This window comes from Paraburkholderia sp. Ac-20340 (assembly GCF_017104965.1).
In the GTDB taxonomy this organism is placed as follows: Bacteria; Pseudomonadota; Gammaproteobacteria; order Burkholderiales; family Burkholderiaceae; genus Paraburkholderia.
Window position 1 is genome coordinate 1 of sequence record NZ_JAAGPR010000014.1, and the last position, 57,671, is coordinate 57,671.

The 57,671-nt window shown below is 64.4% G+C and carries 43 protein-coding genes (1 of these 43 running past the window's edge); 8 read left to right on the plus strand and 35 right to left on the minus strand.

Annotated features, from left to right (window positions below; translation table 11 throughout):
• From G3N59_RS18035 to G3N59_RS18090, 12 genes are all read right to left on the minus strand, one after another.
• The coding region (locus G3N59_RS18035) for an ESPR-type extended signal peptide-containing protein (protein ID WP_205984001.1) at positions 1–10,720 on the minus strand (10,720 nt) is incomplete at its 3' end.
• An 888-nt stretch (positions 10,721–11,608) separates the two neighbouring features.
• Complete coding sequence (gene pyrF / locus G3N59_RS18040) at positions 11,609–12,424, minus strand: orotidine-5'-phosphate decarboxylase (RefSeq protein ID WP_205984002.1); 816 nt, start codon at positions 12,422–12,424, stop codon at positions 11,609–11,611.
• Between the two features lie 163 nt (positions 12,425–12,587).
• Positions 12,588–13,766, minus strand: coding sequence for an aldose 1-epimerase (locus tag G3N59_RS18045; RefSeq protein ID WP_205984003.1), 1,179 nt, complete (start codon positions 13,764–13,766; stop codon positions 12,588–12,590).
• Between the two features lie 331 nt (positions 13,767–14,097).
• Positions 14,098–15,006, minus strand: a complete 909-nt coding sequence (locus G3N59_RS18050) for an SMP-30/gluconolactonase/LRE family protein (RefSeq protein WP_205984004.1) — start codon at positions 15,004–15,006, stop codon at positions 14,098–14,100.
• A complete protein-coding gene (locus G3N59_RS18055) occupies positions 15,003–15,803 on the minus strand; it encodes an SDR family oxidoreductase (RefSeq protein ID WP_205984005.1) in 801 nt (266 codons plus the stop codon). The genes G3N59_RS18050 and G3N59_RS18055 overlap by 4 nt, the downstream gene beginning before the upstream one ends.
• A 31-nt stretch (positions 15,804–15,834) precedes the next feature.
• Positions 15,835–16,869: an L-arabinose ABC transporter permease AraH gene (araH, locus tag G3N59_RS18060; RefSeq protein ID WP_205984006.1), complete on the minus strand. Its 1,035-nt coding sequence runs from the start codon at positions 16,867–16,869 to the stop codon at positions 15,835–15,837.
• Positions 16,870–16,888: 19 nt separating this feature from the next.
• Entirely contained in the window at positions 16,889–18,400 is a 1,512-nt protein-coding gene (gene araG, locus G3N59_RS18065) for an L-arabinose ABC transporter ATP-binding protein AraG (protein WP_205984007.1), read from the minus strand.
• A 102-nt stretch (positions 18,401–18,502) separates the two neighbouring features.
• Entirely contained in the window at positions 18,503–19,504 is a 1,002-nt protein-coding gene (locus G3N59_RS18070; RefSeq protein WP_205984008.1) for an arabinose ABC transporter substrate-binding protein, read from the minus strand.
• Between the two features lie 167 nt (positions 19,505–19,671).
• Positions 19,672–20,448, minus strand: a complete 777-nt coding sequence (locus tag G3N59_RS18075) for an SDR family oxidoreductase (protein ID WP_205984009.1) — start codon at positions 20,446–20,448, stop codon at positions 19,672–19,674.
• Positions 20,445–21,155 (minus strand): 2-dehydro-3-deoxy-6-phosphogalactonate aldolase, encoded by a 711-nt coding sequence (locus G3N59_RS18080; protein WP_205984010.1) that lies wholly within the window; start codon positions 21,153–21,155, stop codon positions 20,445–20,447. Before G3N59_RS18080 ends, G3N59_RS18075 begins: the two co-directional genes overlap by 4 nt.
• A 45-nt stretch (positions 21,156–21,200) precedes the next feature.
• Complete coding sequence (locus tag G3N59_RS18085) at positions 21,201–22,217, minus strand: 2-dehydro-3-deoxygalactonokinase (protein WP_241023557.1); 1,017 nt, start codon at positions 22,215–22,217, stop codon at positions 21,201–21,203.
• 23 nt (positions 22,218–22,240) lie between these two features.
• Positions 22,241–23,242: an IclR family transcriptional regulator gene (locus G3N59_RS18090; protein ID WP_205984012.1), complete on the minus strand. Its 1,002-nt coding sequence runs from the start codon at positions 23,240–23,242 to the stop codon at positions 22,241–22,243.
• A 404-nt stretch (positions 23,243–23,646) separates the two neighbouring features.
• On the opposite strand from G3N59_RS18090, the gene G3N59_RS18095 reads away from it, so the two are divergent.
• Complete coding sequence (locus tag G3N59_RS18095; protein ID WP_346777900.1) at positions 23,647–24,060, plus strand: type II toxin-antitoxin system RelE/ParE family toxin; 414 nt, start codon at positions 23,647–23,649, stop codon at positions 24,058–24,060.
• Entirely contained in the window at positions 24,057–24,377 is a 321-nt protein-coding gene (locus tag G3N59_RS18100) for an XRE family transcriptional regulator (RefSeq protein ID WP_205984014.1), read from the plus strand. The genes G3N59_RS18095 and G3N59_RS18100 overlap by 4 nt, the downstream gene beginning before the upstream one ends.
• A 66-nt stretch (positions 24,378–24,443) precedes the next feature.
• On the opposite strand, the gene G3N59_RS18105 is transcribed toward G3N59_RS18100, so the two are convergent.
• The 3 genes from G3N59_RS18105 to G3N59_RS18115 all read right to left on the minus strand — a co-directional run bounded on the left by G3N59_RS18105 (position 24,444) and on the right by G3N59_RS18115 (position 27,481).
• Positions 24,444–24,833, minus strand: a complete 390-nt coding sequence (locus G3N59_RS18105; protein WP_027815644.1) for a RidA family protein — start codon at positions 24,831–24,833, stop codon at positions 24,444–24,446.
• 72 nt (positions 24,834–24,905) lie between these two features.
• A complete protein-coding gene (locus G3N59_RS18110) occupies positions 24,906–26,387 on the minus strand; it encodes a D-aminoacylase (protein ID WP_205984015.1) in 1,482 nt (493 codons plus the stop codon).
• A gap of 95 nt (positions 26,388–26,482) precedes the next feature.
• On the minus strand, positions 26,483–27,481 hold the full coding sequence (locus G3N59_RS18115; protein ID WP_205984016.1) for a MurR/RpiR family transcriptional regulator: 999 nt from the start codon (positions 27,479–27,481) through the stop codon (positions 26,483–26,485).
• 157 nt (positions 27,482–27,638) lie between these two features.
• Here G3N59_RS18115 and G3N59_RS18120 point away from each other — a divergent pair, with 157 nt between their 5' ends.
• On the plus strand, positions 27,639–28,931 hold the full coding sequence (locus G3N59_RS18120; protein WP_205984017.1) for an amino acid deaminase: 1,293 nt from the start codon (positions 27,639–27,641) through the stop codon (positions 28,929–28,931).
• 12 nt (positions 28,932–28,943) lie between these two features.
• On the opposite strand, the gene G3N59_RS18125 is transcribed toward G3N59_RS18120, so the two are convergent.
• On the minus strand, positions 28,944–29,402 hold the full coding sequence (locus G3N59_RS18125; RefSeq protein ID WP_205984018.1) for a MarR family winged helix-turn-helix transcriptional regulator: 459 nt from the start codon (positions 29,400–29,402) through the stop codon (positions 28,944–28,946).
• Between the two features lie 71 nt (positions 29,403–29,473).
• Complete coding sequence (locus G3N59_RS18130; RefSeq protein ID WP_205984019.1) at positions 29,474–31,069, minus strand: MDR family MFS transporter; 1,596 nt, start codon at positions 31,067–31,069, stop codon at positions 29,474–29,476.
• Between the two features lie 107 nt (positions 31,070–31,176).
• Between G3N59_RS18130 and G3N59_RS18135 the strand changes: the two genes are divergently transcribed.
• Positions 31,177–32,007 (plus strand): EcsC family protein, encoded by an 831-nt coding sequence (locus G3N59_RS18135; protein WP_205984020.1) that lies wholly within the window; start codon positions 31,177–31,179, stop codon positions 32,005–32,007.
• On the opposite strand, the gene G3N59_RS18140 is transcribed toward G3N59_RS18135, so the two are convergent.
• From G3N59_RS18140 to G3N59_RS18150, 3 genes are all read right to left on the minus strand, one after another.
• The gene (locus G3N59_RS18140) at positions 31,977–32,990 is read right to left on the minus strand and encodes an alpha/beta hydrolase (RefSeq protein ID WP_205984021.1); all 1,014 of its coding nucleotides are present in this window, start codon (positions 32,988–32,990) and stop codon (positions 31,977–31,979) included. The genes G3N59_RS18135 and G3N59_RS18140 overlap by 31 nt on opposite strands.
• 58 nt (positions 32,991–33,048) lie before the next feature.
• The gene (locus tag G3N59_RS18145; RefSeq protein ID WP_205984022.1) at positions 33,049–33,483 is read right to left on the minus strand and encodes a CHRD domain-containing protein; all 435 of its coding nucleotides are present in this window, start codon (positions 33,481–33,483) and stop codon (positions 33,049–33,051) included.
• 304 nt (positions 33,484–33,787) lie between these two features.
• The gene (locus tag G3N59_RS18150; RefSeq protein ID WP_205984023.1) at positions 33,788–34,894 is read right to left on the minus strand and encodes a porin; all 1,107 of its coding nucleotides are present in this window, start codon (positions 34,892–34,894) and stop codon (positions 33,788–33,790) included.
• A gap of 505 nt (positions 34,895–35,399) precedes the next feature.
• Between G3N59_RS18150 and G3N59_RS18155 the strand changes: the two genes are divergently transcribed.
• A complete protein-coding gene (locus tag G3N59_RS18155) occupies positions 35,400–36,341 on the plus strand; it encodes a LysR family transcriptional regulator (RefSeq protein ID WP_205984024.1) in 942 nt (313 codons plus the stop codon).
• Between the two features lie 190 nt (positions 36,342–36,531).
• On the opposite strand, the gene G3N59_RS18160 is transcribed toward G3N59_RS18155, so the two are convergent.
• The 5 genes from G3N59_RS18160 to G3N59_RS18180 form a co-directional block, all read right to left on the minus strand.
• The gene (locus G3N59_RS18160) at positions 36,532–41,076 is read right to left on the minus strand and encodes a transporter substrate-binding domain-containing protein (protein WP_205984025.1); all 4,545 of its coding nucleotides are present in this window, start codon (positions 41,074–41,076) and stop codon (positions 36,532–36,534) included.
• A 17-nt stretch (positions 41,077–41,093) separates the two neighbouring features.
• The gene (locus G3N59_RS18165) at positions 41,094–41,939 is read right to left on the minus strand and encodes an aquaporin (RefSeq protein WP_346777901.1); all 846 of its coding nucleotides are present in this window, start codon (positions 41,937–41,939) and stop codon (positions 41,094–41,096) included.
• Positions 41,940–42,062: 123 nt separating this feature from the next.
• Complete coding sequence (locus tag G3N59_RS18170) at positions 42,063–42,845, minus strand: response regulator transcription factor (RefSeq protein ID WP_205984026.1); 783 nt, start codon at positions 42,843–42,845, stop codon at positions 42,063–42,065.
• Positions 42,842–43,489: a response regulator transcription factor gene (locus G3N59_RS18175; protein WP_205984027.1), complete on the minus strand. Its 648-nt coding sequence runs from the start codon at positions 43,487–43,489 to the stop codon at positions 42,842–42,844. The genes G3N59_RS18170 and G3N59_RS18175 overlap by 4 nt, the downstream gene beginning before the upstream one ends.
• Positions 43,490–43,764: 275 nt before the next feature.
• Positions 43,765–45,114: an MFS transporter gene (locus tag G3N59_RS18180; RefSeq protein ID WP_205984028.1), complete on the minus strand. Its 1,350-nt coding sequence runs from the start codon at positions 45,112–45,114 to the stop codon at positions 43,765–43,767.
• Positions 45,115–45,243: 129 nt separating this feature from the next.
• Here G3N59_RS18180 and G3N59_RS18185 point away from each other — a divergent pair, with 129 nt between their 5' ends.
• Positions 45,244–46,149, plus strand: coding sequence for a LysR family transcriptional regulator (locus tag G3N59_RS18185; RefSeq protein ID WP_205984029.1), 906 nt, complete (start codon positions 45,244–45,246; stop codon positions 46,147–46,149).
• Between the two features lie 45 nt (positions 46,150–46,194).
• Here the strand turns inward: G3N59_RS18185 and G3N59_RS18190 are convergent, their stop codons facing one another.
• The 5 genes from G3N59_RS18190 to G3N59_RS18205 form a co-directional block, all read right to left on the minus strand.
• Positions 46,195–47,166, minus strand: a complete 972-nt coding sequence (locus G3N59_RS18190; protein WP_205984030.1) for a threo-3-hydroxy-L-aspartate ammonia-lyase — start codon at positions 47,164–47,166, stop codon at positions 46,195–46,197.
• Positions 47,163–47,837 carry a PAS domain-containing protein gene (locus G3N59_RS18195; protein ID WP_205984031.1) on the minus strand — a complete coding sequence of 225 codons (675 nt, stop codon included), beginning with the start codon at positions 47,835–47,837 and terminating at the stop codon, positions 47,163–47,165. The genes G3N59_RS18190 and G3N59_RS18195 overlap by 4 nt, the downstream gene beginning before the upstream one ends.
• 57 nt (positions 47,838–47,894) lie before the next feature.
• Positions 47,895–48,020, minus strand: a complete 126-nt coding sequence (locus G3N59_RS37330) for a hypothetical protein (protein WP_277397923.1) — start codon at positions 48,018–48,020, stop codon at positions 47,895–47,897.
• A 175-nt stretch (positions 48,021–48,195) separates the two neighbouring features.
• The gene (locus G3N59_RS18200) at positions 48,196–48,738 is read right to left on the minus strand and encodes a single-stranded DNA-binding protein (RefSeq protein ID WP_205984032.1); all 543 of its coding nucleotides are present in this window, start codon (positions 48,736–48,738) and stop codon (positions 48,196–48,198) included.
• A gap of 183 nt (positions 48,739–48,921) precedes the next feature.
• A complete protein-coding gene (locus G3N59_RS18205) occupies positions 48,922–50,127 on the minus strand; it encodes an MFS transporter (RefSeq protein WP_346777902.1) in 1,206 nt (401 codons plus the stop codon).
• Positions 50,128–50,357: 230 nt separating this feature from the next.
• Between G3N59_RS18205 and uvrA the strand changes: the two genes are divergently transcribed.
• Together uvrA and G3N59_RS18215 are read left to right on the plus strand one after the other, a co-directional pair.
• Entirely contained in the window at positions 50,358–53,258 is a 2,901-nt protein-coding gene (gene uvrA / locus G3N59_RS18210; protein ID WP_205984033.1) for an excinuclease ABC subunit UvrA, read from the plus strand.
• Positions 53,259–53,382: 124 nt separating this feature from the next.
• Positions 53,383–54,480, plus strand: a complete 1,098-nt coding sequence (locus tag G3N59_RS18215) for an AI-2E family transporter (RefSeq protein WP_205984034.1) — start codon at positions 53,383–53,385, stop codon at positions 54,478–54,480.
• 30 nt (positions 54,481–54,510) lie between these two features.
• Here the strand turns inward: G3N59_RS18215 and G3N59_RS18220 are convergent, their stop codons facing one another.
• The 5 genes from G3N59_RS18220 to G3N59_RS18240 form a co-directional block, all read right to left on the minus strand.
• The gene (locus G3N59_RS18220) at positions 54,511–54,921 is read right to left on the minus strand and encodes a type II toxin-antitoxin system VapC family toxin (protein ID WP_241023559.1); all 411 of its coding nucleotides are present in this window, start codon (positions 54,919–54,921) and stop codon (positions 54,511–54,513) included.
• Positions 54,903–55,136: a type II toxin-antitoxin system Phd/YefM family antitoxin gene (locus G3N59_RS18225; RefSeq protein WP_205984149.1), complete on the minus strand. Its 234-nt coding sequence runs from the start codon at positions 55,134–55,136 to the stop codon at positions 54,903–54,905. The genes G3N59_RS18220 and G3N59_RS18225 overlap by 19 nt, the downstream gene beginning before the upstream one ends.
• Before the next feature lie 153 nt (positions 55,137–55,289).
• Positions 55,290–56,159 carry a formyltetrahydrofolate deformylase gene (purU, locus tag G3N59_RS18230; RefSeq protein ID WP_205984035.1) on the minus strand — a complete coding sequence of 290 codons (870 nt, stop codon included), beginning with the start codon at positions 56,157–56,159 and terminating at the stop codon, positions 55,290–55,292.
• 64 nt (positions 56,160–56,223) lie between these two features.
• A complete protein-coding gene (locus G3N59_RS18235; protein WP_205984036.1) occupies positions 56,224–57,093 on the minus strand; it encodes an NUDIX hydrolase family protein in 870 nt (289 codons plus the stop codon).
• An 18-nt stretch (positions 57,094–57,111) separates the two neighbouring features.
• A protein-coding gene (locus G3N59_RS18240; RefSeq protein WP_205984037.1) for a LysE family translocator crosses the window boundary here: on the minus strand, positions 57,112–57,671 show its 3' portion. The gene runs 67 nt beyond the window's last position; 560 of the gene's 627 nt are visible here — the last part of the coding sequence; the start codon falls outside the window, past its right edge; it ends in the stop codon at positions 57,112–57,114.

Consider the following 57,671-nt stretch of genomic DNA (forward strand, 5'->3'; position numbering starts at 1 on the left):
CCGACGTGTCGTACACAACTGCATCAGCGATCTTGCCGTTGATGTTGGTGATCTGACCGTTGATCGACGTGATGTTGCCGGCGATGTTGGTCACCGTGCCCGACAGCGTCGAGACGTTCGTGTTGGTCGCGTTCAGCTGCGAACCATTCACTGCATCCAGGCTCGTGGCGCTAACCACGCCATTTGCCACGCTATGCAGAGCGACTGCGATCGACTTGCCTGCACCACCCAGCGTCACCGAGTTGTGCGCCGACGAGTCATACATCACTGCATCGACAGAACCACCGCTGATTTGCGTCAGCGAGCTGTAGATGTTCGAGATGTCGCCGGTGTTCTTCGAGACTTGCGAGTTCGTTTCGTACAGCTGCGAACCGTTCACTGCGTCGAGGCTTGCTGCGCTCAGCACGCCGTTTGCCACGTTATGCAGTGCAACAGGAATCGACGAACCCACGCCACCCAGCGTCACCGAGTTATGTGCCGACGTGTCGTACAGAACTGCATCAGCGATCTTGCCGTTGATGTTGGTCAGCTGGCTGTTGATCGACGTGATGTTGCCCGCGATGTTGGTCACCGTGCCCGACAGCGTCGAGACGTTCGTGTTGGTTGCGTTGAGCTGCGAACCGTTGACCGCGTCGAGGCTCGTTGCGCTCAGCACGCCGTTTGCCACGTTATGCAGAGCAACCGGAATCGACGAACCCACGCCACCCAGCGTCACCGAGTCATGTGCCGACGTGTCGTACACAACTGCATCAGCGATCTTGCCGTTGATGTTGGTGATCTGACCGTTGATCGACGTGATGTTGCCGGCGATGTTGGTCACCGTGCCCGACAGCGTCGAGACGTTCGTGTTGGTTGCGTTCAGCTGCGAACCGTTCACTGCGTCCAGGCTCGTGGCGCTCACCACGCCGTTTGCCACGCTATGCAGAGCGACTGCGATCGACTTGCCCGCACCACCCAGCGTCACCGAGTTGTGCGCCGACGAGTCATACATCACTGCATCGACAGAACCACCGCTGATTTGCGTCAGCGAGCTGTAGATGTTCGAGATGTCGCCGGTGTTCTTCGAGACCTGCGAGTTCGTTTCGTACAGCTGCGAACCGTTCACTGCGTCGAGGCTTGCTGCGCTCAGCACGCCGTTTGCGACGTTATGCAGCGCAACCGGAATCGACGAACCCACACCACCCAGCGTCACCGAGTTATGCGCCGACGTGTCGTACAGAACCGCATCAGCGATCTTGCCGTTGATGTTGGTCAGCTGGCTGTTGATCGACGTGATGTTGCCGGCGATGTTCGTCACCGTGCCCGAGAGCGTCGAGACGTTGGTGTTGGTCGCGTTCAGCTGCGAACCGTTCACTGCGTCGAGGCTCGTTGCGCTCAGCACGCCATTTGCCACGTTATGCAGTGCGACCGGAATCGACGAACCCACGCCACCCAGCGTCACCGAGTCGTGTGCCGACGTGTCGTACAGAACCGCATCAGCGATCTTGCCGTTGATGTTGGTCAGCTGGCTGTTGATCGACGTGATGTTGCCGGCGATGTTGGTCACCGTGCCCGACAGCGTCGAGACGTTCGTGTTGGTTGCGTTCAGCTGCGAACCATTGACCGCATCCATGCTCGTGGCGCTCAGCACGCCGTTTGCCACGTTATGCAGCGCAACTGCCTTGGTCGTGCCCTTACCGCCGAGCGTCACGCCCGACATCGACGAGTCGTCGTAGTGAACCGCGAGACCGTCCGTACCGCTGCCGCCGCCACCGCCGCTCTGGTTGAGAGCGTTGATTGCATCGCCCACGTTGTTATAGGTCGAACCATTAACAACATATGCCGGCTTCACGAGCGAACCGTCCGCGCCCACCGCTGCGCCGTCACCGAATGCGCTCACGGCATCCTTCAACTGGCTGACGTTGACTGCATCGGTATCCGCCGTACCCTTCGCGACATAGATGATCTGACGTTGCTGGGTGGTCGAACCGACCGAGATCGAGTTCAGACGATCGGCGATCGAGCTTGAGCCCAAAGCAACCGAGTTCAGCGCAACAGCGTTCACGTTAGCCGCGCGGCCAATTGCGATGGAGCCAGTAGCTGCCGATGCAACCTGTGCGGTCGTACCGAATGCCATCGAGTCCGTAGCGTTAGCCACCGAGGTGTTGCCGAATGCCAGCGAGTTCAGACCCAGTGCCTTCGAGTTGTAGCCCGCTGCCACTGCGTTGTTACCCGATGCCACTTCGCCGTTACCCAGCGCGACCGAGTTGGTACCCGTCGACTGTGCACTGCCGAACGCGAGTGCGCCCGAGCCCGTTGCGACTGCACCGTTACCGACCGCGGTCGAGCCCGAGTTGGTCGCCAGTGCCTGCGCACCGATCGCCACCGAACCTGCTGCCGTCGCGCTGGCCATCGCACCTGCTGCCACGCCATACGTACCCGGGGTAACGTAGGCGTTGTCGCTGCCGTCGTTGCCGCCATCGGCCTGGAAGTAGGCGCTGCCGCTCGTCGAGCTAACCGACTGGAGCTGGTTCTGGACGCTCTGGACGGCTGCCAGCATCTGCGTGTTCGACTGCTCCAGAGCCTGGGTCGTGGTCGACACCACGCCGATCATGTCGTTGACCTGACCGACCGTTGCCGCGTCGGAGTCAGCCTGACCGGTTGCAACGTTCGTAATACGACGCTGCAGGTTGGTCGAGCTGTTACCCACGGAGATCGTGCGGCTTTGATCCGCCACCGAGCCGAGACCCAGCGCCACCGAGTTGAGTGCCGTCGCCTTTGCTGCCGTACCCGAACCGAGGCCACCGATGTACGGGTTGCCCGTCGCCACGTATTGCTGCATCTGCTGCACGTTGACCGCATCGGTCGCAGCCGTGCCGTTTGCCACGTTATGCAGGGCAACCGGAACCGACGAACCCACGCCACCCAGCGTCACCGAGTTATGTGCCGTCGTGTCGTACACAACCGCGTCGGCCATCTTGCCGCTGATGTTCGTCAGCTGGCTGTTGATCGACGTGATGTTGCCGGCGATGTTCGTCACCGTACCCGACAGCGTCGAGACGTTGGTGTTGGTCGCGTTGAGTTGCGAACCGTTCACTGCGTCGAGGCTCGTTGCGCTCACCACGCCGTTTGCCACGCTATGCAGCGCCACTGCAATCGACTTGCCTGCACCGCCCAGCGTCACCGAATCATGCGCCGACGTGTCATACATCACTGCATCGACAGAACCGCCGCTGATTTGCGTCAGCGAGCTGTAGATGCTCGAGATGTCGCCGGTGTTCTTCGAGACCTGCGAGTTCGTTGCGTACAGCTGCGAACCGTTGATCGCATCCGTGCTTGCAGCCGAAACCTGGCCTGCCGCGACGTTCTGGATCTGACGCGTTGCGCCTGCCGTGCCCACGCTGACCACGCCCGTCGGGGTCGTGCCTGCGTAGTTGTACGTCGTGCCGCCGATCACACCGCTTGCCGTAGCAACCGCTGCAGTCGTGGTCGAGCCGTTACCCAGCGCCACCGAGTTCGCTACCGAAGCGTTCGCGCCAGTACCGATTGCCGTCGAGTTCACGCCCGATGCGTTCGCCAGCGTACCCAGTGCGGTCGAGAAGCTGCCGCCTGCGTTCGCGCTTGCGCCCATCGCCACGCTGCGGTCGCCCACTGCCGATGCCGCATTGCCGATTGCCGTCGTGTAGTCCGTGCCAGCGTAGGCGCTGTTGCCAATCGAGACCGACGAAACACCCACAGCCTTCGAGTTCACGCCCATTGCCACTGCTGCCACACCGACCGAAGTCGCTGCCGAGCCCAGCGCAATGCCGCTACCGCCAAATGCCGTCGCTGCGCCACCGATCGCCACGCTGTTCTGGCCTGCGGCCATCGAATCAGCCTGCGTCGAGTTCACGTGGAAGTACTTGATCCCGGCACCGTTGTTCGTGATGTTGTTCACGGTGTTCGAGATGTTCGTCACGTTGCCAGCGATGTTCGTCACCGAACCCGACAGCGTCGAGACGTTGGTGTTGGTCGCGTTGAGTTGCGAACCGTTGACTGCATCGAGGCTCGTTGCGCTCAGCACGCCGTTTGCCACGTTATGCAGTGCGACCGGAATCGACGAACCCACGCCACCCAGCGTCACCGAGTTGTGTGCCGACGTGTCGTACACAACTGCATCAGCGATCTTGCCGCTGATGTTGGTCAGCTGGCTGTTGATCGACGTGATGTTGCCGGCGATGTTGGTCACCGTGCCCGACAGCGTCGAGACGTTGGTGTTGGTTGCGTTGAGTTGCGAACCGTTGACCGCGTCGAGGCTCGTTGCGCTCAGCACGCCGTTTGCCACGTTATGCAGTGCAACAGGAATCGACGAACCCACGCCACCCAGCGTCACCGAGTTGTGTGCCGACGCGTCGTACACAACTGCATCGGCCATCTTGCCGCTGATGTTCGTCAGCTGGCTGTTGATCGACGTGATGTTGCCCTGGATCGTCGTCACCGAACCCTGGAGGTTCGAAATGCTCGTCGTGTTGGACGTGACTTGCGAGTTCGTTGCGAACAGCTGCGAACCGTTGATCGCATCCGTGCTTGCAGCCGAAACCTGGCCTGCCGCGACGTTCTGGATCTGACGCGTTGCGCCTGCCGCACCTACGCTGACCACGCCGGTCGGGGTCGTGCCTGCGTACTGGTACGTCGTGCCGCCGATCACACCGCTTGCTGTAGCAACCGCTGCCGTCGTGGTCGAGTTGTTGCCCAGCGCAACCGAGTTCGCTACCGACGCGTTCGCGCCCGCACCCAGTGCCACAGCGTTCGTGGCACCTGCGTTCGAGGCGTTACCGATGGCCATCGAGTAGTCACCGATAGCCTTCGCACCATTGCCTTGAGCGATCGACGCCGAACCCGCAGCCGTCGAGTTGAAGCCCAGCGCCGTCGAGTAGTCGCCAACCGAGCTGGCCGAGTTACCCAGTGCGAGCGACGAACCACCAATCGACTTCGCGTTCACGCCCATGACAACCGAGGCAGCGCCTACGGCAGTCGCGGCGGAACCCACGGCAATACTGCTGCCGCCAAACGAAGTCGCTGCGCCACCGATCGCCACGCTGCTCTGGCCTGCGGCCATCGAATCAGCCTGCGTCGAGTTCACGTGGAAGTACTTGATCCCGGCACCGTTGTTCGTGATGTTGTTCACGGTGTTCGAGAGGTTCGTCACGTTGCCAGCGATGTTCGTCACCGAACCCGACAGCGTCGAGACGTTGGCGTTGGTCGCGTTCAGCTGCGAACCGTTGACCGCGTCGAGGCTCGTTGCGCTCACCACGCCGTTTGCCACGCTATGCAGCGCCACTGCGATCGACTTGCCCGCACCGCCCAGCGTCACCGAGTTATGCGCCGACGAGTCATACATCACCGCATCCACCGAGCCGCCGCTGATCTGCGTCATCTGCGTGTAGATGTTCGAGATGTCCGACGAGTTCTGCGTCACCTTCGTGTTGGTCGCGTACAGCTGCGAACCGTTGATCGCGTCCGTGCTTGCAGCCGAAACCTGGCCTGCTGCAACGTTCTGGATCTGACGCGTCACGCCTGCCGAACCCACGCTCACGACGCCCGTCGGGTTCGTGCCTGCGTAGTTGTACGTCGTGCCGCCGATCACACCGCTTGCCGTAGCAACCGCTGCCGTCGTGGTCGTGTTGTTACCGAGCGCAACCGAGTTCGCCACCGACGCATTCGCCGATGTACCGATTGCCGTCGAGTTCACGCCCGATGCGTTCGCCAGCGTACCCACAGCCGTCGCGTAGCTGCCGCTCGAGTTCGAGCTTGCGCCGAGCGCAACGCTGCGGTCGCCCACTGCCGATGCCGCATTGCCGATCGCCGTCGTGATGTCCGTGCCAGCGTAGGAGCTATTGCCGATCGAGACCGACGAAGCACCCGCAGCCTTCGAGTTTACGCCCATTGCCACGGCGCCCACACCGACCGCAGTTGCCAACGAACCCAGCGCAATGCTGCTGCCGCCAAATGCGGTCGCTGCACCACCGATCGCCACGCTGCTCGGGCCTGCGGCCATCGAATCGGCCTGCGTCGAGTTCACGTGGAAGTACTTGACGCCCGCCGAACCGTTCGTGATGTTGTTCACGGTGTTCGAGAGGTTCGTCACGTTGCCGGCGATGTTCGTCACCGAACCGGACAGCGTCGAGACGCTACCCTGGAGGGTCGTAATATCCGACGTGTTCTGCGTGACCTGCGAGTTCGTTGCGAACAGTTGCGAACCGTTGATCGCATCCGTGCTTGCAGCCGAAACCTGGCCTGCCGCGACGTTCTGGATCTGGCGCGTTACGCCTGCCGAACCCACGCTCACCACGCCCGTCGGGTTCGTGCCTGCGTAGTTGTACGTCGTGCCGCCGATCACACCGCTTGCCGTAGCAACCGCTGCCGTCGTGGTCGTGTTGTTGCCCAGCGCAACCGAGTTCGCTACCGACGCGTTCGCGCCCGCACCCAGCGCCACGGCATTCGTGGCACCGGCGTTCGAGGCGTTACCGATGGCCACCGAGTAGTCACCGATAGCCTTCACCGCGTTACCTTGCGCGATCGACGCCGAACCCGCAGCCGTCGAGTTGAAGCCCAGCGCCATCGAATTGTCGGTCACCGCGCTCGCCGAGTTACCCAGGGCGAGCGAATTACCACCAATCGACTTCGCGTTCACACCCATGACAACCGAGGCAGCGCCTACGGCAGTCGCGGCTGCACCCACGGCAACACTGCTGCCGCCAAACGAAGTCGCTGCACCACCGATCGCCACGCTGCTCGCGCCTGCGGCCATCGAATCAGCCGCCGTCGAGCTTACGTGGAAGTACTTGACGCCCGCCGAACCGTTCGTGATGTTGTTCACGGTGTTCGAGATGTTCGTCATGTTGCCGGCGATATTCGTCACCGAACCGGAGAGCGTCGAGACGCTACCCTGGAGGGTCGAAATATCCGACGAGTTCTGCGTCACCTTCGAGTTCGTCGCGAACAGCTGCGAACCGTTGATCGCGTCCGTGCTTGCAGCCGAGACCTGGCCTGCCGCAACGTTCTGGATCTGACGCGTCACGCCTGCCGAACCCACGCTGACCACGCCCGTCGGGGTCGTGCCTGCGTAGTTGTACGTCGTGCCGCCGATCACACCGCTTGCCGTAGCAACCGCTGCCGTCGTGGTCGTGTTGTTGCCCAGCGCAACCGAGTTCGCCACCGACGCGTTCGCCGAGGTGCCGATTGCCGTCGAGTTCAAGCCCGACGCCTTCGCCAGCGTACCCAGAGCCGTCGCGTAGCTGCCGGTCGCGTTCGAGCTTGCGCCAAGCACAACGCTGCGGTCGCCCGCCGCCGATGCGGCATTGCCGATCGCCACCGTGAAGTCGGAGCCCGCGAAGGAGTTCTGACCCATTGCAACCGAACTGGCGCCGGCCGCCTGCGCGCTGTTACCAATTGCGACGCCGTTCGCCCCCGTTACCGTGGTATAGGCGCCAAGCGTAGTCGCGCCCGTGACCTTGGCGTAGCTGTTGTTACCGACCGCGACAATGTTGTTCGGATAGCCGTTGGCAATGCCCGCATTGGCGTTATTACCAATCGCAATTGCATTGCCCCCTTCGGCGGTCGCGCTCTGGCCAATCGCCATCGCATTCGTGCCGCTGGTGAACATCGCGCCGTTATTGGTCGATGCATTCGTACCAATTGCGATGGAATTGAGACCTTGGGCCGCCGTGCTCGTCCCGAGCGCGATGTTATTGCCCTGGCTGCCCATAAGCGGACGACTTGCCGTAGCGCCACCGCCAATTGCGATATCACCGCTGGCAAGGGCTACCGAATCAGGCAGCGTCGAGGCCACGTGGAAATACTTGATCCCGGCACCGTTGTTCGTGATGTCGTTCACGGTGTTCGAGAGGTTCGTCACGTTGTTCGCAACGTTCGTCACGGCCGTGTTCGTCGCGAAAAGCTGCGAACCGTTCACCGCGTCCGTGCTTGCAGCCGAAACCTGGCCTGCCGCAACGTTCTGGATCTGACGCGTCACGCCTGCCGAACCTACGCTCACCACACCCGTCGGGTTCGTGCCTGCGTAGTTGTACGTCGTGCCGCCGATCACACCGCTTGCCGTAGCAACCGCTGCCGTCGTGGTCGTGTTGTTGCCCAGCGCAACCGAGTTCGCTACCGACGCGTTCGCGCCCGCACCCAGTGCCACAGCGTTCGTGGCACCGGCGTTCGAGGCGTTACCGATGGCCACCGAGTAGTCGCCGATAGCCTTCACCGCGTTACCTTGCGCGATCGACGCCGCACCCGCAGCCGTCGAGTTGAAGCCCAGCGCCATCGAATTGTCGGTCACCGCGCTCGCCGAGTTACCCAGGGCGAGCGAATTACCACCAATCGACTTCGCGTTCACGCCCATGACAACCGAGGCAGCGCCTACGGCAGTCGCGGCGGAACCCACGGCAACGCTGCTACCGCCAAATGCGGTCGTTGCACCACCGATCGCCACGCTGCTCGCGCCTGCGGCCATCGAATCAGCCTGCGTCGAGCTTACGTGGAAGTACTTGACGCCCGCCGAACCGTTCGTGATGTTGTTCACGGTGTTCGAGAGGTTCGTCACGTTATTCGAAACGTTCGTCACGTTGTTCGCAACGGTCGTCACGGCCGTGTTCGTCGCGTACAGCTGCGAACCGTTGATCGCGTCCGTGCTTGCAGCCGAGACCTGGCCTGCCGCAACGTTCTGGATCTGGCGCGTCACGCCTGCCGAACCCACGCTGACCACGCCCGTCGGGGTCGTGCCTGCGTAGTTGTACGTCGTGCCGCCGATCACACCGCTTGCCGTAGCAACCGCTGCCGTCGTGGTCGTGTTGTTGCCCAGCGCAACCGAGTTCGCCACCGACGCGTTCGCCGAGGTGCCGATTGCCGTCGAGTTCAAGCCCGACGCCTTCGCCAGCGTACCCAGAGCCGTCGCGTAGCTGCCGGTCGCGTTCGAGCTTGCGCCAAGCACAACGCTGCGGTCGCCCGCCGCCGATGCGGCATTGCCGATCGCCACCGTGAAGTCGGAGCCCGCGAAGGAGTTCTGACCCATTGCAACCGAACTGGCGCCGGCCGCCTGCGCGCTGTTACCAATTGCGACGCCGTTCGCCCCCGTTACCGTGGTATAGGCGCCAAGCGTAGTCGCGCCCGTGACCTTGGCGTAGCTGTTGTTACCGACCGCGACAATGCTATTCGCGTTGCCGTTGGCAATGCCCGCATTGGCGTTATTACCGATCGCAATTGCGTTGCCCCCTTCGGCGGTCGCGCTCTGGCCGATCGCCATCGAGTTCGTGCCGGTGGTGTAAAGCGAGCCGTTATTGGTCGATGCATTCGTACCAATTGCGATGGAATTGAGACCTTGGGCTGCCGTGCTCGTCCCGAGCGCAATGTTATTGCCCTGATTGCCGAAACCCGCACGACTTGCCGCAGCGCCACCGCCAATTGCGATATCACCGCTGGCGAGGGCTGCCGAATCAGGCAGCGTCGAGCTCACGTGGAAATACTTGATCCCGGCACCGTTGTTCGTGATGTTGTTCACGGTGTTCGTAACGTTCGTCACCGCCGAGTTCGTCGCGAAAAGCTGCGAACCGTTGACCGCGTCCGTGCTGGTGGCCGCAACCTGGCCTGCCGCGACGTTCTGGATCTGGCGCGTTGTCGTTGCCGAACCCACGCTCACCACGCCCGTCGGGGCCGTGCCTGCGTAGTTGTACGTCGTGCCGCCAACCACACCGCTTGCAGTGCCAACCGCTGCCGTCGTGGTCGTGTTGTAACCCAGTGCCACCGAGTTCGCTACAGACGCGTTCGAGCTTGCGCCCAGCGCCAGCGCATTGACACCAGAAACGTTCGAGCTAAAGCCCAGCGCAGTGCTGAAGTTCGAGGTTGCAGTACTGCCCATACCGACTGCCGTGGCCCCATTGGCCGCGCCCGTGACCGCTGCGTTGCCACCCAGCACCACCGAGTTCATACCCGTGCTGGTCGCATTCGTGCCGATCACCGTGTCGTAGTTGTAGCCGGCAAGGCTCGCACCCGCGTTCACGCCCATCACGATGGAGTTGTCGCCCTTGGCCGCTGCGCTGGAGCCAATTGCAATCGCGCTGAGGCCGGATGCCTGGCTGGTCGTCCCAAGCGCAAGGGTGTTGGAGTTGCTCGCCTGTGCGCTATTACCTACCGCCACGCCGTTCGCGCCAGTTGTCTTTGCACCTGTGCCGATCGCAATACTGTTGGAATTGGTCGCGACCGCACTGTTGCCGACTGCGATGGCCTGGGAGCCAGTCGCCGTTGAGGAAACGCCAAGCGCACTGCTGCCGGTGCCGGTCGCCGTTGCCGCGGCGCCAAGCGCAACCGAGCTAGTCCCATACGCCGACGCGTACGCGCCGAGTGCCGTGTCAACCCACCCCCCGGCGTACGAAGCGTAGCCTACCGCCGTGCTACCCGATGAGTTGGCTGTAGCGTTCGCGCCAAATGCCGCCGCTCCCCAATTGGAGCCGTGCGGATCAACCACGCCCGTGGTGCCAGCAGCCTTCGCGTTGGTGCCCACGGAAACGTCGATGCTGTCGATAGCCACCGTCGCCCCGGTGCCCGCCGAATACGCGTGAGCCTGCGAAGCCGCGCCCAGCGCAACGGCTGCAACCGCCACCGCCTTGACGCTCTTGCTCTTGCCCTTACCTCGGGCGTTCTCCTGCGCAGCTACCCACGTTCCCGTAGCTTCATTCCAGACGGAACGATATGCCTTATTCATTTGCAATCCTTAACTAACTTTAAAGATAAAAGGTGGACTTCAAAAACCTGCTATTCGCAGTCCGAACCGCACCAGGTTGACCGGACGCTCGACGTATCGACTTGCATCCGCTTTTCGCTGGCATTAAAGAGATGACTCACCAGCCGTTGGGAACGAGTATCTGCGCCGCGACACAATCGTTAAATCGAACGAGTTCGATTAGCGCGAGAACCGCGTGCTGACGCCCGCCGTGAGAACAAAGTGAAGAACAGCCGGATGGCACAACGCGGCAAGCGGTTCGAGCAAGCTTCGAATCTGCTTTCGCCCTGGGCAAACGACAGACGGTCCTATCAACTTTGGGAGCGATCTTAAGGAAGGGAAATGCGTGGGAGAATCGGAGAATTCTTATTGTCGTGCCCTATGATCGAACTAAATTCTTGGTTTTTGATGCAAGTTTTAAGGGATATTTAGGACAATCGTTGAAGATCACTGACATTCACTTAAACATCAAAGATCGGCATGATCCAAATCTCAATATCAATCCTGTATATAAGGAGTTTTTATAGGAATATTCCTATATCGAAATTGCAGATACGCAGGAGGGGGATAAAACCGATTCCGACTGGTGACAACGTCGTAAGGGGACAGGAGTAAGGCGGGCGGGGCTTGAGCCGCTCCAGGTGAAGAACATCGCAAAAATATGTTTGCAATCCTGATCAATACGCCGAAACGTGAGCGGGATTTGCCAGGATTTGCCATATATGAAGTTAAAAAAAAAGACGGCTGGTGCCCGTTCACGTGAGTGACAGACCCCAGCCGTCCTGGCCAGCAATACGCTGGCTATGCGCTTTTAGCGCCCCGCGCCGACACGCGACTCCCGTGCGTCGGCAGCAAGGCTGAAACCGCGAATCAACGGTAGGCGTTGATCGTATCGCGCGTCTTCTGGGCAGCCGTTGCAGCCGCCTGCGCGTAGTCCTCGCCCTTGCTCGCGTAGATGATCGCGCGCGACGAGTTGATCAGCATGCCGGTGCCGTTAGCGGTGCGGCCGGCCTTGACCGTCGCTTCCACGTCGCCGCCTTGCGCGCCGATGCCCGGAATCAGCAACGGCATATCGCCGACGATACCGCGCACCGTCTCGATTTCCTTCGGGAAGGTCGCGCCCACCACGAGGCCGAGTTCGCCGCTGGCGTTCCACTTGTTCGCCGCGAGATCGGCCACGACCTGATAGAGCGGCTTGCCGTCGGTCGTCAGGAACTGCAGATCCGAACCGCCGGGGTTCGAGGTGCGGCACAGCACGATCACGCCCTTGCCTTCATGCGCGAGCCACGGCTCGATCGAATCGAACCCCATATACGGATTGACCGTCACGGCGTCGGCCTTGAAGCGCTCGAAGGCTTCGCGCGCGTACTGCTCGGCCGTGCTGCCGATGTCGCCGCGCTTGGCGTCGAGGATCACCGGCAGGCCCGGATGCTTGTCGTGGACGTGAGCGATCAGCGCTTCGAGCTGGTCTTCGGCGCGATGGGCGGCGAAGTAGGCGATCTGCGGCTTGAACGAGCACGCGTAAGGCGCGGTGGCATCGACGATATCGCGGCAGAACTCGAAGATCGCGTCGCTGCGGCCAGCCAGCGCGGCGGGGAATTTGGTCGGCTCGGGGTCGAGACCGACGCACAGCAGCGAGCCGGTACGCTGCCAGGCGGCGGCGAGGGTCTGATTGAAGGAAGTCATGATGAAGCGCTCGGGCGAGCGGGTGTAGGGGAAACGGCGCGTATTTTACCCGGCCTGAGCGCGGGCGCTTCGCGGCGTTCGCCAGGAACGGCCACGCGCGGCTGCCAGAACGGTCGCCGCGCGTTGTGCCGAAGGTTTTTCGTCCGATGAATGCGAAGTGGCGTCAGGCGCGCGCACGGGCGCTCTTGCCGCCTCTCGCCCCGGCGCGCCCGCGTGCGCCCGCGCGATGCGGGCTGGCCGCCGCGCGCATGTCCATGCGCTCGACCGTGAAGCTGAACTTGCGCACGAGGCGCTCGCCGTGCGCGAGCACCGTCATGCCGTTGGCGTCGCCGCCGCCGCGCAGGTTCACCGCATTGATCGGATGATCGACCGGCTCGAAGCAGAAGAAGTCCTTGCCCGGCGGCGTGTAGAGCACGTAATAGTCGGTGTTCGCGCAGATCGACAGCGACAGGCGGCGGCGCTCCCACACCACGGCCGCCCGCCCGCTCCAGCCGCTGAAGGCGTGATTGACCATCTGTTCGGGCAGCGGATACGCCACACCGAACTGCCAGGCGGGCGGCGCGGGCACGTGGCGCACCGGCAGCCAATCGGCGCCCGAGAGCCACAGGCCGCTTGCGGGCGCGGAAAGCTCGGTGCTCGTGTCGCGCGCGAGGAACGGATGCACGCCCAGCCCGAACGGCAGCGCCTCGCGGCCGACGTTTTCCACTTCCAGCGTCATGCCGAGCGTCGCGCCTTCGAGCGTATAGGTGAGCACGGCGCGATACGCATACGGTTCGCCCTGGCTGCGGTCGAGCACGAGGCGCACGCTTTCGCGCGCGGCGCTCTCGACGCTCCAGTTGGCGAGCCAGCCGTCGCCGTGGATCGGCAAGGGTTCGCTGGCGCGGTTGCGCGGAATTTCCACGTCGCGCCCGCCAAACTGAAAACGACCATCGCCGATGCGGTTCGAATACGGCAACAGCGGATAACACGCGAGATCGTTCGGGTCCATGCGGGCGCTGACCTGCTCGCATCGGCGGAATACGGGTTCGAGCGCGCCTTCGCTGCGCCAGTCGAAACGGGTGATGCCGCCGCCCAGTTGCGGCGCGACGTCGAGGCGCAGGTAGGCATTCGTGAGCGTGACGCAGGCCACGTCGCCGGCGCCGGCCGCGCCGATCGCGACCGCCGATGTGCTCGGCCCCGGCATGACCGGGTGCGTGGCGGCTTCCAGCCGCGCGCGGCGGGCGGCTGCGGGCGAACCTGCTGCGGGCGAACCCGCGGCGGCGGTAGCGTCGCCGGCAAGCGGCGCGCTGGCAGATTTGCGGGATCGGGCGGTAGGACGCAAAGCGGAATTCGCGACGCTCATGAGCGGCTCCTCGAGAGGCATGATGGATCGCCGCCTTCGATAGCGGCGCATGGGCGGCCTGCCGGTCACTTCGCCACGATGTCCCGGCAGCGCCTTTCGTGCGCTGCGCCTGCCTGCATCGGGTGACGGCCGCTTCTTGTCTAAGCCCTGCTGCTACGCGTACTGCAACAACACTGCTAGCACCTTAGAGATGGCAGCGCTTTCACGCCAGATTGGTGCGCGATTACCGTGTGCTTGTGTTGCCTGGCTACAACGAAGGCGATGCGCCTTGCTGCAATGGCAGGCTCGCGTGCTCTCGTGTTCCGCAGCGTCGAACGCTGGTTCGGATAACTCAGCGTTTGCCCTGGAAACGCGGCTCGGGCAGTCCCGTGCGGCGCGTCTGCGCCACGAACACGCCGCCCGCGTGCGGTTCGCGCTCGAGCGCTTCGTTGCTGAGACCGTCGCGCGCGCTCGTCACATAAAGCGTCGAATGGTGCGGGCCGCCCAGCGTCACGCACGTGGGCTGCACCGTGGGCACGCGAATGCGGTCGGTTTCCACGCCATCCGGCCCGTAACGCACGACGCATTCGCCCGCCCATTGCGCGTTCCAGAGGCCGCCGTCGCTGTCGACGGTCGAGCCGTCCGGCTCGCCTTCGTGATCCGGCACGCGCACGAACAGACGATCGTTTGCAATCGTTCCATCCGCGCCGTAATCGCAGGCGCGAATCTCGCGCGTGAAGGAATCGGCGTAATACATGGTGCTGCCGTCGGGGCTGAAGCCGATGCTGTTGGCAATCGCCGCCACCGGCAACGGCAGTTTTTCCAGCGTGAGATCGTGATTGAGCCGATAAAAACCGCCGATATGCTCGAACGGCTTGCGCTCGTATTTCGTGCCGAACACGAAGCGGCCCTGGCGGTCGCAACGTCCGTCGTTCAGGCGCACCGGCAGATCCGGCTCGACATCGACGATGGGCGTGATCTCGCCCGTGCGCAGATCGAAGAACGCCAGCCGCGAAGCCAGGCCGATCAAGAGCACGTCCGGGTCTTCGCAGAGCGCGAAGCACGCGAGGCGCTCGGGCATCGGCCAGGTGCGATGCGACTGGTCGGCCGTGTCGTAACGCGCGAGGCTCGCGCCTTCGATATCGTTCCAGTAGAGCCGCGCGCTGCGCGAGCACCACGTCGCGCCTTCGCCCAGCGTGTTTTTCGCGTGAACGAGGAGTTCGGCGACTTCGTCCTGCGTTGCGTGCTGTCCTGCGCTCATGCCCAGCCTCCATCCACGACGATGTCCTGCGAGGTGATCATGCGGCTGTCGTCGGCGGCGAGGAACAGCGCCATGCGCGCGAGATCTTCGGGCAGCAGTTCGGCGTCGATGCACTGGCCGCGCTTGATGTTCTCGCGGCCTTCGTCGGTGAGCCACAGGCGGCGCTGCTTCTCGGTCAGCACCCAGCCCGGCACCAGCGAATTCACGCGAACCCCGTACTGGCCGAGATCTTTCGCGAGGCCGCGCGTGAGCCCCTGCACCGCCGATTTGCTCATCACATAGACCGGATAGTCGCTGTTCTTGAGCATCCAGCTAATCGAGCCGAGATTGATGATCGAGCCGCGTTTTGCGGCCTTCATGTCTTCGGCCACCGCCTGCGCCGCGAACAGCTGATGCCGCACGTTCACGGCGATGCCCGCATCGAACGACTCGGGCGTGACATCCGCGAGCGTGTGGCGCTTGTCGTTCGCGGCGTTGTTCACGAGCACTTCGATGGGGCCGAGCGCGGCTTTCACATCGGCGATGGCGGCGCGCAACGCGGCGATATCGGTGAGATCGACGCGGGCGAACAGCGGCTTGCGACGTGAATCACCGAGTTCATCGGCCAGCGCTTCGCCCGCCGTGGCATCGATATCGAAGAACGCCACGCGTGCGCCCTGCACGACGAAGTGCTCGACGAACGACGCGCCGATCCCGGTCGCGCCGCCCGTGATGAGAACGACGCGATCCGCAAGGCTGGGATAGCGCGCGAAGCGGTCGTGCGCGTGATGCGTGCTGGCGTTGGCCGGTGAAGACATATCAAGCTTCCTGGTGGGTTGAGTCGTGCGTTTAATCCCGCGCGCCGCGATTCTTCAACTGGTCGAGCAGCACCGCCGCGAGCAGGATCGCACCGCGCACGAGGTACTGATAGAACGCATCGATGTTGAGCAGATTCATCACGTTCTCGACCGTGCCCATGATCAGCACGCCGATCACCACGCCCGAGATCGTCGCGCGCCCGCCCAGCAGCGACACGCCGCCCAGCACGCACGCCGAAATCACGTTCAGCTCGAAACCTTCGGCCGCATTCGGCTGACCCGAGGTGATACGCGCCGCCAGAATCACGCCGGCCAGCGCCGTCACCGCGCCCTGAATCAGGAAGATCCACACGCGCGTGCGCTCGACCTTGATACCCGCGAGACGCGACGCCTCGGGATTGCCGCCGATCGCCAGCGTATTACGCCCATACACGGTCTGATTGAGCATCACGCCGAACACGATGAAGCAGAACAGCGTGACCCAGATCGGCAATTGCACGCCGAAGAAAGCCATCGTGCCCATCGCAATGAACGTATCCGACGACACGCCCACCGCCTGGCCGTGCGAGACGATAAAGCCCAGACCGCGCACGATTTCCATCGTCGCCAGCGTGGTGATCAGCGCGTTGATGCGCAGATACGCGATCACCGCGCCGTTCACGAAGCCGATCGCCGCGCCCGCCGCCACCGCCGCGATAATCGCGATAAAGGTATTGCCGGTGGCGTTGAGCACCATCGCGCAGAGCACGCCCGCGAATGCGACGGTCGAGCCCACCGAAAGGTCGAAGTCGCGCGAGGCCAGACAGAACATCATCGTGCAGGCCACCATGCCGATCTGCGAGATCGACAGCGCAAGGCCCAGCATGTTTTCGATCGAGAAGAAGTGATCGACGGTCAGCGACATCGTGATGAACATGACCGCGAAAATCACGATCAGGCTGTACTCGGTGATCTGCTGCCACCACTTCTGTTTGTCGCTGGTTTTAGGGATCAGCGCTTCGGCGGCGCTGTGCGCCACGCTCTTCGCTGCGTCGGCGGCTTCGGCCGCAAGGTTGTCTCGTTGCATTTCCATCACTCCTTCCCCGTCAAGCGGCGCGACGCTGCGCGCCTTGCGGCAGCGCGAGGTCCAGCACCGCATGTTCGCTCGCCGCGCTGCGCGGCAACTCGCCCGAAATACGGCCCTCGCGCATCACCACGATGCGGTCCGAGACACCGAGCACTTCCGGCAATTCCGATGACACCATCACGATCGCGCAGCCGCGCGCCGCCAGCTGGTAGATCACGTTGTAGATTTCATGCTTCGCGCCCACGTCGATCCCACGCGTGGGTTCGTCGAGAATCACGACCTTGAGATCGGGTTCCGCCAGCCAGCGCGACAGAATCGCCTTCTGCTGGTTGCCGCCCGACAAAAAGCGGATCTTCTGGCGGCGGCTCGGCGTCTTGATCTTCAGCAGCTTGATGAAGCGGTCGGCGGTTTCGGCTTCCTTCTTGCGGTCGAGGAACATGCCCGCGCGCAGGAAATGCCGGCGGCAACTGATGTTGATGTTCTCCGAAACCGTTGCCATCGCAACGATGCCCTGCTCCTTGCGATCTTCCGGGCACAGCACGATGCCGTGACGGATCGCATCGCTCGCGCTCTTCACGCGAATGCGCTTGCCGTCGAGTTCGATCTCGCCCGCGCGACGCTTGTGCGTGCCGTAGATCAGCTGCATCAGTTCGCTGCGGCCCGCGCCCACGAGACCGAAGAAGCCGACGATCTCGCCCGCCTTCACCGCGAAGCTCGCCGGTTGCGACAACGGATGACCTTCGATCCCGCTCACCGCAAGGCGCACGTTGCCGTGCTCGCGCGGCGTGTAGTTGTAGATATCGCTGATTTCGCGACCCACCATTTCCTGCACGAGCGTTTCGCGCTTCACCTCTTCGAGCTTCTCGTGCGAGGCGATCTTGCGGCCATCGCGGAAGATCGTGCAGGCATTGCAGAGCTCGTAGATCTCGTCCATGCGGTGCGAGATGTAGATGAGCGCGCGATTGTCGGCCTGCAGGCCGCGCACGAGCTTGAACAGCACTTCGGTCTCGCGATGCGAGAGCGAACTGGTCGGCTCGTCGAGCGCGATCACGCGCGCATTGCGCAGCAGCGCCTTGCAGATTTCCACCATCTGGCGCTGCGCGATGGAAAGCTTGCGCAGCTTCGCGGCGGGGTCGAGATCCACGCCCATCGCCGTGAGACGTTCGCGCACGAACTTGCGCGCCTCGCTGCGCCGGACCCAGCCGAGCGCATTGGGCAGCGCGCCCAGCAGCAGATTTTCCGCGACCGTGAGGTCGGGCACGTATTGCAGTTCCTGGTGAATCACGGCGATGCCGGAGCCGATCGACGCCGCCGCATCGGCGAACTTCACCTCGTTGCCGTCCATCAGGATGCGGCCGGAATCGGGCTGATATTCGCCGCCGAGAATCTTCAGCAGCGTCGATTTGCCCGCGCCGTTTTCGCCCATGAGGCCATGCACTTCGCCCGCGTTCACGTCGAACGACACGCCGTCGAGCGCGCGCACGCCGGGGAACACCTTGCCGATATTGTCAAAACGCAGTGTCGCTGACACTTCGGTTTCCTCTCATTCGATGCGCCGCGGGCGCGCTGCGCAAAACCCTCGGTCTTGCAAGCGCCCCGCAGCGGGAAACACCTAACAACCTTTATCCAGCGCTTACTTCGACGCGAGACCCATCTGTTGACGCACGCTTTCCACGTTGTCGCGCGTGGCCAGCATGCCCGTCGTCAGCGTGAGCTTCGGCGGTTCCTTGCCTTGCGTGATCCATGCGTACATCAGGTCCGAGGTTTCTTCGCCGTGACGCTTCGGGCTGATGATGACGGTGCCGTAGAAGCCCGTCGGCTGCGGCTTCTTGAACTCGTTCAACGCCGAGTCCGAACCGCCGATTCCGATGCCGATCATGTTGTCGGCCTTGAAGCCGCGGCCTTCCGCTGCACGCACGGCGCCGAGCACGCCTTCGTCGTTCAGCGCGTAGGCAACCCAGTGCTTGAACTGCGGGTTCTTCGTCAGCGCGATGTTGGCGGCGTTGAAGGCGTTTTCCGTGTCGGTCTTCGCCTGCGGCGCCATCACGATGTTCGCCTTCGGGAAACCGGCGGCGACCAGCGCGTCGGTTGCGCCGCTGGTGCGGTCATGCGCCGTCGGCAGCTGCTCGTAGGTCACGTCGATGGCACCGACGTCCTTCATGTCCCAGCCGCGCTTCTTGATTTCGGCGGCGATGCCGTCACCCACCTGCTTGCCGATGTTGTAGGCCGAAATGCCCATGTGCGGCACCGACTCGATCGGCTTGCCCGCGCCGTCGACGAGACGGTCGTCGACCGTCATCATCTTCAGGCCGTCGGCCTTGGCCTTGGCGACGATGCCCGGCCCGAGCTTGACGTCAGGCGTGCAGATGATGAAACCCTGCGCCTTTTGCGCGGCCAGGTTGTCGATCGCGCTCATCACCTTTTCACCCGACGGCGCACCGATCTTCACCAGCGTGAAGCCCTTTTCCTTCGCGGCGGTTTCGGCGAACTTCCATTCGTCCTGGAACCACGGTTCTTCGGGCTGCTTGACGAGAAAGCCGATCTTCACCGGATCGGCGGCTTGTGCGACGGGCGCATGGGCGAGCACGGCAGTCGTCGCGGCGGCGATCAGCGTGAGGAAAATCCTGCGTTGCATGGTGTCAGTCTCCTGTCTTCTTCAGTCACGGGAAGGGTGGCGGCCGCCTTTTTCTGCCTTCGCCCGCGCGCGGCCAGCGCTGCGGCGAAAGTGCTGCAATGTCTTGCTGCGTTTTGTGCCTTCGTGCTGCTTTTTGGGTACTGCGTTTTTACTGCTGTTTTACTGCGTTATTCGTGATGCAGCGCCGTGCGCCCGCCATCGATCGTGATGCAACTCGCGTTGATGAACGGCGCTTCGTCGGACGCGAGGAACACGGCCGTCATCGCCACTTCTTCGGGCTTGCCGATGCGCTTCATCGGCGGCAATTCGAGCGTCGCGCGGCGCGCCGCTTGCGGGTCCGGCTGCGCGTTCCACCAGTCGTGCGTCAGTTGCGTCTCGATGTAACCAGGCGCGATGGCGTTCACGCGCACGTTCTTCGGCGCGTATTCGATGCCGAGCGCGCGCGTGAGGCCGATCACGCCATGCTTCGCGACCGGATACGGAAAGCAGCCCGGAATGATCTGGAACGCGTGCGTCGAAGCGATGTTGATGATGCTGCCCGCGCGGCGCTCGACCATGCCCGGCAGCACGGCGCGGCAACCGTTCCACACCCCGTCCAGATCGACGGCGAAGCAGCGCCGCCAGTCGTCGTCGGTCATCGTGAGCGGATCGGCGAACACGTTGATGCCCGCGTTGTTGACGAGCACGTCGACCGGACCGAACGCCTGCTGCGCTTCGCTCACCGCCGCCTGCACCGACGCGGATTGCGTGACGTCCGTACGCACGGCCAGCGTTTTCGCGCCGGTCTGCCCAGCGATCTCGCGCGCGCTTGCCTGCGCGGTTTCGATATCGAGTTCGGCGAGCACGACCGCTGCACCCTCGGCGGCGAACGCGCGCGCAATCGCTGCGCCGATGCCGCGTCCCGCGCCGGTCACCACCGCGACCTTGCCCGTCAGGCGGTTCACGCCTTGACTCCCGCCGGCATGCCCGCGTGGATACCCTGCGCGCGCGCCGTCTCGTGCCAGCCCGCGATAAAGGCGAGCGCGTTGGCGCGCGTCGCGGCCACGTCCTGGCCCGGCTTGTAGAGCGCCGATCCCAGACCGAAGCCGCTCGCGCCCGCCGCCAGTTGCGGGCCCATGTTGTCGGGCTTCACGCCGCCCACGGGCAACAGCGGCACGATCGCCGGCACCACCGCGCGCCAGGCCTTCGTGACTTCGGGGCCAAGCTGCTCGGCGGGGAACATCTTCAGGCCGTCCGCGCCGCACTTGAGCGCGGCGAACGCTTCCGTCGGCGTCGCGACGCCCGGCACGCAGGCCATGCCTTGCAGCTTTGCGGCGAGGATCACGTCGGTATCCGCGTGCGGCATGACGATCAGTTCGCCGCCTGCGGCCTTCACATCGCGCACGCGCTCGGTCGAGAGCACAGTGCCCGCGCCGATCATCGCGTCGGGCGGCAGCGTCGCGCGCAGCGCCGCGATGCTTTCCAGCGGCGACGGCGAGTTGAGCGGCACTTCGATAATGCGAAAACCGGCCTCGTAGATCGCGCGGCCATGTTCGGCGGCCTCGGCGGGCTTGATGCCGCGTACGATCGCGATCATCCGGCACGCCGCAAACGCGGCCACGAAGCCCGCGTGAGGCGTGTACGGAGCAGGCAGATTCAGTTCGGGTTGCATGGACGTTTCCTGTGTGTGCTGCGTCGTTGCGTGTTCGATGCGAATTCAGGCAGCGGCACGGACAAGGCCCGCGCGCACCGCGATGCGCCAGAGACCGCGCTCGGTGGCGGCGTGGACGATCCGCGCGCCGGTGCAGCCGAACTGCGCCAGCGCAAGCCGATAGCGCTCGCACAAGGCATCGGCGCCAATCAGTTGCGGCGTGCAGGCCGCAAGCGCCACGTCGCGACGCGCCAGCACGGCTTCCAGCCCGGCGAGTTCATGGCCGATCACGAGACCCGAGAGATAGTCGGGTTGTTCGTCGGCGGCCAGTTGATCGGTGAGACCCAGCGTGCGCGTACTGAATGCGGTCGCGAGCAGCCCCGCGCTGCCGTGTTCGCGCGCCACCGTCACGCCGCGCAGGAACGCGGCCGTGTCGGGTGCAGCCGGAAGCTTCATCGTGCGGCCGAGAATCGTGTGCGCCTTGAGCGCCGCGTAGACCTCGCCGGTCATGAAGGTGTAGAAACGCGCGATGCGCGCGCCTTCCATCACGGCCCATTTGGCGTGCGTGCCGGGCAGGCCGATCAGCGCGGTCGGTGCTTCGGCTTGTGCTTCGCTTTGTGCCTGGGCTTGCGAAGATTCGCCGCTCAACGCGCCGAAGATCTGCGTTTCCTCGCCACGCATCACGTTCGGCAGCGCGCCCGGTTCGAGCACGCCCGGCACCACGGCAACCTGCGCGCCGCAGGCCGCACGCACCGTGACGATGCCGGCCACGAGCGCGTCTTCGCCAGCGGGCGTTTCCACGTACGGCGCCTGCACCCAGCCCTGCGCGCTGCCGACCATGCCGGCGGCCAGCACGGGCAGCGACGGACTGGCGGCGAGCCACACGCCGCACGCTTCGTCGAAGGCGGCGTCGAAACCGCCCTCTTCGGCCGGCACCGGCAGATTCATGATGCCCGCCGTCGAAACGCGCGTATCGAGCACCTTGCCCGCCGCATCGAAGAGATACGCGCGCAGCGAAGTCGTGCCCCAGTCGAGCGCGATCAGCGCCGGTGCAGCGTGTGCCGCGTTTTTGCCCTGTTCCATAGCGTGTTCAGTCGTGCGGCCGGTCATCGGCGAATCCTGCGCGTTGCGGGCTGCGGCGCGCGCCAGCCGAGTTCCTGCGAAATCGCGCGCGCTTCGCGCTGGATCACGGGAATCAGTTCGTCCATGCGTTCGAGCGGCATATAGGGAATCGTGCTCGCCACCGACAGCGCCGCGACGATCGCGCCCGACGCATCGCGCACCGGCGCCGCCACGCAGCGGATCGACACTTCGTTTTCCTCAAGATCGAAGGTGTAGCCGCCCGCGGAATAGGTGGCCATGCGCTTGAGGAAGGTATCGGGGTCGAGGCTGTGATCGGGGCGGAAACTCACGGCCGCCAGCGTGCGGCGCGACGCTTCGAACAGATCGCGCCAGGACTGCGGCGCGAGGTCGAGCATCATCGCCTTGCCAATGCCCGTCGACGCGAGCGGCATGCGGTGCCCCACGCGCGAGCGCATTTCCAGGCCGCGCTGGCCAGGAATCTTGTCGATGTAGAGCACGTCGTCGCCGTCGCGCACGCCGAGGTGAATCGTGTCGAGCGTGGCATCGGCGAGCGCTTCGAGGTGCGTGCGCGCGACCGCCGTGAGCGGCATCTGTTCGAGCGCGATGGTGCCGAGTTCGATCAGCTTCGGGCCGAGCAGATAGCCGCCCTGCACCTGACGCAGATAGCGCGCCTGCACGAGGCTCGAGACAAGCCGGTGCGTGGTGCTGCGCGTAGTGCCGAGCACGGCGCCGAACGAGCGCAGATCGCGCACGCCCGCCGCTGCGGCTTCGAGAATCGCGAGACCGCGCAGCAGCGTCTGCGTGCCGGCTTGCGCCGAGCCGTCGAGCAGCGTCCCCGGCAAACCGACGATTTCGTCGTGACCGGCGCGGGCTTTGGCTTGCGGCTGCGCGGGCGAAGGCACTTGTGCGGCCGAAGCGACATTCGAAGCAACGTTCGAAGCGACGTTCGGCGCAACCTTCGGCGCGGCGTTGGCGTCGATGCCGTTGAGGCTTTCGGCGAGATGGTGAGACATCGCTTTGTTCATGGCGAGGTCGATCTGGAAGGCGGGAGAAGAGCGCGCGGCGTCAGACGACGGCGTGCGGGCCATGGTTCGGGATGCAGCGGCGCGCATTGGCGCTGGACGGCGGACGGCGAACGGCCGCGCAGTGAGCGGGCTGGAACATGGCAAACGTCTCCGGTTTTGCCCGCTGGAGCGCATCGAAGGCGCGGCTGCGGGCTTTTCTTTAGGTTTGGCCGATCTCGACAGGCGTCGTTCTGGACTGCGATACACGTCGGATCGGATGCATCGGATTGTAGGGCGGTTTTTCTGCGATCTCCAATATGTGATTGGGTCGCTCATATATTGGGAAACTCACCCTTATCCGAATGGCTAACGTTGCAGCCCGCCTTGACGGAATCGAGGGCGCGATCAGCCACCCTTGCAGAGACTTGAGCCACGTCATCTCCGGCGCACGCCGGAATCGCTCAAATCGCTGGAGGGCATATAAGATTTTGTATAACCTCAAACTTGAAAAGCGCGTAAGGTTCTGCGGCAGCGCCCTTGCAGATCTCCAGGCGTTTCCCGTCAATGCCCGGAAAGAGGCGGGAAAGCAGCTTCGCCTCGTGCAGGCCGGGGAAGATCCCGACGACTGGAAACCCGTTACGCCGGTTGGAGCGGGCACGCGAGAAATCCGTATTCGCGAGGGCCGCAATGCTTTCCGCGTGCTCTACGTGGCGACGTTTCGGGAAGCAATCTACGTGCTGCACTGCTTCCGGAAGAAGACCGAGCAAATTCCTTTTGCCGATATGTCGCTCGCCGCGCGGCGCTATCGCGAAATCCGCAACCAGGAGCAACGATCGTGAAATTCGAAACCTTCGACAATGTCTGGGATGCGCTTGAAGACACACCCGGCGACGCCGCAAATATGGACCTGCGTTGCCAGTTGATGTTTGCACTCGAAGAGCACATCAAACGCCATCAGATGACGCAGGCGCAGGCGGCCAGCCTCTTCGGCGTCACGCAGCCACGCATCTCCGATCTGGTACGCGGCAAGATCCACCTCTTCAGCATCGACATGCTTGTGAATATGGCCGCCACGGCCGGCATGAAAATCGAATTGCTGATCCACGAAGGCAAGCCGCGCAACGCCGATGCCCATGAAAAAACGGCCACCCGCTAACGCCGGCAGCCGCTCCTTCACTTCTTGCACGTCAAGCGAAGCGCCCGCGCGCCCCACTCACCCGCCTCACTTCCCAGCCGGCGCCTTATAGGCAACGCAATCGACTTCCACCTTGCAGTCGATCACCATGCTCGACTGCACGCAGGCGCGCGCCGGCGGATGATCGCCGAAGTACTCGCGGAACACCTTGTTGAAGGACTGAAAATCGCGCGCATCGTCTAGCCACACGCCGCAACGCACGACATGCTCCGGGCCATAACCGGCTTCCTTGAGAATCGCGAACACGTTCTGGATCGTCTTGTGCGACTGCTCGACGATCCCGCCGTTGATCACTTCGCCGTTTTCCATCGGCGTCTGGCCCGAGACGAACAGCCAGCCATCGGCTTCCACTGCGCGCGCGAACGGCAGATGTTGTCCGCCCTGGCCCTTGCCGCCTTCTACTCCATATCGTTTCATCGTTTGCTCCTTTGAGTTCGTGTGGCGCGCCCGCGCAAGCGAATGCCAGCGCGCCAGAGGTCGAGTGAGTGCTTAAAATGCCGCCGCGTCGGCGCTCGCATCGCGCGGACCGCGCGCAACGAAATGCCCGGCGCGCTCGCCGGTCGGCTGGCCATCGCGATACGACAGCACGCCGTTCACCCACACAGCGTCGATGCCTTCGGCCACCTGCTGCGGCTTGTCGAAGGTGGCGGCGTCGCGCACCTTCGCGGGATCGAACAGCACGAGATCGGCGTGCCAGCCCACATGCACTTCGCCGCGCTGCTCAAGGCCAAAACGGCGCGCCGACAAACCGGTCATCTTGCGCACCGCTTCTTCGAGCGGCAGCAGCTTCGCATCGCGCGCGTAGTGGCCGAGCACGCGCGGAAACGCGCCCCACAGACGCGGATGCGGCAGCGGATCGTTCGGCAACCCGTCCGAGCCCACCATCGTCGCGGGATGCGAGAGGATGCGGCGCACGTCGTCTTCCGACATGTTGTGATAGACCGCGCCCGCCGGTTGCAGGCGCTTGCCCGCTTCCTGCTGCGACACGCCCCACTGCGCCGCGATGTCCTTGATGAGCTTGCCGGCCTGTTCGGGATGCGGCGTCGACCACGTAATCGTGATGTCGATATCGCCCGTCACCTGCTTGAGATCGAGCGTCGACGAACTGCGGCTATACGGATAGCAGTCGCAACCCACCGGCTGATACTTGCGCACGCGTTCGATCGATTCGAGCACTTCCGTGCTGCGCCCCCAGTTCGACGGCCCCGCGCATTTCAGATGCGAAATCACCACCGGCACACGCGCATGCTTGCCGATGTGATACGCCTCGTCCATCGCGTCGAGAATCGCGTCGAATTCGGTGCGCATGTGCGTCGTGTAGAGCGCGCCCGCGAGCGCGAGCGGCTCCGCCAGCGTGGCGACTTCTTCGGTCGACGCCTCGTAGGCCGAGCCGTACGCGAGGCCCGTCGACAGGCCAAGCGCGCCGTGCACCAGCGCCTCTTCGAGTTGCGCGCGCATCGCCTCGATCTCGGCGCTGTTCGCCGCGCGCTTGAGATCGTCGAGATGGTTGTTGCGCAGCGCCGTATGGCCGATCAGCGCGCCCACGTTCACGGCCGGTTTTGCCGCATTCACGGCATCCACGTAATGCTTGAAGGTCGGATACTGGAACGCGTCGCGCGCGCCGAGCAGGTTCATCGGATCGGGCGGCTCGCCCTTGAGCGAGACCGGCGACGCGCTGATGCCGCAATTGCCGACGATCACCGTCGTCACGCCCTGGCTGATCTTGGGCAGCATCTGCGGCGCCTGGATCACGTGGGTGTCGTCGTGCGTATGCACGTCGATGAAACCGGGCGCGAGCGCGCGGCCTTCGGCTTCGATCACCTCTTCGGCGAGCCAGTTCGACAGATTGCCGATGGCGACGATGCGCCCGTCGCGCAACGCCACGTCGCGTTCGACCGGCGGCGCGCCCGTACCGTCATAAAGCATGGCGCCGACGATCAGGGTGTCGGCGGCTTCGGGATGCGAATGCATGTCAGGGTCTCCTGTCGATCCCAAACGTCAGAAAGAAGTGATCGATCGTCGATCGTATCCGGATGGCGGCGCGGCTGCGCTTTCGCAGTGTGCGCTCAATCGCCCAGCGGCTGCCGCTCGCCGCCACGTCCGGCCGTGCCGCGATGCGCATCGAGCGCATGTTTCATGCGGCGCAGCAATTCGCGGCTTTGCTCGGGCTGCGCGAGCGCGAGTTCCGTGACGAGCACGTCGAGCGCCATCATCATCGCGTAACGCGACGACGACGGCTTGTAGATGAAATCGGTTTCGCTGGCGACGATCGGCACCAGCCAGTCGGCGATCGCCGCCAGCGGCGAAGCGGGCGCGGTCAGCGCCACCAGTTTCGCGCCGTAGTCGCGCGCGATGCGGCACGCGTCGAGCAGTTCGGGCACGCGCCCGGTGACCGACAACGCGACCACCACGCAATCGGGCGACAACGTGCTCGCCACCATGCGCTGCAACAGGCTGTCCTGGTACGACGCGACCGGCCGGCCCAAGCGCACGAGGCGAAAGCGCATTTCGTCGGCAAGCGCGCTGGAACCACCGCCCATGCCGAACACGTAAATCATGCGCGCATTGGCCAGCGCCGCGGCGGCATCGGCGAACGGCGCCTGGCGCAGCAGTTCGTGGTTGCGCGCCAGCGCGCCGTGGATTTCCTCGTAGACGCGCGAGGCAAGCGATTCGTCGACTGCGGTGGCGTTTGCAACCGCCGCTGCGGCGGCTTGAGCCGCACGCTTCTTGCGCTTGCCTTTGCCCGCCTCGCCTTTAGCCACCTGAGGTTCGGGCGCGGCGCGCAGGAAACGCTCGCCCACCGCGGCCGCCTGGGCAAGCCGTAGCTTCAACTCGCGCACATCGTGGCACCCTACGGTTTTGGCGAAGCGCGTAACCGACGCCACGCTCACGCCCGCGCGCTGCGCCAGCTCGCCGATGCTGGCGCGCGCGGCGGCGGCGAGATCGTCGAGGATCAGCGCGGCGACATCGCGCTCGGCCGGACGCAGATCCGGCACGCATTGCGCGATGTGCGCGACGATGTCGAAGCGGCCGGTGAATTGAGCGGGCTCGGCGGCGGAATTCATATGATGCGCGGTAGATTCAAATCGAGCTGCGGAAACGGCTCTGTTAGTAAATAACATTTCACGCAGCGATGGTACTTTGTGTACTATCAGCGAGTCAACGCCTCAAGCTGTCGATACTGTCATATCAGGCGTTATAGAGATTATGGAGCGAGATTACATGAAAGTTACAAACTATCAGAGTGCGACGATCGACCCGAACAGCAAGGGCCTCGGCAACGTGCCCGGCGCGAGCGTGCCGCTGGGCGACGCGGGGCGCCTCGAATGGAATCTGCTCGCTGAAGACGTCAGCCTGCCGGCCGCCGTTCTCTATGCGGATCGCGTCGAGCACAACCTCAAGTGGATGCAGGAATTCGTCACGCGCTACGGCGTGAAGCTCGCGCCGCACGGCAAGACCACGATGGCGCCGCAGCTGTTCCGCCGCCAGATCGAAACCGGCGCGTGGGGCATCACGCTCGCCACCGCGCATCAGACGCGGGCGGCGTATCGCGGCGGCATCTCGCGCGTGCTGATGGCGAACCAGCTCGTGGGGCGCCGCAACATGGCGATCATCGCCGAACTGCTCAGCGATGCCGATTTCGAATTCTTCTGTCTGGTCGATTCGGTGGAAGGTGTCGAGCAGCTCGGCGAATTCTTCCGCGCCGCGAACCGCAAGCTCGAAGTGTTGCTGGAACTGGGCGTGCCGCGCGGACGCACCGGCGTGCGTGACGCCGAAACGCGCCGCGCCGTGCTGGAAGCGATCGAGCGTTACCCGGATTCGCTCAAGCTTGCGGGCGTGGAGATTTACGAAGGCGTGCTCAAGGAAGAAAGCGAAGTGCGCACCTTCCTGCGCGACGCCCTCAACGTGACCGAAGAACTGGCCGCCGCGGGCCGCTTTTCGCGTTCGCCGGCGCTGCTGTCGGGCGCGGGATCGGCGTGGTACGACATCGTCGCCGAAGAATTCGCGCAGGCGTCCAAGGCGGGCAAGATCGACGTGGTGCTGCGTCCCGGCTGCTATCTGACGCATGACGTGGGCGTCTACAAGCAGGCGCAATCGGACATCCTCACGCGCAATCCGGTCGCGCGCGAAATGGGCGTGGCGCTGCTGCCCGCGCTGCAGCTATGGGCGTATGTGCAGTCGATTCCCGAGCCGGGCCGCGCGATCATCGGCTTCGGCAAGCGCGATGCGGCCTTCGATGCGGGCTTTCCGGAAGCGTCGCGCCACTATCGGCCGGCGCGCGATGGCGAAGTGCATGGCAAGCCGCGCGAGATCGACGCCAAGGAAGGCTGGCAGGTGTTCCAGATGATGGATCAGCACGCCTATCTGCAGATTCCGGCCGGCGCGGATATCAAGGTCGGCGACATGATCGGCTTCGATATCTCGCACCCCTGCCTCACCTTCGACAAGTGGCGTCAGTTGCTGGTGCTGGACGACGCGTATCGCGTGACGGAAGTGATCGAAACGTTTTTCTGAGAGCCTGGCGCGTCAGGTCGTACCGGCGGCGTTTTCCGCCGCCAGCGCGGCCGCCACGCCAATGCGCTCTTCCATCATGCGCAGCGCGCCCGACAGCGCCGTGAGCGCGTCGTCGGGCAAGGACATCGTCTGTTCGAGGAAGTCGTTGCGAAGCGGCAGGCTCGCTTCGACCACTTCGCGGCCGGCGGCCGTCAGCTTGACGTTGGTGATGCGGTTATCGCGTTCGTCGGCGCTGCGCTCGATCCAGCCGAGCGCTTCGAGCGGCTTCAACTGGCGCGTCAATGCGCCCGGGTCCACGCGCAGGCGCTCGACCAGGCGCTTCTGCGACGACGCGCCGTCCTGATCGTGCAACGCGAGCAGGATGCGCCAGCGCGGCATCGGATGACCCACCTGCGCCTCGAACGCCGACATGAACGCACGATAAGTGCGTCCGAATTGCTGAACGATGGCGATGCGGTCGTGTGCTTCCATGCTGTGTCTTCCTGCTGTTTTTCCTGAGTAGCGCTGTCGGGCGGTAGCGGGCGGGTTTCAGTCCAACACGCTCAATCGGCGTGAATCACCGGCTCGACCTTGCGGCGCAGCGTGATGAGCGGCACGCGCCGCGTCTGCCAGACCGACACCAGCGCGATCACCGCCGCCAGCGCAATACCCAGATGGATCGCACCGACCAGCGCCTCGCGCGCGGCTTCGAGCAACGGCGCGCCATTGTGCCCGGCCTTCGCCAGTTCGCCAACGAGCGCGTTCTGCGCGTTCCGGTTGATCAGGATCTGCGGATCGGCGAGTTGCGAAAACCATTGCAGCGCGCCATCGGCGTCGAGCGCCTTGTGCACGCCGCTCGAATACAGCTGCGTGACGAGCGTGCCGGTCAGCGCCGTGCCGATCATCCCGCCGATCATGCGCAGCGACTGCAGCAGCGCCGTGGCGATGCCCAGATGCTCGCGGCCCGCCGTCTGCTGCGCGAATACGGTGAGGTTCGGCATCACGAAACCCAGCCCCAGGCCGCCGATAATCATCAGCGTCATCAGCAAGGCGCGCGGCGTGGTGTGCGACGCCAGCGCGACCGCGAAACACGACAGCGCCAGCATGGCGAAGCCGATGTAAAGCATCAAATTGGGATTGCGGATACGCGAAACGATGCGCCCGTTCGCGATACTGCCGATCGTGATGAACACCACCAGCGGCGTGATGACCACGCCCGCCTCGTTCGGCGACATGCCGAAACCGCCCTGGAACAGCAGCGGCGCGTAGAACAGCAGCGAGAACATCGTGAAACCGCCCAGCACGGCCAGCGTAAAGAGCGCGTTGAGACTGGCGTTGCGGAACATATCGACGGGCAGAATCGCCTGCGGACAGCGCCGCTCCCACTGCCAGAGCGCCCAGCCCGACGCCGCCGCAATCGCGAGCAGGCCGAGCGCCGAAAACGTCACGCCGTGCTCCGGCAAACGCTCGACGAAAAGCTGCAGGCTGCCGAGCGTCACGGCGATCAGCAGCGCGCCCGGCCAGTCCAGACGCATGCGCTCCTTGTGCACGACATGGCGCAGATGCGGCAGATAACGCCAGACGAAAAACAGCGAAAGCAGCCCGACCGGCAGGTTCACGTAGAACACCGAGCGCCAGCCGTAGTACTGCGTGAGAAAGCCGCCCAGCGACGGCCCCACTGCATTGGCGATGCCGAACGCCGAACTCATCAGCACCTGCCAGCGCAGGCGCACGACCGAATCGGGGAAAAGGTCGGGAATGCAGGCGAACGCGGTGCCCACCAGCATGCCGCCGCCGATGCCTTGCAGCCCGCGCGCGATCACGAGGAAGCCCATGCTGTTGGCCGCGCCGCACAGCACCGAAGCGCCCGTGAACACGACGATCGAGGCAATCACGAAGGGTTTGCGGCCGTAGTAATCGCCGAGTCGCCCGAAAATGGGGACGGTGATCACCGAGGTCAGCAGATAGGACGTGGCGACCCACGCGTAAAGCTCGAAGCCGCGCAGTTCGGCGACGATGGTCGGCAGCGCGGTGCCCACGACAGTCTGGTCGAGCGCGACCAGCATGGTCACGAACGACACGCCGAGCATCGCCAGTAGCGACTCCCGGAACGGCAGCACCTGGCCGCTAGAGTGATGGGCGGCGGTATGAACGGCCATTTTTTGATCCTGCAACGATTGACGCGTCAAAGGATTCACATCTTAGCACGCCGATCCTCGATAAACTGGGGGCCACGGCACCTGCCGCACCGTCTTTCGGGAGACTTATGGCTACATTCAGCGCATTGTCCGAAGCCGATCTGATCGCGCTCAAACGCGCGAAGCATGAACTGGAAACGCCGCCGCTGGGCATGAAGCTGGCAGCGATCGTCGGCGCGCCGGTCGAGAAACTGATCGCGCGACTGCCCGCCGTTGCCAACGACAAGGTCAACGATGCCACCCAGGCGGCGCTGCGCAAGTGCCTGCAACTCGCGCTCAAGACGCTCGGCAAACAGGGCGAAAGCGCGCTGGCGATTGCGGTGCCGGCCAAACCCAGCAATCTGCTGCACAAGTTCGCGGTGGCGACCACGGGCGCGGCGGGCGGCGCCTTCGGCCTGTTCGCGCTGCCGGTCGAATTGCCTGTGACCACGACGCTGATGTTCCGCTCGATCTGCGACATCGCGCGCAGCGAAGGCGAAGATCTGGCGAGCCCCGATACGCAGCTTCAATGCCTCACCGTTTTCGGCATGGGCGGACGCTCGGCCGCCGACGACGAAGCCGATTTCGGCTACTTCGTCGTGCGCGGCGCGCTGGCGCAAGCGGTCTCGAAAGCATCGTCGGAGATGGCGGCGAAGGGCTTTGCCGCGCACGGATCGGCGGCGCTGCTCAAACTGATGCAGACCGTGGCCGCGCGCTTCTCGGTGCAGGTGAGCGAACAGGTCGCGGCGAAGTCGATCCCGGCGATCGGCGCGGTGCTGGGCGCGATGGTGAACACGGTCTTCATCGACCACTTCCAGAACGTGGCGCATGGCCACTTCACCGTGCGACGGCTCGAACGCATTTACGGCGAGCCCGCCGTGCACGCGGCTTATGACGAAATCGAGGTCTCGCTCGATTGATTCGCGGGTTTTTGCGGCGTGCTTTGTGTCGACGAAGCGGCGTCGAACGGCGCCGCTTTCTGCGCGCGGGCCGTTGTATCGACGGTCGTCACGCGCTGAATGAAGGCCGCCGAATGGTCGAGCGAGCGACGCGCTTCAGGCATGAACGGCGCGTAGATCGGCCAGATATGCGGCAAGCCGCGGCCGATTTCGCAATCGACGGAAACGCCCGCTGCACGTGCGCGCTCGGCGGCGCGCAGCGTGTCGTCGAGCAGCGTTTCGGTGCTGCCCGCGAGCATGAAAAGCGGCGGCAAGCCGTGAAAATCCGCGTAGAGCGGCGAGACATAAGGATCGCTCGCGCTGGCTTCGCCCAGATACAGCGCGGCGACGCGCGTGAACACCTCGCCGCAGAACATTGGATCGCGTCCGTCGTTCGTCTGGATCGACGCGCCCGTCACGGCGAGATCGGTCCACGGCGAATAGAGCAGCGCACCGGCGGGCAACTTGTCGCCAGCGTCGCGCAACGCCACGAGCGTTGCCAGCGCCAGGCCGCCGCCCGCCGAATCGCCGGCGATCACGAGCGAGTCGGCGCGCACGCCATCCGCGAGCAGACGGCGGTAGGTCGCGAGTGCGTCGTCGAGAGCCGCCGGAAACGGATGCTCGGGCGCGAGACGGTAATCGAGCGAGAAGATATCGGCGTCGGCGCGCGGCGCAAGGCCGAAGGTGATCGCACGATGCGTCTTCGGCGAGCAGAAGTAATAGCCGCCGCCATGCAGATAAAGAATCGTGCGCGGCGCCCCGCCCTCGCGCACCAGCCACTCGCCGCGCAGTTCGTCGGACTTGCCGTCGTAGTGCTCGCGCAGTTGCCAGCCCGGCGGCACCGGTGGCAACCACACGCGTTTCGACGTGCCCGCACGCGTGCGCGCAACGTCGATCGGCTTGCGCGTGATGGGCAAAAAGCGGCGGCGCAGCCACCAGCAGATGAAGCGGCTTTGCAGACTCATAACGAGGCGGGGACGCAGTTCATCGGACGATCATCGTGTGCTTACGCCGGTTCGCGGATCAGTTCGCGGGCAACACCTGACCACGAATCTCTCCCGACGGATTTTGTTGCGTGTGCACGTTGAAGTACCACTGGCCGGCCATCAGGTCGGTGACCTGTTTATCGGTGAGCGTGGCGCTGCCCTTGATCGGGCTGGCGAGTTCGCCCTTGGGAATCGGCACCTGCACATTGGCGTTCTGGCCAACCGGCGCGGGGCCGTGGAAATGCGCGGCCGTCACCGGCGTGGAGAGACCTTCGTAGGAAATGGTCCAGTTCAGCGATTTGCTCGCCGTATCGAAAGTGGCGTTGAGCATGCCGTGGCCGTGACTCACGCGCGGCGGCACTTCACTGGAAGGTTCGAGATCGGCTTTCAGCGCGACGGTATCGGCAAATGCGGCACCGGAAGCGAGGACACACAGAGCGAGAGCGAGCTGCAGCGGGCGAAGCGCTTTCATGGGATTTCTCCGTTGTTGTGACGCGCTGCACCAGAAAGAACTGAAAGGAACTTCTGGGAATCTCAAGCCAACCGAGGGCAACTGAGGTCGCAGCCGCGTAGCCACATGCTAGAGCAAATCCGCCAAATGCGTTGGGAGTGTCGCGGCGGTGGAGCGGTGAATCGATTGTGGAGCGGTCTTGAATCGGTCGCGGATAAAAAAAGAGCGCCGCGAACGGCGCTCTGAACCCAAGTACTACCTTCTACAGTGCTACCCGGTTGCGTGTGCGGCCCGATTCGATGCCAGGCCGCGCACGTCTGTCTTGTTAGAAGCGGTGACGGATACCCGTCGACACGACGCCCTGGTTCTTCGACGACGAGAAGTTGTCCGACGAAACGTAGCCAACTTGCGTGATGCCGTTTGCGTTCTGGCCAGCACCCCAGACGCCCACGCCTTCGAGGTAGACGTCGGTGCGCTTGGACAGTGCGTAGTCGGCTTGCAGGCCGAACTGGTTCCAGTGCACCGAGTTGCTGCCCGTACCCGCGTTGAGCGCGCCGCCGTTGGCGTTGGTGTACGCGTACATCGCGCCGAGGCCGAGTGCCGGCGTCAGGTTGTAACGCAGGTTAGCTTCGATGTTGTTGATGCGAACCGAATCGCCGCCAGCATTGTTCACGCGCGACTGCGTGAACACCACGCCGCCGACCATCGGGCCGTACGTGTAGTTGCCGCCCGCACCCCAGGTACGCTGGCGATGGTTCGTGCCCAGCGGATCGTTCACAACAGCGCCTGCGCCGTTGTTGCTATCCATGCCCTGTGCCTGCATGTATGCCGCGGCCAGACGCAGGCCAGCGTTGCTGTAGCCCATACCGGCGCTGTAAGCGCGGTTGTTCGCGAAGCCGCCAGCCTGGTTCGAGAACGCATACGCGCCGCCGAACTGGAAGCCCGAGAGGTTCGGGCTCGTGTACTTGATGGCGTTGTTCAGCGAGAACGAAGCGTTCAGGTTGTCGTTGTCGAGCACGTGCGCCATGTACGTACCGCCCCAGCTGCCAGCAGCGGTCAGCGGAGCGAGGTAGTCGACCACCGAGTCGAACTGGCGGCCGAGCGTCACCGTACCGAATTGAGCCTGCGACAGACCCACGTACGACTGACGGTTGAACAGCGCGCCATTCTGCTTGCCGTTCGTGACATCGAAGCCGCTTTCGAGGGTGAAGATTGCCTTCAGGCCGCCACCGAGATCTTCGGCGCCACGCAGGCCCCAACGGCTCGCCTGCACGTTGCCGCTCGTCACGGCGTAGTTGGCGTTGTTGTTCACGTTGGTCGTGTAGGTAAAGCCAGCATCGACGATACCGTAGAGCGTCACGCTGCTTTGAGCGTACGACGCCGTTGCAAAAGTCGCAGCGACTGCGGCCGCGATAGCGAGAGTCTTTTTCATAGTGCTTCCTTTGATGCAAGCCTTTCGGCGGAAATGTAGACGGCAGCGCCGGCGTTGCGCCGGCTAGCTCGATCCCCTCGCGCCTTTTGCGCGTGGCGTCGAATTACCAGGCAAGCCGAAGTGTATGGGCGTCGCTTTTGAAGCAGCCATCCCGCATAAAGGCAAAAGGCTTTTCGAATAACTCGAACGCTTGCACGCGCTTTGGTGTTTACCCGCGCAATCGCTTGCTACATAACGCGTCCGTTAAATCTCGATTTAAAGAGTCCGCGACGCGCACAAAGCACTATCCCGATATAGCGTTGTCACAAGGCAACACGATCAATTTGGGACAAGCCCGGATTAGGATCAGTCCCATTTCGCAGGGCCATTCGCGCCGGTACGATCCGCCAACGCTCGCGTATTCAACGCGTCATCCTCGTTTCACACTGTTGTATCGAGCGTCATTTCATTGCAGGCGGGCCGCGCACCAGCGCGGCTGCATTCCATGTCGATGCGACCCAAAACCATGAATCAGCTTCAGGCGATGCGCGTGTTCGTCAACGTCGCCGAAAACGGTTCGTTCGGCCGCGCGGCCGCGAATCTCAATTTGTCGAACGCCGTGGTCACGCGCTATGTCGCGCTGCTCGAGGCGCATCTCAATACGCGCCTGATCAATCGCAACACGCGCAGTATTTCGCTAACCGAAGCAGGCACCACCTACGCGCAGGCCTGCCGTCAGGTGCTGGAAGATCTGGAGCGGATCGAAACACAAATTGCGCATGGCGTGTCGGTGCCTTCGGGCACATTGCGCGTGGTCGCGCATGCGTCGTTTTCGCTGCACGGCCTCACGCCGCTGCTCAAGCAATATCTGGCGACGTTCGATCAGGTGCGGCTCGCGCTCACGCTGCTGCATCGCCCTGTCGATCTCATCGAAGAAGGTTTCGACGTGGGCATCGTCGCGCCGCGCCAGGTGAGCGGCGGCACGCTGATCCGCCGCCCGCTCGTAACTGTCGCGCCGGTTGCCGTGGCGTCGCCCGCCTATCTCGGCACGCATCGCGCGCCGCTGCATCCCGACGATCTCGTGCATCACACGCTGCTCGCGCCATCGGCCGATATTCACGGCAACGAATGGCACTTCGACGCCGCCGACGGCACGCGCGTGCCGGTGCTGATCGACGCGACCTACGCGGTCAATAATTCGGCGATGTTGCGTCAGGCAGCGCTCGCCGGCATGGGCATCACGATCCTGCCCGCGAACCAGGTGGGCGCCGATCTCGCGCTCGGTACGCTCGTGCGCGTACTCGCTGGTTACGAGATTCGCGACGCCGACAAGGAGCTCTCGCTCGTCTACCCGGGACGTCGCCACGTGCCGGCGAAAACACGTTCGTTCGTCGATTTCACGGTCGACTGGTTCCGACAGAGCGAAGTAACACGCACGCCGATTATCGACACTTCGTGTAATAGTTAATTGATCGTTTTTATCTCGATTTCTAACGGCTCGCGAACTATGCTTGTGTTTGCGAGAAGTGACTCTTCATCGAAGGGTCTCCAAGCTTGAACGCGGCTTCGGCCGCGTTTTTTTTCGCCTGTTTCAATGGGTGAATGAGTGCGGAATGAATTTCTGACAGAACTGCCAGTTTCGCGTCATATTGCGATCATCAAGCCAGCAGCGCGGCCTGTTGTTCGATGCCGTCGAGCATGGCGTGACACGTGCGCATCAGCGTCATGCCTTCGTCGCGTAACTGGTTTTCCGTGTGACAGTTCATATGACGGCGATACGTTTCGAGCACCGCGAGTAGCGCCGGATAGTGCAGCACGCCCACCGCACCGGCGAGACGATGATGCCATTCGCGCAGACGCGCGACATCGACGTTTTCGAGCAGCGCGGGCAATGCGTTCAGATCGTCGCGCACCGCGCTCACGAATGAGCCGAGCAAGGTCTTCACCGTCGCTTCGCTGCCCCACACCTGGATCATGTGCGCGAGATCGAGCGGCTCGCCGCCGCGCGTCGCGTCGCCGGCGACCGCCGCGCCGCTGTCGGGCGAAGCGCTCTCGTGCGGCCCCGCACGATTGCCGCTTTCCGCGCCGAACCAGCGCGCGAGATACTCGCGCAGCGTGGCCACGCGCGTGGGCTTGATCAGACAATCGTCCATCCCGGCTTCGCGGCACAGGCGCATATTCTCGGGCGCGGTGTTCGCGGTGATGCCGAGAATCGGCAGCGGTGCCGCGCCATCCTGTTTGCGCGCCGCCTCGATTTCGCGCACTCGCCGTGCGAGGTCGTAGCCGGAGACGTTCGGCATATGGCAATCGGTGATCAGGCAGCCGTAGCGCGCCTTTTCCAGCGCGATCAGCGCCTGCGCGCCGTCGTCGACCACATCGCACGCGAAGCCGAGCAACGCAAGCTGATGGCGGATCAATTCCTGGTTCACCGGATGATCCTCGGCGACCAGAATCAGACGGCCGGCCGCGTGCTCTTTTTCGCGATCGGGCGCGGTAAGCGGGCTGTCCGCAGCGGCCGCCGCTGTCGCCGGCAAAGATGTCAACGCAGACGCCGACGCAGGCGACGCCACGACCGCCGGCAACCCCGCGATCGCCATCGCGCACGCCGCACCGAGCCCATGCCACGAAAGCGGATTCACGCTCACGCGCACGCCGCTTTCCGCCACACGGTAGCCGGTGGGCTTGGGATTTTCCGTCAGACGGATCACGGGCGCGTCCAGACCGTCGAGCTGGCCCGCCAGCGCCTCCGACGCGAACACGAGATCGACGCCGCCTTGCTGCGCGAGCTTGCCCAACGCGTGCAGTGCGCGCCGCCCGGCCTGCGCACGCGAGATCCGCATGCCGAGCGCGAGGCCGAAATGGATCAGCGCATCGGCGACCGGCGTGTCGTCGCACAGCACGAGCGCCCGCTTGCCGCGCAAGCCGTTTGCGCGCGCGGCGGCCGCCTCCACGCGCAACTCGATATGCAGCGTGAGACAGGTGCCACGGCCGACTTCGCTGCGCAATTCGAGCGCGCCGCCCATCAGCGCCGCGAGTTTGCGGCAGATCGTCAGACCGAGTCCCGTGCCGCCGAAGCGCCGCGTCGTGGACGATTCCGCCTGCACGAACGGCTCGAACAATTGCGCCTGCGCCTTCGACGCAATGCCGATCCCCGTATCGGCCACCGAAATCGACACGCGCTGGCGTTGCGGCCCGCCCGATTCGGTCGATTCGCTCGCCGACACACTCACACTGACTTCGCCGTGCTGCGTGAACTTGATCGCATTACTAAGCAGATTGAAGAGAATCTGCCGCAGCCGCACGCTGTCGCCGCGCAGTTGCGCCGCCACGCCCGCCCCGACGTCCACGCGCACCTTGAGCCCCTTCTCGTGCGCGCGCCCCGCAAGCAGCCCGACGGCGCTATCGACGAGTTCGCGCACATCGAACGGCTCGGAATCGATGACGAGCCGCCCCGCCTGGATCTTCGAAAAATCGAGCAGATCGTCGAGGATCTGCAGCAGCGCGCCCGCCGATTCATGCACCATGCCGACCATCTGCGTCTGGTCGCCATTGAGCGGCGTGCGCTCCAGCACTTCCACGAGACCGAGCACGCCATTCATCGGCGTGCGGATTTCGTGGCTCATCATCGCGAGGAAATCGTCTTTCGCGCGTGACGCGGCTTCCGCCAGATCGCGGGCGCGCGCGAGTTCGTCAGCGCGGGTGTGCTCGACATTGGCGTCGACGGCGTAACCGCTCCAGACCACCGCGCCGTCCTCCGCGCGGCGCGGCACGAATTCCGCGCGCACCCACAACAGGCCGGCCGCACCGTGGAAGCGGAATTCGGCGTTGAGCGCCGTGAGCAGGCGCGCCGAGCGCTCGAGCGACGCCACGAGCCGCGCGCGGTCGCCGCGATGCACGCGCGCGAGATCGAGCGCACTGCTGCGCATGAGTTGCGTGGCCGCTTCGCCGAGCAGACGTTGGGTATCGCCGCCGAGGTAAGGGAACGTGTACTGCCCGTCGCGCCCACGACGCAACTGGAACACGATCGCGGGCAGTGAACGTGTGACGTCCGAGAGCAGCCGCTCGGAGGCGCGCGCGCGCATTTCGGCACGGCGGATGTCGGTGATGTCGATCATCGTGCCGAGCACGCAGAACGGCACATCATGCGCATCGCGACACAGGCGCGTCCAGAAAATACCGTGGCGCCGGCCGCCGTCGGGCATACCCAGCCCGCTCGTTTCGTCGAACACGAATTCGACGCGCTGGCTCTCCCCTGCCTCGACCGTCTTCGCGTAGAGCGCGTCCACGCGGCGGCTGTTTTCCGCGCCCCAGGCGGCCACCGCCGCACCGGTGCGGCCGAGCACGTCGCCGCGCGTGAGCCCGGTCATTTCCTCGTAAGCGCGATTGACTGCCAGATAGCGGTTTTCCAGATCGCGCACGCCGAGCGGATACGGAATCATCTCCGTCATCGTGTCCTGCAATTCGACCTGCTTCGCGAGCACCCGCTCAGCGCGACGGCGGCGGCGCATTTCGCGTTGCAGCAGCAAATAGGCGCGCAGCGTCACGAGCAGCACCACGCCGAAGGCGATCACGAACGGCAGCAGACGCAGCGCGTTCATGCTCCAGCCGCCGCGGCGCTCCGCAGCGGCGGCGGTCCAGCGGTTGCGGATTTCCTGCTGCTCGACGGGCGACATCGCATCGAGCGCGCGATCGATCAGATCCTTGAGCGGCGCAAGATCGCCGCGCACCGCGAACGCCGTCGAATCGTTGCTGCCGATCCCGCCCACCACCTTGAGCGATTCGAGATACTGGCGGCTCAGCGGCCCGTCGAGTGCGGCCGCGTCGCCGACCATCAGATCGGCGTCGTCGTGCTGGAGCTGCGCGAGGCCGGCCTGCAACGTGGCGGCGCGCTCGGTGCGCACCGGCTGGGTCTCGCCGAACAGACGTTGCGCCGACGGCGCGTGCGGCGCCAGCACCACGCGACGATCGGCGTAATCCTTGATGCCGCGCGCAACCGGTTCGTCGCGGCGCCCGACGATCACCAGCGGATAGCGCTCGTAGGCGCGTGTGTAGAGCGTGTCGGCAGGCAGGCCGCCGTCGCCTTCGGCCGTTGCGAGCAGCGCGAAATCGCCGCGCCGGAATGCGGCATCGGCGTCGAGCCAGTTTGCGATCGGCACGCGCTCGAATTTGACGCCCAGCGTGCGGCTCAGGTAGTTGAGGTAATCGTCCGCCATGCCGGTGGCGTAGCCGCGCGGCCCCGCATAGCTGAACGGCAGCCAGGACGGATCGAAACCCACCTTCAGCGGCGGCAGCGAACGCAGCCAGGCGCGCTCGGCGGCGTCGAGCACGAACGGCGCGGCGTGCGGCCCTTCGCCATGCGCCGCGTTGCCTTCGAGCCAGCGCAGCCGCAGCGCCGACGCCGCCGACGGCCGCACGCCACCCGCCGCAACGTTCAGCTGATCGCGCAGCGCCAGCTTCGAAAGCGGCACGCCAAAGCGCAGTTCGCGCACGTTGAAGCCTTCCTCGTACGCGATGCGCAGGCCGCGGTACGCGTTGTGCGCCAGTTGATAGCGCACCACCGGCGCGAAGCCGGCGTAGACATCGGCATCGCCTTGGGCGACTGCGGTCAAGGCGGCGGGGGTATCGGTGAAAGTCACGACGTCCGCTTGCGGAAAGCGCTCGCGCAGCACCGTTTCGAGCACATAGCCGCGCTCGACCGCGATCCGCGTGCGCGCCAGGCGCGATGCCGAAGTCACGATCGACTCATTACCGGTGCGCGTAACGAACGCGCTATTGCCGCTGATATACGGCACGGTAAAAGCCAGGCAGCGCTCGCGTTGCGGCGCGCGCGCAACGCTCATGACGATGTCGATTTCCGCCGCGCACGCGCCCGCGAGCAGCGCGCTCATATTCGGGTAGACGTGAGGCACGAGCCGCACATTGGCGCCGATCAGCAAACGCAGGTAATCGGCGCTGAAGCCGTTGAGCGTATTGCCGTCGAGCATTTCGAACGGCGGCCAGCCACCCGCGACCAACCCGACACTGAGCGTCAGCGGCGCGGTGCGTGCCCCGCTGACCGGCGGGCTTACGGCCGAAGCATCGGTGTCTGGCGGCGCGCCGAACGCCATGCCCGCGCCCAGCGCACAGGACATCAGGCACGCGAGCCAAAGCGCGCGCAGTCCTTGCAGGAAAGCGGACGATGTCGTGGACAGGCGCGCGTTCATGGACACGTCGCGCCGTCTCAAACGCCGCCGAACGGTCCGCCCGCGCGCGGCACCGGGCGGACATCACGGCGCGTCAACACACGCCAGGTCACCCCCGCCCCGATCCCGCCGAGCATGGGTGCGGCCCAGAAGAGCCAGAGTTGATCGAGCGCCCAGTCGCCGACAAACAGCGCCGGCCCGGTCGAGCGCGCCGGATTCATGCCGCCGTTGCTGACCGGAATCGAAATCAGATAGGCCGCCGCGAAGCACGCGCCGAGCACGGCCGCCGCCGCGCGCCGCCGTTGCTGCGCATCCGTCATGACGAGGTGAACGAGCACGAAGGCGAAGGTCATCGCCAGTTCGACGGTCAGCACGGCGGCGAAGGCGTACTCGCAGGGCGAGTGCTCGTCATAGCCGTTGCAGCCGAAATCGGAAATGGCGAACGCGAAGCCCGGACGGCCGCTCGCCACGACGGCAAGCAGGCCCGCCCCGGCGATGGCGCCGACGGTTTGCGCAATCACATACGGCGCGGCGTCGCGTACCGGAAAGCGGCCGGAGATGGCATAGCCGATCGTCACGGCAGGATTGAAGTGCGCGCTGGATACGCGACCGCTGGCGTAGGCCGCGACCGTCAGCGCGAGGCCGAAGGCGGCGGCCATCTCGAACACGTTCCAGCCCTGCGCGGGCGCGCTCGCGTTGAGCGCCGTGCCTGCGCAGCCTACGAACACGAGCCAGGCCGTGCCCGCGGCCTCGACTGCCAAACGCTTGCCGAGCTTCATCGTGCGGTTGTCCCCTTCCGGTTGCTGCGCGCAAACCGGCCGCAGGCCGCCAGCCTTGTCGCAAACGGAATCGACAGATTCGCGTTTATCCGACAGCTTTTGCACGTAGAGCTGGAAATTATGATCAGACGTGTTCGCCTGTTAGATAGGACAACTCTTAAAATCGCGCGGAATGCGACATCGATTCGCGATTAAATCTGACAGACGACGAAGCGGTAGCGTCGTGCCTTATTCCGCGTCATCGGTGCTTACGACGCCGCAATCGATCGCGAACCGATAGAGTTCGATATCGCTCGTGAGCGCGAGTTTCTTCATGGCCGCGCACTTCTGCGCGCTGATGGTCTTCACGCTGCGGCCCAGCAGCTTCGCAATCTCGGTGACGCCCAGGCCCGTGGCGTAGTGCGAGATGACTTCGTATTCGCGCCGCGAGAGCAACTGATGCACATAAGCGTGGCGCTCCTCGCGCACGGCCTTTTCGAGCAGATCGCGCACCGCCGGGCCGATGTATTGCTCGTGCGCCATGGCCGAGGCGATCGCAACCGGGATCAGGTCGATCCGGTCGCGCTTGCTGAGCACGCCGCCAACCTCAAGCTTGAGCGCCTCGCGCAGCGCGCGGGCGTCGTCGTCCATGGTCAGCACGATGACGGGCTTGCCCACGTGCTCGCGCTGGAAGGCGCGGATCGCATCGAGGCCTTCGTCGTAGCCGTCGCCCGGCATGTGCAGATCCAGCACGACGAGATCGAATTCGTGGCGCAAGGCTTCCTCGAAGAGTTGGCCCACGGTTTGCGCACGCGCCACGATGCGCAGGTTCGGCAGCGCGGAGATCAGATTGTCGAGCGCGAACAGCACGAGCGGATGATCGTCCGCGACGAGAATGCGCAGCGGCGCGGCCTGCTCGGCGGCTTCCGGATCGAGCACGGCCGTCTCGCCCCGTGCGGTGTTCTCGCGCCCGAACACGGAGGACAGATGCGCCGGCCACACGCCGGTCTGGGTAGGCAGGGTGGGATTCATAGCAGACCGTTGGCGCGGACAAAGGCGAAGAGACCCGCATCGTTGCTCACGCCAAGCTTTGCCATGGCGTCGCGCTTCTGGCGGCTCACCGTGCGGACATCCCGGTCGAGCGAGCGCGCGATTTCCGTAATCGTGCGACCGAGCACGAACTGGCGCACGACTTCCGATTCGCGCGGCGACAGCCGCGGCACGCGCGTGCTGTCGGCGCGCTCCGTGCCGGCCGCCGCCAGTTCATCGAGAATCGAACGGCTCACATAACGCAAGCCGTTGCCTGCGCCGCGCACCGCCGCGGTGAGTTCCTCCATCGGTTCGCTTTTGCGGATCAGCGCGGTGACGCCCGTGTTCATGACCGCGCGCAGGATCGCGACGTTCGCGATGCTGGTGAGCACGACGATGCGCAGTTGCGGCCAGTCGCGCCGCAGCCGCCGCACGAGATGCAGACCATCTTCCGCTTCGCCGGGCTCGCCCGGCATCGTGAGGTCGGTGAGCACGACGTCGCATGGCACGTTTTCCAGCAGCCGGAACAGTTCGCGCGGACCGGTAGCTTCGCCGACGATCTGCATGTCTCCCGCCGCCTCGAGCGCGGAACGCACACCAAGCAACACAAAAGGATGATCGTCTGCGAGGACGACTCTTAATTTCAAAGTGGCTCTCTCTCGATGTAGTAGGGGTATCGGATCGGCCGACGCGTGCCCGGTTTTTCAGCCGGAACGCGGCATAGTCGCGAACGCGCTTTACGCGGCGTTTCTGAAGGCCCTCATATGACCATCGATTAAAGATTGCCAGAATCAGAAATATCCTAATCGTCACAACTTCTGTAAGGTCACCTATACAATTAAATATGCTAATTAACTAATAAAGGCGCGCATTATTCACCTTATCCGTCACAACTGTCGGATAACACTGAGATGGCTACTGGTCAAACGGTCGCGCCGCTGCGTGACGGGCGTTGCGGAGTGCGCGCGGCCGATGGGATTATTTCGGGCGATGTCGAGCAATGCGCGTTATTCGATAATGCGGGCGCAAACGCAGGCCATGCCAATGCCGCGCAAGCCGCCGCACTGAGCCACACCACCGGCCATCCCGACAGCGCCAGCAGCATTGGAATCGCAGAAGGCGCAATCCAGAAAGCGATAAACGCGCCGGTATTACCCATCGCAAGCGCACTGCCGACGCGGCCGTGGCCAGCCAGCGTCGCGAGTTCGATGTAAGCGACGCCATGCCACGCGGAGGCCATGATGCCGCCCGCCACGAGCAGCACCGACAGCGCGATCACGGCGCCCGGCGACAGGCCCGGAGCATGATGCGCAGCGGCGGCACAGAGCGCGGTCGCCGCCGCCAGCAGCACGAAGAACGCCACGCTCAGCGCCACACAGGTACGCAGCCAGACGTTGCGATTGCCGTGCCGGTCGGTCCAGCGTCCGCTCCAGACGCGCAGACACGCCGCGCCGATCTGCACGATCGCGAGCACGACACCCGCCGTCGCCGCGCCGGCGTGCGCGAAGTCGTGCAGAAACACGCTCGCAAACGCGATCACCGCGACCTGCGGCATGCACAGCGCCGCGATGCCGCCGACCAAAAGCCAGACCTCGGCGCGGCGCAGCGGCGAGCGTGCCAACGGCGTATCGCCTGCGGGATTGTGGATGGCGGCATCGGACGGAGTGGCATCGGGTTCCCGCACCCACAGCACGGTAAAGATCGCCGAGACCAGACACATCGCCGCCAGCGCGCCATACACCCAGACGAATCCCGCCCACGACGCCAGCGCCGGCAGCATCAACGCGCCGATGCCCGCGCCCGCCGGCACCGCGGTCTGCCGGATACTCATCGCAAGGCCGCGCTCCTGCGGCCCGAACCAGGCCATCACCGCACGTCCGCTCGAACCGTTGACGCTGCCGCCCAGCAGCCCGATGGCGAGAAAACCCGCCGCCAGCGCATGCGGTCCCGGCACGCGGGCAGCGGACGGGACGCACCAGAGCACCATGGCGACCAGCGCGGTCATCGTCGATGCCAGCCCCAGCATCAGCACGCGGCGATCGCCCCAGCGGTCCGTTAGCAGTCCCCACGGTAATTCGCTGAGCACGATGCCAAGCCCGAGCATGCCGAGCACAAAACCCAGTTCGCCTGTGCCGATGTGATAAGCCGGGCGCATCCACACCGCAGTGGCGGGAATGCCCGAGAACGTGGCCGCGAAGCTCGCGTTGGCCACGACGCCCACGCCCAGCACCTTCCATCGATGCGACGCGGCGCGCCCGTTCGCCTGATCCATGACTGCCTCCAGAAATGCATTGACTGAGGGCATGCTACGGGCGCACCATTTATCGGAAAAGCAGGAATATTGAATAAGCGTGATCGGTTTTTCCGAAACATCATCCCCGTCTGCACACACAGTCTCGACATGAACGCTCGCGGTCTCGATCTCGCGCAGTTGCGCACCTTTCTCGCCGTCACCGAAGCAGGCAGTGTGTCGGGCGCAGCCGAGCGCGTATTTCTTTCGCAATCCTCAGTGAGCGAGCAGCTCAAGAAGCTCGAAGATCGCATCGGCCAGCCGCTGTTCGTGCGCAGCAAGCAGGGCGTCACGCCCACGCCGTCTGGCGCGAAGCTCGCCGAGCATGCGCGCCGCATCGTGGCGATGTGCGACGCCGCCTTCGACGATATGCTCGGGCGCTCGCTCGACGGCGAGGTGCGCATCGCCATCACCGATTACTACCGCCCGCACGACGTCGCCGCGATCATCCGGCGCTTCGCGAGCCAGCATCCGCGTCTGCGCCTGCATGTGACCGTGCTGCCGAGCGCCGTGATCGACGCGAGCGAGCAGGAGAACGTCTTCGATATCGGTCTGTCACTGCGGATGGTCGATGTGCCGGCCGCACGCGCGGCGACGCGTTCCGGCGAGGCGCGCGCACGCCAGAGCACCGTGATCCGTCGCGAGAAATTGCAGTGGGTGGCGGCGCGCGAAACGCTGCGCGATCAGGCGTCGCTTGCGCCTCCGTGGCCGCTGGTGTTGTTGCCGTCGGCCTGCCAGCTGCAGCGCTATGTGGTGAAACTGCTCGAACGCGCGCGCATACCGTATCTGATTTCGCATTCGGCGTCAGGCGTGGCCGGGCTGCAACTGGCGCTCAAGGCGGGGTTGGGATTGTCGTGTCTGAACGAATCGGCGATTGGCGAGGGCGTGGAGGTGTGCCCCGCTTCGTTCGGCCTGCCGGCGCTGCCGGCGGCCGAATTCCATCTGTTGCCGGGGCAGCCCGGCGAGAGCGCGCATATCACGCATGCGCGCGAGGCGCTCGCGGCCCTGCTGGGTTAGCGGGCTAGGGGCTAGCGGGCCGCGCAGCGTTTCACCGTAGGTGCCTCAGGCTTTCGCGCTCACCAGATCGGCGAAACGCAGCAGATCGACGTTGCCGCCGGAAATCATCACGCCGACGCGCTTGCCGCGCACATCGACCTTGCCGTGCAGCACGGCAGCCGCCGCAAGGCAGCCCGTCGGTTCGACAACGAGCTTCATGCGGCTCGCGAAAAACTTCATCGTCTCGACCAGTTCGGCATCGCTCACCGTGACGATCTCCTGCACGCGCTCGCGGATCACAGCGAAGGTGTAGTTGCCGAGGTGCTGCGTCTGCGCGCCATCGGCGATGGTCTTGGGCGTGTCGATATGGACGATTTCGCCCGACTGGAAGCTGCGCTGGCCATCGTTGCCCGCTTCCGGCTCCACGCCGATCACCGCGCAGCGCGGCACAAGCGCATGCGCCGTCGTCGCGCAGCCCGAGAGCAGGCCGCCGCCGCCCAGCGGCGTGAGCAGCACGTCCAGTTCGCCCACTTCCTCGAACAGTTCCTTGGCCGCCGTGCCCTGCCCCGCCATCACATGCGGATGGTCGTAGGGCGGAATCAGCGTGAGGCCGCGTTCTTGCGCCAGACGCTGGCCCAGCGCCTCGCGGTCTTCGGTATAGCGGTCGTAGAACACGACTTCGCCGCCGTAGCCGCGCGTGGCCTCGACTTTCACGGCGGGCGCGTCGTGCGGCATCACGATCACCGCCTTCACGCCGAGCAGTTGCGCCGAGAGCGCAATCGCCTGCGCATGATTGCCTGACGAGAACGTGATCACGCCGCCCTGCTTCTGCTGCGGCGTGAACTGCGCGATGGCGTTGTACGCGCCGCGGAACTTGAACGCGCCCATGCGCTGGAAGTTTTCGCACTTGAAGAACAGTTCGGCGCCGGCGAGCGCGTTGGCGGTGCGCGAAGTCATGACGGGCGTGCGATGCGCGACGCCGCGAATGCGCTCGTGCGCGGCGGCGACGTCTTCGAAGGTGATCGGCAAGTTGCTCATGGTCGGTGCTCGCTGGGCAAGTAAGAATAGACGGTCGGACGCGCCACGCCGAGCGTGCGCGCGACTTCGGCAAGCGCGTGGCGCAGGTTCAGGTGGCCGCTCTCGGCGAGTTCGCGCACGGCTTCGCGGCGCTGCGCGAGCGTCATGCCGATGGGCGTGGTGTTGCGCGCGGCGGCGAAACGTTCGAGCGCGGCGCGGATGGTTTCGCGCGCCTCGCCGTTGGCGTGCGGCGCGAGCGTTTCGGTGACGGGCGCGGCCGGGCCGGTCTGCATCAACTGGCCGAGCCCCGCAGTGACGGCGCCGAGCAGCGATACGTCCATGTTCAGACAGATCGCCGCGACGCACTCGCCCGCGCTGTTCTTCAGCCCGATGGAGGTGCTCTTGACCGGACGGCCATCAGGGAAGCGATTGGGATAGTTGGCGACCACATCGGGGAAGCCCGGGTCCGCGATGCGCGCGAGACCCATTTCGGTAGCCGCTTCGCCGACCTGGCGGCCCGACAGATTGTTCGCAATGGCGACGACCGACTGCTCGGGCGCGGTGAGGTCGTGCAGCACCACCTCGACGAGCGGCGCGAGCGTCTGGCCGAGCGCCTCGACGATCTTGCGGCCTTCGCGCAGGAGGAGCTGGTTTTCGCGCTCGACGGCGCTGGGATTGGCTGGCTTCGACATGGATGACATTTTGACGGTTTACGACAAAATGTCAAACAGTACACGCAGCGATTGAGATTACCTGCCGAGCAGGCGCGCGAAGAAAGCGAAGACGAGGCTGGCCGCCGAAGCGCGCACAGGGGCGACGGGCGCGGGCGACAGTTGCTGCAAGCGGGTAAGGTCGATCAGTGGACCAGGACTCATGGCGTAACTCCGGTTAAATGCAGCGATGTGCCGCGTTTAAAAAAGAGTCAGTTTGGATATCCCGTTTTCCTGCCTGAATCGGACGAATACTAAAACGCGTGAAACCCATGAAAAACGCCCTTGCAGCGAGCGGGCTGCAAGGGCGTTTTTGAAGCGGTACTACGCGGGCGAACGCTTAAAACGGAATATCGTCGTCCATTTCGTCGAAGCCGCCGCCAGCCGGCGCGCTCGGACGGCCACCGCCGCTGCTTGCGCCGCCACCGCTCGAACGCGGAGCGCCACCGCCGCCACCGGACATACGGCCGCCGCCGCGCGGTGCCGACGATTGCTGGCTGTAGCCGCCGTCGTCGCCCATATCGCCGCCTGCCGGAGCACCGCCGCCGCTGCGGCCGCCCAGCATCTGCATCTGATCCGCAACGATTTCCGTCGAGTAACGGTCGGTGCCGTCCTGCGCCTGCCACTTGCGCGTGCGGATGCGGCCTTCGATATACACCGACGAGCCCTTCTTCAGGTATTCCGAGACGATCTCGGCCAGACGGCCAAAGAACGCCACGCGGTGCCATTCGGTCATTTCCTTGAACTCGCCGGACGCCTTGTCCTTGTAGCGGTCGGTCGTCGCGAGGCGGATGTTCGCCACGGCGTCGCCGCTCGGCAGATAACGGACTTCCGGCTCAGCGCCGAGGTTGCCGACGAGGATCACCTTGTTCACGGATGCCATGAAATTCTCCTGTTGATTCAGTTGCAAGGAGCGGCCGGGCGCACACCACGCAATCGCTCACCGTGCGACTGCCGGGCGCGGACCATCTCCGCGAAAGTTGTTGCTGCGCGGCGCGCCTCATGACGCGCGAGCGCTTCTATTCAGATTCAGGCCCGCCGGGCTCGGGTCCGGCGCGGGTCTGGCTCAAGCCTGCTTCGGCTCGGCCCGCTTCGGCGGGGCCTTCATGGTGGCCGCGATTATAAGCCAGCACGCTACGAGGCCCGAACACGTGTAAAACACGGCGCTCGCGCCGTCGTGCTTGAGCATCCAGCCGCCCACCACGCCGCCCAGCGCAAGGCCGATCGACTGCGTGGTGTTATACACGCCAGTTGCCGCGCCCTTGCGGTTGCCCGGAGCGAGTTTCGACACCAGCGAAGGCTGCGACGCTTCCAGAATATTAAAGCCCAGGAAGTACGCGAAGAGCACGGCCGCCACGATTGCAATGGTATGCGCAAGCGAGCCAAGAAGAAGCTGGCCAATCAGGATAAGTCCAATGGCCGATACCAGCACCGCCTTCATCTTGCCCTTCTTCTCCGCCGCGATGATCGCCGGGACCATCAAGACGAAGGACAGGCCCATCACCGGCAGATAAATCTTCCAGTGCGCCGACACCGGCAGGCCCGCATCCACGAGCAGGCGCGGCACGACGAGGAACAGCGCCGTCTGCGTGGCATGCAGCACCAGCACGCCGAAGTTAAGCCGCAGCAGTTCGACGTTATGCAGCACTTCGGAGAACGGCGCGCGCACTTGCACGGGCTTGGGCGCATCCGGCACCACCCACAGCACCACGCCCACGGCCACGATCGAGAGCACGCCCACCAGCGTGAACAGCCCGCTCATGCCGAGCCAGTGGAACACGACCGGCGCGCCCACGATCGCCACGGCGAACGACAGGCCGATCGAGCCGCCCACCGTCGCCATCGCCTTGGTGCGGTTCTGCTCGGAAGTCAGATCGGCGATAAAGGCGAGCACGGCGGACGACACCGCGCCCATGCCCTGAATCACCCGGCCGACGATGATCCACGTCATGTCGTGCGCGCCGGCCGCGACAAAGCTGCCGATCGCGAAGATCACGAGACCGGCGGCGATCACGGGCTTGCGCCCGATCCTGTCGGAGATCCAGCCGTAGAAAATGTAGAGGAGCGACTGCGTCACGCCGTACGCGCCCAGCGCGATACCGACGAGCAGTACGTTGTCGCCGCCGGGAATGGTTTTCGCATAGACCGAAAACACCGGCATGATCATGAACAGGCCCAGCATGCGCAGCGCGAAGATCGCGGCAAGCGACACGGTCGCACGCCGTTCAGGCGCGCTCATGCGTGAAGAGGTAGCGGGTGAGTTGGAGGACATCGGAGCGTTTTGTGATTTGGCCGCCGCTGCCCGCCGGTCATGCGCGTTGGGGCTTTGGCGCTGACCGAGGCCCGGTACTTGCCCGGGTCGCATGCTAGAGCTGTCGATTCGCTTGCAGGGTCCTCGTGCGAACGCTTCAGAACCCTTTCAAAGACCGTCAGCAAGCCGTAACGGCGGTCTGGAAAAGTCGTTATAGTAGCAGGTTTAGCCTCCCTTTCTCCCGCAGGTTCATGGAACAGATCCGTATCCGTGGGGCCCGAACCCACAACCTGAAGAACGTCAATCTGGACCTGCCGCGCCACAAGCTCGTGGTGATCACCGGGCTTTCGGGCTCGGGCAAGTCCTCCCTGGCATTCGACACGCTTTACGCGGAAGGCCAGCGCCGCTACGTGGAAAGCCTCTCGGCCTACGCCCGCCAGTTCCTGCAACTGATGGAAAAGCCCGACGTCGACCTGATCGAGGGTCTGTCGCCGGCTATCTCCATCGAGCAGAAAGCGACCTCGCACAACCCGCGGTCGACGGTCGGCACGGTCACCGAAATTCACGACTACCTGCGACTTCTTTACGCACGTGTGGGCACGCCCTACTGCCCGGATCACGAGATCGCGCTGGAATCGCAAAGCGTCTCGCAGATGGTGGACGCCGCGCTCGCGCTGCCCGAAGAAACGAAGCTGATGATCCTCGCGCCGGTCGTGGTCGACCGCAAAGGCGAGCACGCCGAACTCTTCGACGACATGCAGGCGCAGGGTTTCGTGCGCTTCCGGGTGCGCTCGGGCGGCGGCACGGCCAACGAGGGCGAGGCGAAGATCTACGAAGTGGAGTCGCTGCCCAAGCTCAAGAAGAGCGAGCGCCACACCATCGACGTGGTGGTGGACCGCCTGAAGGTGCGCCCGGACATGAAGCAGCGTCTCGCGGAATCGTTCGAGACTGCGCTGCGTCTGGCCGAAGGCCGCGCCATCGCGCTCGAAATGGATACGAACAAGGAGCATCTGTACAGCTCGAAGTTCGCCTGCCCGATCTGCTCGTACTCGCTGCCGGAGCTAGAGCCGCGCCTCTTCTCGTTCAACAACCCGATGGGCGCGTGCCCGGAGTGCGACGGCCTCGGCCAGATCACCTTCTTCGATCCGAAGCGGGTGGTCGCGCATCCGTCGCTGTCGCTCGCGGCGGGCGCCGTGAAGGGCTGGGATCGCCGTAACCAGTTCTACTTCCAGATGCTGCAAAGCCTGGCGGCGTTCTATGACTTCGATATCGATACCGCGTTCGAAGATTTGCCGGAGAAGGTGCGCAAGATCCTGCTGTACGGTTCGGGCAAGCAGGAGATCCCGTTTTCGTACATCAACGAGCGCGGGCGCACGTCAGTGCGCGAGCATGTGTTCGAGGGGATCATCCCGAACCTGGAGCGCCGCTACCGCGAGACCGATTCGTCGGCAGTGCGCGAGGAACTCTCCAAGTACCAGAACAACCAGGCGTGCCCGCACTGCGAAGGCACGCGTCTGCGCCGCGAGGCGCGCTTCGTTCGCATCGGCATGAACGAGGACGCGCGCGCCATCTACGAGGTGAGCGGCTGGCCGCTGCGCGACACGCTCGGCTACTTCCAGACGCTGCGCCTCGAAGGCGCCAAGCGCGAGATCGCCGATAAGGTCGTCAAGGAAATCGTCGCGCGTCTGATGTTCCTGAATAACGTCGGGCTCGATTACCTGTCGCTGGAGCGCAGCGCCGAAACGCTTTCGGGCGGCGAGGCGCAGCGTATCCGGCTGGCGTCGCAGATCGGCTCGGGCCTGACGGGCGTGATGTACGTGCTCGACGAACCGTCGATCGGCCTGCATCAGCGCGACAACGACCGCCTGATTTCCACGCTCAAGCATCTGCGCGACCTCGGCAATTCCGTGATCGTCGTGGAGCACGACGAAGACATGATCCGCATGGCGGATTACGTCGTCGATATGGGACCGGGCGCGGGCGTGCACGGCGGCATGGTGATTGCGCAAGGCACGCCCCAACAGGTCGAGCATGATCCGGCTTCGATGACGGGCCAGTACCTGTGCGGCGCGCGCCGCATCGACTACCCGGACGAGCGCATCGAGCCGGGCGAGCGCCGGCTGCGCATCGTCGAGGCTTATGGCAACAACCTCAAGCACGTCACGCTCGATCTGCCGGTCGGGCTGCTGACCTGCGTGACGGGTGTGTCCGGCTCGGGCAAGTCCACGCTCATCAACGACACGCTGTACCACGCGGTCTCGCAGCATCTGTACGGATCGTCGGCGGAACCGGCGCCGTTCGAGGCCATCGAAGGTCTGGAGCACTTCGACAAGGTCATCAACGTCGATCAATCCCCGATCGGGCGCACGCCGCGCTCGAATCCGGCCACCTACACGGGCCTCTTTACGCCGATCCGCGAGCTGTTCGCGGGCGTGCCGGCAGCCAAGGAGCGCGGCTACGAATCGGGCCGCTTCTCGTTCAACGTGAAGGGCGGGCGCTGCGAAAGCTGTCAGGGCGATGGCGTGCTGAAGGTGGAAATGCACTTCCTGCCCGATGTCTACGTGCCCTGCGACGTCTGCCACGGCAAGCGCTACAACCGCGAGACGCTGGAGATCCAGTACAAGGGCCGGAACATCAGCGAAGTGCTCGACATGACTGTGGAAACCGCCTACGAGTTTTTCAAGGCGGTGCCGGTCGTGGCGCGCAAGCTCAAAACCTTGCTGGACGTGGGTCTGGGCTATATCCGCCTGGGCCAGTCGGCCACCACGCTTTCGGGCGGCGAGGCGCAGCGCGTGAAGCTTTCGCTCGAACTGTCCAAGCGCGATACCGGCCGCACGCTCTACATCCTGGACGAGCCGACCACCGGTCTGCACTTCCACGACATCGCGCTGTTGCTGGAAGTGATCCACCGGCTTCGCGATCAGGGCAATACGGTCGTGATCATCGAGCATAATCTCGATGTAATCAAAACTGCGGACTGGATCGTCGACATGGGTCCCGAAGGGGGCGCGGGCGGCGGACAGATCGTGGCGCAGGGCACGCCCGAGCACGTGGCGAAGGCGAAGGCCAGCTTCACGGGCCGCTATCTCGCCCCGCTGCTCAAGCGTTCCGGCGGCAAGGTCACGGCACTCGACACGGCGTCGGGAAAATAAGCAGTCACTAAAACTGCGCAAACAACGGGACGGGGGCTTCACGCTTTGAGCGGGTCGCCCCCAACGAACGGGACGGGGACCGCTCAGGCGATCGGCCCCCAGGGTCTGGAGACGGGAAACACGCATGGTCAAGCGCAACGAAGCGACCGACGCGACGGACGACAAGCAACAGGTTCGCGACCTGCGGCCGCGGCCCGTCAGGCTCACGAGCGACATGAGCCTGCCGAAGCTTTCGGCGGTGGAGATCGGCAGCTATGTGGCTGCACTCGCCGGCATGCTGGCGATACTGCACCTGAACCTGCTGGGCGCCCTGCTCGCGGGCATGCTGGTTTATCAGCTCGTGCATACGATTTCGCCGCTGATCGAGCGGCGCATGTCGAGTAGCCGCGCGCGCTGGCTTTCGGTAGTGCTGGTATCGATCGTGATCGTGGGCGTGCTCACGGGCCTGACGATCGGCGTCATCGAGCAGTTCGAGAACGACGTGCCGAGCGTGCAGAAGGTCATGGCGCAGATGATGAATTTCGTCGATCAGGCGCGCGGGCGCATTCCCGACGCCATCGCCGCCTATCTTCCCGTCGATGTCGCGCAGATGAAGCTCAAGGCGCTCGCGCTGATGCACGAGCACGCCACCCAGCTGGGCCAGGGCGGCAAGAACGCGGCGCGCATCCTCGGGCATATCGTGATCGGCATGATCATCGGCGCGATTATCGCGATTGGCGCGCAGAAAAACGCCACGCGCTTGCCGCTGTCCACTGCATTCGTCGCGCGCGTGGCGCGTTTCGCCGATGCGTTCCGCCGCATCGTGTTCGCGCAGGTGAAGATTTCGGCGATCAACACGGTGTTCACCGGTTTGTTCCTGCTGCTGGTGCTGCCGGTGTTTCACGCGCCGCTGCCGCTGGCGAAGATGCTCGTGGTGGTGACGTTCGTGGTGGGCCTGCTGCCAGTGATCGGCAATCTGATTTCGAATACGCTGATCGTCGCGATTGCGCTGACGGTGAGCCTGCCGGCGGCGGTCACGGCGCTGGCGTTTTTGATCGTGATCCACAAGCTCGAGTACTTCCTGAACGCGCGCATCGTGGGCGGGCAAATCGAGGCGCGCACGTGGGAACTGCTGGTGGCGATGCTGGTGATGGAAGCCGCGTTCGGCATCCAGGGCGTAATCGCCGCGCCGATTTTTTACGCGTATATCAAGCGCGAGCTGATTTATTTGCGGCTGGTTTGAGGGCTGGTTTGAGAAGCGCGCGCGAGCGCGTTACCAGATGGTCTTGACGTGGGCATACGCGCGGATTTTTTCGTCGCGCGTGACGAGCGGCGCGGCCAGCTTGCGCGCCGTCGCCACAATCATGCGATCTGCCGGGTCCTTGTGAAATTCACCCGGTAGATCGACGGATTTCAAGCCGACTTCCACGTCGACCGGCAAAAAGTGCACTGCGTCGATTTCCGCCACAGTTGAGAGCCAGGCGCCCACTTCCATGGTGAGGACGAGCTTTTCGCGCTGCACGAGCATCGCGATCTCCCAGCCGGAGATTGCCGATATCACAATCTGGCCGCCATCCAGCTCACGCTCGATCACCGACCGGGCCTTGCGGCTCAGTTCCTTGTCGCCAGTCGCCCACCAGACCAGCGCATGCGTGTCGAGAACGATCACTGCGCCGCGTCCCATTCGACTTCGATCGGATCGGTCGGGCCGTCGTAACGCACGACCGATCCGCGCAGGATCTCGAGCGGATCGCGTTCGAGATTGCGATAGGGCCTCAATTCCAGCGTTGGCCTGCCGTGATCGGTGACCACCACGCTTTCCCCCGAAGCCTCGACCTGCCGGAAAAACTCAAGCGCCTTCGCCTTGAATTCAGTCTTGGAAACCTGATGCGCTTCCATGCGTGCCCTCTTCGCGCGTTTGTCAGAGTCACTCATGCTATGCCCCTAATGACTAGGTGTACAAGTCATTATTAGGCGATCTCCTGACAAAAGACAATGGCCCCTTTCGGGGCCATCGTTGCGTCACATCGAAGCGCTCAGATCAGCACGGCATCAACGGAACACCACCGTCTTGTGCCCATTGAGCACGATGCGATGCTCGACATGCCACTTCACCGCACGCGCGAGCGTCACGCACTCCACATCGCGGCCGATCGCGGTGAGCTGCTCCGGCGTCATGTTGTGGTCGACGCGCTCGACTTCCTGCTCGATGATCGGGCCTTCGTCCAGATCCGACGTCACATAATGCGCGGTCGCGCCGATCAGCTTCACGCCGCGGTCGAATGCCTGGTAATACGGCTTCGCGCCCTTGAAGCTCGGCAGGAACGAATGGTGAATATTGATCGCGCGGCCTTCCAGCGCCCCGCACAGTTGCGGCGACAGAATCTGCATGTAGCGCGCGAGCACCACCAGATCGGCGCGCTCGTTGTTCACCACGTCCAGCACGCGTGCTTCCTGCGCGGCCTTGTCGGCAGCCGTGCCGCCGAGCAGCGGGAAATGATGGAACGGGATGTTGTAGCTCGCCGCCAGTTGATAAAACTCCTTGTGATTCGAGATGATCGCGGGAATTTCAATCGGCAACTGGCCGGTGCGGTAGCGGAACAGCAGATCGTTCAGGCAGTGACCGATCTTCGACACCATGATGACCACGCGCGGCTTCACGCTCGCGTCGTGCAGTTCCCAGCGCATGCCGAACTCATCGGCCAGCGGCGCGAACGCTGCGCGCAGACCGTCGAGGCCCGCGTCGCCGCCCACCTGCTGGAAGTGCACACGCATGAAGAACTCGCCCGTGTGGCTGTCGCCGAACTGGGCCGAATCGAGAATGTTGCTGCCGCGCTCGAACAGGAAACCCGACACGGCATGCACGATGCCCGGCCGGTCGGCGCACGACAGTTTGAGAATGAAGCTGTGATCGGTCGACATGACCTTGGTAACTCCCGTCATTGCTATCTGATTCAAAAGGGCTAGTTAAAAACCCAACGCCCTTTCACAGCGTCGGTGATTCGAAAATCGCGGCGATGCCCTCGCACGCGTCTTCGTCGATCCATTGGCGGCGCAGCAGCAGATCGAGCGTCGCGAGGCTCGCGTCGACCGTCATGCGGCCTTCCTCGACCCAGCGCGCGGCTTCGTCGATGCGCGCGAGACGATGCTCTCCCACTTCGCCGTCCTGATTGTGCGGCACGAAATCGTCCGGCAACACGAGGTCGTAGACGAAGATCTGCTCGGCCTGAGTGCCTTCGGGCAGCGATTGCAGCACGTGTACCGTGCGGCCGGGCGTGGCGCGCGCGGCCAGTTCGGCGGCGATGCCCGCCTCTTCCCAGCATTCCTTGGCGAGCGTGGCCTCGATGCCCAGGCCCCAGCCGATACCGCCCGCCACGACGTTGTCGAGCATGCCGGGATCGGTGGCCTTGGTGTCGGCGCGGCGCGCGATCCACAACTTCGGCTCGCCGGGTGTTGAAGACGCCGCATATTCTACGACGCCGTTCAGATGCACCGCGTAGGTCATGGTGCCGAAGAAGCGCGAAGCGGCGCGCTCGATAAACGCAAGCGGCGGCGCATCGAAGCTATTGCGGATCGCGTAGGTTTCGTCGCGCCAGCCGGGAATACGGCCTTCGGCCGCCAGCGCGCCGATCACCGAACCCAGCGCCGCGCTGCGCGCCGTCACGTTGTCGAAGTGCTCGCCGAGCACCACGCGCGCATCCGGCCCGGCATCGACGATCGTGAAGACATCCGGCCAGCGTGCCAGCAGCGCGACATCGGCGCGGCGAATCCAGCCCACGCGTTCGTCGGCGATAAAAAACGGCAGATGCGCGCTCGCGTCGAAGCGGCGCGCGTCGGTGATGCAAGGCAAGGTCATCTCGGGAAACTCCGGGCGTCAGTCGCGCAGCGCAATGCGCATACCGATGGCGATGAAGGTGATGCCGGCAAGGCGGTCGAGCCACACGCCCGCGCGCGGACGGCGCTTGAGCCAGCCGCCGATGGTGCCCGCGCACAGCCCGAACACCGAAAACACCACGAGCGTCTGCGCCATGAACACGAGGCCGAGTTCGAGCATCTGCAGCGTCACGCTTTGCGCGCCGCCTTGCACACCGCGCGTATCGATGAACTGCGGCAGAAACACCACGAAAAACAGCGTCACCTTCGGGTTCATCACATTACCCAGCACGCTCTGGCGAAAGATCGTCGAGAGCGGCTGGCGCGGCCGCTCGCCCGCCGCGGCCAGACCCTGGCTGCGCAAAGCCTTCACGCCGATCCAGATCAGATACGCGGCGCCCGCGAGCTTGAGAATCTGGAACGCGAGCGGCGACGAACGCAGCAGCGCGGCAATGCCGAGCGCCGCCAGCGTGGTATGAAACGTCACGCCCGCAGCGAAGCCGAGCGCGGACACCAGCCCGGCCGCGCGGCCCTGCGAAATGCCGCGCGCGAGCACCTGAA

Excerpts from the sequence above, each read along its gene's own strand:
- pyrF (WP_205984002.1), bottom strand. The coding sequence starts at position 12,424 with ATGACTTCCTTCAATCAGACCCTCGCCGCCGCCTGGCAGCGTACCGGC.
- G3N59_RS18045 (WP_205984003.1), bottom strand. The coding sequence starts at position 13,766 with ATGAGCGTCGCGAATTCCGCTTTGCGTCCTACCGCCCGATCCCGCAAA.
- G3N59_RS18050 (WP_205984004.1), bottom strand. The coding sequence starts at position 15,006 with ATGAGCGCAGGACAGCACGCAACGCAGGACGAAGTCGCCGAACTCCTC.
- G3N59_RS18055 (WP_205984005.1), bottom strand. The coding sequence starts at position 15,803 with ATGTCTTCACCGGCCAACGCCAGCACGCATCACGCGCACGACCGCTTC.
- araH (WP_205984006.1), bottom strand. The coding sequence starts at position 16,869 with ATGCAACGAGACAACCTTGCGGCCGAAGCCGCCGACGCAGCGAAGAGC.
- G3N59_RS18070 (WP_205984008.1), bottom strand. The coding sequence starts at position 19,504 with ATGCAACGCAGGATTTTCCTCACGCTGATCGCCGCCGCGACGACTGCC.
- G3N59_RS18080 (WP_205984010.1), bottom strand. The coding sequence starts at position 21,155 with ATGCAACCCGAACTGAATCTGCCTGCTCCGTACACGCCTCACGCGGGC.
- G3N59_RS18085 (WP_241023557.1), bottom strand. The coding sequence starts at position 22,217 with ATGGAACAGGGCAAAAACGCGGCACACGCTGCACCGGCGCTGATCGCG.
- G3N59_RS18090 (WP_205984012.1), bottom strand. The coding sequence starts at position 23,242 with ATGAACAAAGCGATGTCTCACCATCTCGCCGAAAGCCTCAACGGCATC.
- G3N59_RS18105 (WP_027815644.1), bottom strand. The coding sequence starts at position 24,833 with ATGAAACGATATGGAGTAGAAGGCGGCAAGGGCCAGGGCGGACAACAT.
- G3N59_RS18110 (WP_205984015.1), bottom strand. The coding sequence starts at position 26,387 with ATGCATTCGCATCCCGAAGCCGCCGACACCCTGATCGTCGGCGCCATG.
- G3N59_RS18115 (WP_205984016.1), bottom strand. The coding sequence starts at position 27,481 with ATGAATTCCGCCGCCGAGCCCGCTCAATTCACCGGCCGCTTCGACATC.
- G3N59_RS18120 (WP_205984017.1), top strand. The coding sequence starts at position 27,639 with ATGAAAGTTACAAACTATCAGAGTGCGACGATCGACCCGAACAGCAAG.
- G3N59_RS18125 (WP_205984018.1), bottom strand. The coding sequence starts at position 29,402 with ATGGAAGCACACGACCGCATCGCCATCGTTCAGCAATTCGGACGCACT.
- G3N59_RS18130 (WP_205984019.1), bottom strand. The coding sequence starts at position 31,069 with ATGGCCGTTCATACCGCCGCCCATCACTCTAGCGGCCAGGTGCTGCCG.
- G3N59_RS18135 (WP_205984020.1), top strand. The coding sequence starts at position 31,177 with ATGGCTACATTCAGCGCATTGTCCGAAGCCGATCTGATCGCGCTCAAA.
- G3N59_RS18140 (WP_205984021.1), bottom strand. The coding sequence starts at position 32,990 with ATGAGTCTGCAAAGCCGCTTCATCTGCTGGTGGCTGCGCCGCCGCTTT.
- G3N59_RS18145 (WP_205984022.1), bottom strand. The coding sequence starts at position 33,483 with ATGAAAGCGCTTCGCCCGCTGCAGCTCGCTCTCGCTCTGTGTGTCCTC.
- G3N59_RS18150 (WP_205984023.1), bottom strand. The coding sequence starts at position 34,894 with ATGAAAAAGACTCTCGCTATCGCGGCCGCAGTCGCTGCGACTTTTGCA.
- G3N59_RS18155 (WP_205984024.1), top strand. The coding sequence starts at position 35,400 with ATGAATCAGCTTCAGGCGATGCGCGTGTTCGTCAACGTCGCCGAAAAC.
- G3N59_RS18160 (WP_205984025.1), bottom strand. The coding sequence starts at position 41,076 with ATGAACGCGCGCCTGTCCACGACATCGTCCGCTTTCCTGCAAGGACTG.
- G3N59_RS18170 (WP_205984026.1), bottom strand. The coding sequence starts at position 42,845 with ATGAATCCCACCCTGCCTACCCAGACCGGCGTGTGGCCGGCGCATCTG.
- G3N59_RS18180 (WP_205984028.1), bottom strand. The coding sequence starts at position 45,114 with ATGGATCAGGCGAACGGGCGCGCCGCGTCGCATCGATGGAAGGTGCTG.
- G3N59_RS18185 (WP_205984029.1), top strand. The coding sequence starts at position 45,244 with ATGAACGCTCGCGGTCTCGATCTCGCGCAGTTGCGCACCTTTCTCGCC.
- G3N59_RS18190 (WP_205984030.1), bottom strand. The coding sequence starts at position 47,166 with ATGAGCAACTTGCCGATCACCTTCGAAGACGTCGCCGCCGCGCACGAG.
- G3N59_RS18195 (WP_205984031.1), bottom strand. The coding sequence starts at position 47,837 with ATGTCGAAGCCAGCCAATCCCAGCGCCGTCGAGCGCGAAAACCAGCTC.
- G3N59_RS37330 (WP_277397923.1), bottom strand. The coding sequence starts at position 48,020 with ATGAGTCCTGGTCCACTGATCGACCTTACCCGCTTGCAGCAACTGTCG.
- G3N59_RS18200 (WP_205984032.1), bottom strand. The coding sequence starts at position 48,738 with ATGGCATCCGTGAACAAGGTGATCCTCGTCGGCAACCTCGGCGCTGAG.
- G3N59_RS18205 (WP_346777902.1), bottom strand. The coding sequence starts at position 50,127 with ATGTCCTCCAACTCACCCGCTACCTCTTCACGCATGAGCGCGCCTGAA.
- uvrA (WP_205984033.1), top strand. The coding sequence starts at position 50,358 with ATGGAACAGATCCGTATCCGTGGGGCCCGAACCCACAACCTGAAGAAC.
- G3N59_RS18215 (WP_205984034.1), top strand. The coding sequence starts at position 53,383 with ATGGTCAAGCGCAACGAAGCGACCGACGCGACGGACGACAAGCAACAG.
- G3N59_RS18220 (WP_241023559.1), bottom strand. The coding sequence starts at position 54,921 with ATGGGACGCGGCGCAGTGATCGTTCTCGACACGCATGCGCTGGTCTGG.
- G3N59_RS18225 (WP_205984149.1), bottom strand. The coding sequence starts at position 55,136 with ATGGAAGCGCATCAGGTTTCCAAGACTGAATTCAAGGCGAAGGCGCTT.
- purU (WP_205984035.1), bottom strand. The coding sequence starts at position 56,159 with ATGTCGACCGATCACAGCTTCATTCTCAAACTGTCGTGCGCCGACCGG.
- G3N59_RS18235 (WP_205984036.1), bottom strand. The coding sequence starts at position 57,093 with ATGACCTTGCCTTGCATCACCGACGCGCGCCGCTTCGACGCGAGCGCG.